49 protein-coding genes (2 of these 49 running past the window's edge) are annotated in these 56,877 nt (G+C 59.2%); 22 read left to right on the top strand and 27 right to left on the bottom strand.

Annotated elements, in window-relative coordinates; all coding sequences use genetic code 11:
- From mutY to recG, 4 genes are all read left to right on the top strand, one after another.
- On the top strand, window positions 1-458 hold the 3' end of the coding sequence (gene mutY / locus ACYVGC_RS16990; RefSeq protein ID WP_460585041.1) for an A/G-specific adenine glycosylase. It extends 649 nt beyond the left edge of the window; the window shows 458 of its 1,107 coding nt (coding positions 650-1,107); the start codon falls outside the window, past its left edge; its stop codon occupies window positions 456-458.
- A 204-nt stretch (window positions 459-662) separates the two neighbouring features.
- Window positions 663-1,094, top strand: coding sequence for a single-stranded DNA-binding protein (locus ACYVGC_RS16985; protein WP_460585040.1), 432 nt, complete (start codon window positions 663-665; stop codon window positions 1,092-1,094).
- 122 nt (window positions 1,095-1,216) lie between these two features.
- Window positions 1,217-1,813 carry a gliding motility lipoprotein GldD gene (gene gldD / locus ACYVGC_RS16980; RefSeq protein ID WP_460585039.1) on the top strand — a complete coding sequence of 199 codons (597 nt, stop codon included), beginning with the start codon at window positions 1,217-1,219 and terminating at the stop codon, window positions 1,811-1,813.
- A gap of 130 nt (window positions 1,814-1,943) precedes the next feature.
- Window positions 1,944-4,040 carry an ATP-dependent DNA helicase RecG gene (gene recG, locus ACYVGC_RS16975; protein WP_460585038.1) on the top strand — a complete coding sequence of 699 codons (2,097 nt, stop codon included), beginning with the start codon at window positions 1,944-1,946 and terminating at the stop codon, window positions 4,038-4,040.
- 86 nt (window positions 4,041-4,126) lie between these two features.
- Here recG and ACYVGC_RS16970 read toward each other — a convergent pair whose 3' ends face one another.
- Window positions 4,127-4,357, bottom strand: a complete 231-nt coding sequence (locus tag ACYVGC_RS16970; RefSeq protein ID WP_460585037.1) for a hypothetical protein — start codon at window positions 4,355-4,357, stop codon at window positions 4,127-4,129.
- Between the two features lie 342 nt (window positions 4,358-4,699).
- On the opposite strand from ACYVGC_RS16970, the gene ACYVGC_RS16965 reads away from it, so the two are divergent.
- Window positions 4,700-6,166, top strand: coding sequence for a hypothetical protein (locus ACYVGC_RS16965; RefSeq protein ID WP_460585036.1), 1,467 nt, complete (start codon window positions 4,700-4,702; stop codon window positions 6,164-6,166).
- 202 nt (window positions 6,167-6,368) lie between these two features.
- Here the strand turns inward: ACYVGC_RS16965 and ACYVGC_RS16960 are convergent, their stop codons facing one another.
- From ACYVGC_RS16960 to ACYVGC_RS16935, 6 genes are all read right to left on the bottom strand, one after another.
- Window positions 6,369-8,156, bottom strand: coding sequence for an acyl-CoA dehydrogenase family protein (locus ACYVGC_RS16960; protein WP_460585035.1), 1,788 nt, complete (start codon window positions 8,154-8,156; stop codon window positions 6,369-6,371).
- A gap of 165 nt (window positions 8,157-8,321) precedes the next feature.
- A complete protein-coding gene (locus tag ACYVGC_RS16955) occupies window positions 8,322-8,633 on the bottom strand; it encodes a 50S ribosome-binding protein YggL (protein ID WP_460585034.1) in 312 nt (103 codons plus the stop codon).
- Window positions 8,634-8,762: 129 nt separating this feature from the next.
- Window positions 8,763-9,947, bottom strand: coding sequence for an acetyl-CoA C-acetyltransferase (locus ACYVGC_RS16950; protein WP_460585033.1), 1,185 nt, complete (start codon window positions 9,945-9,947; stop codon window positions 8,763-8,765).
- A gap of 138 nt (window positions 9,948-10,085) precedes the next feature.
- Window positions 10,086-12,494: a 3-hydroxyacyl-CoA dehydrogenase/enoyl-CoA hydratase family protein gene (locus tag ACYVGC_RS16945; protein ID WP_460585032.1), complete on the bottom strand. Its 2,409-nt coding sequence runs from the start codon at window positions 12,492-12,494 to the stop codon at window positions 10,086-10,088.
- A 132-nt stretch (window positions 12,495-12,626) separates the two neighbouring features.
- Window positions 12,627-13,103, bottom strand: coding sequence for a MarR family winged helix-turn-helix transcriptional regulator (locus ACYVGC_RS16940; protein WP_460585031.1), 477 nt, complete (start codon window positions 13,101-13,103; stop codon window positions 12,627-12,629).
- 188 nt (window positions 13,104-13,291) lie between these two features.
- Complete coding sequence (locus tag ACYVGC_RS16935; RefSeq protein ID WP_460585030.1) at window positions 13,292-15,091, bottom strand: AMP-dependent synthetase/ligase; 1,800 nt, start codon at window positions 15,089-15,091, stop codon at window positions 13,292-13,294.
- A 153-nt stretch (window positions 15,092-15,244) separates the two neighbouring features.
- On the opposite strand from ACYVGC_RS16935, the gene ACYVGC_RS16930 reads away from it, so the two are divergent.
- From ACYVGC_RS16930 to ACYVGC_RS16915, 4 genes are all read left to right on the top strand, one after another.
- Window positions 15,245-16,423: a formimidoylglutamase gene (locus ACYVGC_RS16930; protein WP_460585029.1), complete on the top strand. Its 1,179-nt coding sequence runs from the start codon at window positions 15,245-15,247 to the stop codon at window positions 16,421-16,423.
- A gap of 34 nt (window positions 16,424-16,457) precedes the next feature.
- Window positions 16,458-16,691, top strand: coding sequence for a cytochrome b5 domain-containing protein (locus tag ACYVGC_RS16925; protein ID WP_460585049.1), 234 nt, complete (start codon window positions 16,458-16,460; stop codon window positions 16,689-16,691).
- 85 nt (window positions 16,692-16,776) lie between these two features.
- Window positions 16,777-17,601 (top strand): N-acetylmuramic acid 6-phosphate etherase, encoded by an 825-nt coding sequence (gene murQ / locus ACYVGC_RS16920; protein ID WP_460585028.1) that lies wholly within the window; start codon window positions 16,777-16,779, stop codon window positions 17,599-17,601.
- A 103-nt stretch (window positions 17,602-17,704) separates the two neighbouring features.
- Window positions 17,705-18,271 carry a hypothetical protein gene (locus tag ACYVGC_RS16915; RefSeq protein ID WP_460585027.1) on the top strand — a complete coding sequence of 189 codons (567 nt, stop codon included), beginning with the start codon at window positions 17,705-17,707 and terminating at the stop codon, window positions 18,269-18,271.
- 78 nt (window positions 18,272-18,349) lie between these two features.
- Here ACYVGC_RS16915 and ACYVGC_RS16910 read toward each other — a convergent pair whose 3' ends face one another.
- From ACYVGC_RS16910 to era, 5 genes are all read right to left on the bottom strand, one after another.
- Window positions 18,350-18,634 (bottom strand): hypothetical protein, encoded by a 285-nt coding sequence (locus ACYVGC_RS16910; protein WP_460585026.1) that lies wholly within the window; start codon window positions 18,632-18,634, stop codon window positions 18,350-18,352.
- A gap of 273 nt (window positions 18,635-18,907) precedes the next feature.
- Entirely contained in the window at window positions 18,908-19,129 is a 222-nt protein-coding gene (locus ACYVGC_RS16905) for a hypothetical protein (RefSeq protein ID WP_460585025.1), read from the bottom strand.
- Between the two features lie 81 nt (window positions 19,130-19,210).
- Window positions 19,211-20,530 (bottom strand): ribosome biogenesis GTPase Der, encoded by a 1,320-nt coding sequence (gene der, locus ACYVGC_RS16900; RefSeq protein WP_283563929.1) that lies wholly within the window; start codon window positions 20,528-20,530, stop codon window positions 19,211-19,213.
- 93 nt (window positions 20,531-20,623) lie between these two features.
- Window positions 20,624-21,031 carry a hypothetical protein gene (locus tag ACYVGC_RS16895; RefSeq protein ID WP_460585024.1) on the bottom strand — a complete coding sequence of 136 codons (408 nt, stop codon included), beginning with the start codon at window positions 21,029-21,031 and terminating at the stop codon, window positions 20,624-20,626.
- Between the two features lie 6 nt (window positions 21,032-21,037).
- On the bottom strand, window positions 21,038-21,934 hold the full coding sequence (gene era, locus ACYVGC_RS16890; RefSeq protein ID WP_283563930.1) for a GTPase Era: 897 nt from the start codon (window positions 21,932-21,934) through the stop codon (window positions 21,038-21,040).
- 230 nt (window positions 21,935-22,164) lie between these two features.
- Here era and hemH point away from each other — a divergent pair, with 230 nt between their 5' ends.
- Window positions 22,165-23,202, top strand: a complete 1,038-nt coding sequence (hemH, locus tag ACYVGC_RS16885) for a ferrochelatase (RefSeq protein ID WP_460585023.1) — start codon at window positions 22,165-22,167, stop codon at window positions 23,200-23,202.
- A 171-nt stretch (window positions 23,203-23,373) separates the two neighbouring features.
- Here the strand turns inward: hemH and ACYVGC_RS16880 are convergent, their stop codons facing one another.
- Window positions 23,374-23,763 (bottom strand): YlmC/YmxH family sporulation protein, encoded by a 390-nt coding sequence (locus ACYVGC_RS16880; RefSeq protein ID WP_460585022.1) that lies wholly within the window; start codon window positions 23,761-23,763, stop codon window positions 23,374-23,376.
- 11 nt (window positions 23,764-23,774) lie between these two features.
- On the bottom strand, window positions 23,775-24,413 hold the full coding sequence (locus tag ACYVGC_RS16875) for a hypothetical protein (protein ID WP_460585021.1): 639 nt from the start codon (window positions 24,411-24,413) through the stop codon (window positions 23,775-23,777).
- A gap of 126 nt (window positions 24,414-24,539) precedes the next feature.
- Here ACYVGC_RS16875 and ACYVGC_RS16870 point away from each other — a divergent pair, with 126 nt between their 5' ends.
- Both ACYVGC_RS16870 and ACYVGC_RS16865 read left to right on the top strand, forming a co-directional pair.
- A complete protein-coding gene (locus ACYVGC_RS16870; protein WP_460585020.1) occupies window positions 24,540-25,550 on the top strand; it encodes a DUF2157 domain-containing protein in 1,011 nt (336 codons plus the stop codon).
- Window positions 25,547-26,746, top strand: coding sequence for a hypothetical protein (locus ACYVGC_RS16865; protein WP_460585019.1), 1,200 nt, complete (start codon window positions 25,547-25,549; stop codon window positions 26,744-26,746). The genes ACYVGC_RS16870 and ACYVGC_RS16865 overlap by 4 nt, the downstream gene beginning before the upstream one ends.
- 30 nt (window positions 26,747-26,776) lie before the next feature.
- Here ACYVGC_RS16865 and ACYVGC_RS16860 read toward each other — a convergent pair whose 3' ends face one another.
- Window positions 26,777-27,196: a hypothetical protein gene (locus ACYVGC_RS16860; RefSeq protein WP_460585018.1), complete on the bottom strand. Its 420-nt coding sequence runs from the start codon at window positions 27,194-27,196 to the stop codon at window positions 26,777-26,779.
- Window positions 27,197-27,365: 169 nt separating this feature from the next.
- On the opposite strand from ACYVGC_RS16860, the gene uvrA reads away from it, so the two are divergent.
- From uvrA to ACYVGC_RS16845, 3 genes are read left to right on the top strand one after another with little or no spacing between them, the layout of a single operon-like run.
- Entirely contained in the window at window positions 27,366-30,212 is a 2,847-nt protein-coding gene (gene uvrA, locus ACYVGC_RS16855) for an excinuclease ABC subunit UvrA (RefSeq protein ID WP_460585017.1), read from the top strand.
- A 16-nt stretch (window positions 30,213-30,228) separates the two neighbouring features.
- A complete protein-coding gene (locus tag ACYVGC_RS16850) occupies window positions 30,229-30,618 on the top strand; it encodes a VOC family protein (RefSeq protein ID WP_460585016.1) in 390 nt (129 codons plus the stop codon).
- Between the two features lie 38 nt (window positions 30,619-30,656).
- Window positions 30,657-31,052, top strand: coding sequence for a hypothetical protein (locus tag ACYVGC_RS16845; protein ID WP_460585015.1), 396 nt, complete (start codon window positions 30,657-30,659; stop codon window positions 31,050-31,052).
- Between the two features lie 30 nt (window positions 31,053-31,082).
- On the opposite strand, the gene ACYVGC_RS16840 is transcribed toward ACYVGC_RS16845, so the two are convergent.
- The 11 genes from ACYVGC_RS16840 to ACYVGC_RS16790 all read right to left on the bottom strand — a co-directional run bounded on the left by ACYVGC_RS16840 (window position 31,083) and on the right by ACYVGC_RS16790 (window position 43,783).
- On the bottom strand, window positions 31,083-32,207 hold the full coding sequence (locus ACYVGC_RS16840) for a PepSY-associated TM helix domain-containing protein (RefSeq protein ID WP_460585014.1): 1,125 nt from the start codon (window positions 32,205-32,207) through the stop codon (window positions 31,083-31,085).
- Between the two features lie 161 nt (window positions 32,208-32,368).
- Window positions 32,369-34,789 carry a TonB-dependent receptor domain-containing protein gene (locus ACYVGC_RS16835; RefSeq protein WP_460585013.1) on the bottom strand — a complete coding sequence of 807 codons (2,421 nt, stop codon included), beginning with the start codon at window positions 34,787-34,789 and terminating at the stop codon, window positions 32,369-32,371.
- A 191-nt stretch (window positions 34,790-34,980) separates the two neighbouring features.
- Complete coding sequence (gene trpA, locus ACYVGC_RS16830; RefSeq protein ID WP_460585012.1) at window positions 34,981-35,763, bottom strand: tryptophan synthase subunit alpha; 783 nt, start codon at window positions 35,761-35,763, stop codon at window positions 34,981-34,983.
- A 114-nt stretch (window positions 35,764-35,877) separates the two neighbouring features.
- Window positions 35,878-37,083 carry a tryptophan synthase subunit beta gene (gene trpB, locus ACYVGC_RS16825; RefSeq protein WP_460585011.1) on the bottom strand — a complete coding sequence of 402 codons (1,206 nt, stop codon included), beginning with the start codon at window positions 37,081-37,083 and terminating at the stop codon, window positions 35,878-35,880.
- A gap of 34 nt (window positions 37,084-37,117) precedes the next feature.
- Entirely contained in the window at window positions 37,118-37,756 is a 639-nt protein-coding gene (locus ACYVGC_RS16820; RefSeq protein ID WP_460585010.1) for a phosphoribosylanthranilate isomerase, read from the bottom strand.
- 6 nt (window positions 37,757-37,762) lie between these two features.
- On the bottom strand, window positions 37,763-38,569 hold the full coding sequence (gene trpC, locus ACYVGC_RS16815) for an indole-3-glycerol phosphate synthase TrpC (protein WP_460585009.1): 807 nt from the start codon (window positions 38,567-38,569) through the stop codon (window positions 37,763-37,765).
- 196 nt (window positions 38,570-38,765) lie between these two features.
- Window positions 38,766-39,761: an anthranilate phosphoribosyltransferase gene (gene trpD / locus ACYVGC_RS16810; RefSeq protein ID WP_460585008.1), complete on the bottom strand. Its 996-nt coding sequence runs from the start codon at window positions 39,759-39,761 to the stop codon at window positions 38,766-38,768.
- Window positions 39,762-39,892: 131 nt separating this feature from the next.
- Window positions 39,893-40,465, bottom strand: coding sequence for an anthranilate synthase component II (locus ACYVGC_RS16805; protein ID WP_460585007.1), 573 nt, complete (start codon window positions 40,463-40,465; stop codon window positions 39,893-39,895).
- Window positions 40,466-40,608: 143 nt separating this feature from the next.
- Window positions 40,609-42,051: an anthranilate synthase component I family protein gene (locus ACYVGC_RS16800; protein WP_460585006.1), complete on the bottom strand. Its 1,443-nt coding sequence runs from the start codon at window positions 42,049-42,051 to the stop codon at window positions 40,609-40,611.
- Between the two features lie 242 nt (window positions 42,052-42,293).
- On the bottom strand, window positions 42,294-42,863 hold the full coding sequence (locus ACYVGC_RS16795; RefSeq protein WP_460585005.1) for a hypothetical protein: 570 nt from the start codon (window positions 42,861-42,863) through the stop codon (window positions 42,294-42,296).
- 80 nt (window positions 42,864-42,943) lie between these two features.
- Window positions 42,944-43,783 (bottom strand): CvfB family protein, encoded by an 840-nt coding sequence (locus tag ACYVGC_RS16790; RefSeq protein WP_460585004.1) that lies wholly within the window; start codon window positions 43,781-43,783, stop codon window positions 42,944-42,946.
- 95 nt (window positions 43,784-43,878) lie between these two features.
- Between ACYVGC_RS16790 and ACYVGC_RS16785 the strand changes: the two genes are divergently transcribed.
- The 4 genes from ACYVGC_RS16785 (at window position 43,879) to ACYVGC_RS16770 (ending at window position 50,225) form a co-directional block, all read left to right on the top strand.
- Window positions 43,879-46,842 (top strand): HD domain-containing protein, encoded by a 2,964-nt coding sequence (locus ACYVGC_RS16785; protein WP_460585003.1) that lies wholly within the window; start codon window positions 43,879-43,881, stop codon window positions 46,840-46,842.
- Between the two features lie 350 nt (window positions 46,843-47,192).
- Window positions 47,193-48,272, top strand: coding sequence for an SPFH domain-containing protein (locus ACYVGC_RS16780; RefSeq protein WP_460585048.1), 1,080 nt, complete (start codon window positions 47,193-47,195; stop codon window positions 48,270-48,272).
- 9 nt (window positions 48,273-48,281) lie between these two features.
- A complete protein-coding gene (locus ACYVGC_RS16775; RefSeq protein WP_460585002.1) occupies window positions 48,282-49,211 on the top strand; it encodes a diacylglycerol kinase catalytic domain-containing protein in 930 nt (309 codons plus the stop codon).
- Window positions 49,212-49,811: 600 nt separating this feature from the next.
- Window positions 49,812-50,225, top strand: a complete 414-nt coding sequence (locus ACYVGC_RS16770; RefSeq protein WP_460585001.1) for an energy transducer TonB — start codon at window positions 49,812-49,814, stop codon at window positions 50,223-50,225.
- Between the two features lie 85 nt (window positions 50,226-50,310).
- Here ACYVGC_RS16770 and ACYVGC_RS16765 read toward each other — a convergent pair whose 3' ends face one another.
- Window positions 50,311-52,311 (bottom strand): hypothetical protein, encoded by a 2,001-nt coding sequence (locus ACYVGC_RS16765; protein WP_460585000.1) that lies wholly within the window; start codon window positions 52,309-52,311, stop codon window positions 50,311-50,313.
- Window positions 52,312-52,743: 432 nt separating this feature from the next.
- Here ACYVGC_RS16765 and ACYVGC_RS16760 point away from each other — a divergent pair, with 432 nt between their 5' ends.
- The 3 genes from ACYVGC_RS16760 to ACYVGC_RS16750 all read left to right on the top strand — a co-directional run.
- Window positions 52,744-54,228, top strand: coding sequence for an alpha-L-fucosidase (locus tag ACYVGC_RS16760; RefSeq protein WP_460584999.1), 1,485 nt, complete (start codon window positions 52,744-52,746; stop codon window positions 54,226-54,228).
- Window positions 54,229-54,382: 154 nt separating this feature from the next.
- A complete protein-coding gene (locus ACYVGC_RS16755; protein ID WP_460584998.1) occupies window positions 54,383-55,822 on the top strand; it encodes an alpha-L-fucosidase in 1,440 nt (479 codons plus the stop codon).
- A 27-nt stretch (window positions 55,823-55,849) separates the two neighbouring features.
- Window positions 55,850-56,877, top strand: partial view of a glycoside hydrolase family 35 protein gene (locus ACYVGC_RS16750; protein WP_460584997.1) — the 5' portion only. It continues 841 nt past the right edge of the window; 1,028 of the gene's 1,869 nt are visible here — the first part of the coding sequence; it begins with the start codon at window positions 55,850-55,852; its stop codon lies beyond the right edge, outside the window.

The raw sequence follows: 56,877 nt of genomic DNA, 5'->3' as shown, positions 1-56,877 counted from the left end.
CCTGCTGGGCGTTTCAGCACGGGCAGGTGGCGCTGCTACCCGTTAAGAGCAAGGCCAAGGCGGCGCGGGTGCGCTTCTTCCACTACCTGGTGCTGCGCCACGGCGAGCAGCTGTACCTGAAAGAGCGCTTGGCCGGCGATATCTGGCAGGGCCTCTATGACTTTGCCCTGGCCGAAACCGATAGCGCCGACCTGCCTGCCGCCGAAGTGCTGCGCCACGTGGAGGCCCTCGGCGGCCAGCCCGACACCAGCCGCGTGGCCGAAGACCGGCCCGCCCCCGCCCTGCGTCACGTACTCAGCCACCAGAAGCTGGAGGCCCGCTTCCACGCAGTGGAGCTAGCCGCGCCGCTAACTGAAACCGCCATGCGTGACACCGGTTTGCGCGCTTATTCGCCAGCCGAAATCGAAGAACTGCCTAAACCCGTGTTAATCAGTAATTATCTGGTTAAAGTGAGCTAAATCATTGTTGAGTAATCAATTGTAATTTATTCGCGCGCAGCTTTCTTCTTGCTGGTATTGCACAGGTTACAATGGGTAAATCCTTGCTAGCGTCAGTGGATTTTATTTGCTAATAAAATTTGCAAAAGCAAAAATTATTTCGTACTTTTAACCCGTCAATGACAGCTGTGGTTGGCTGTCGCATACGCTATAAAGTACAAGATTATGGCCGGAGTAAACAAAGTGATTTTGGTGGGTAACCTGGGGAAAGACCCTGAAGTGCGCCACTTGGAGGGGGGCAATAGCGTGGCCCATTTTACCCTCGCCACCAACGAATATTACAAAGACAAACAAGGTGCCCGCGTGGAACGCACCGAGTGGCACAACATTTCGGCCTGGCGCGGCCTGGCCGAGCTGACCGAGAAGTACCTCAAAAAGGGCAGCCAGGTGTACATCGAAGGCAAGCTGCGCACCCGACAGTACCAGGACAAAGACCAGCAGACGCGCTACATCACCGAGATTATTGCCGAAGAAATTTCGCTGCTGGGCGGCCGGCCCGGTGGCTCGGCTCCCGCCAACGGGGCCACGGCCCAGGCTGCCCCCGATGAGAGCGTGAGCCTGCGTCAGGAGCCCGAACTCGACCAGTTGCCTTTCTAAAAACAAGCCTAGCCAGCGGCCAGTTGCTGCTAAACTTAAAGCCTCGGCACCAAGCCGGGGCTTTTTGGCGTTAGGCCGCAGGGCACCTGTTAACTTTGGGATTCGCCTGGCTTTTGCATTCTATGATTGTTGTTCGTTTTGGGAGGGTAACACTGCTGGCGCTGGGCGCGACCGGGCTGCTGAGCGCCTGCTCGTCGGCCCCCGACTACACGCCTAAGCCCAAGGGCTACAACCGCATCGACCTGCCGCCGCACCGCTACCGGGCGCTGCCGGCCGGGCACCCCTACACGTTTGAGTATTCGCAGCAAGCCAAGGTATTGCGCGACTCATCGTACCTGGCGCAGCCCGACTGGCTGAATGTATATTACCCGCAACTACATGCTAACGTGCAGATTACGTATACCAACGTAGTGCACAACCGCCAGCTCTATAACAAGATGATGGAGGATGCGCGCAAGCTCACCGGCAAGCACCAGATTAAGGCGACCTCGATTGAGGAGAAAATTTTGCGTACACCCAACGGGATGCGGGCTTCCGTGTTTGAGTTGGAAGGCGAGGTGCCCAGCCAGTTTCAGTTCTACACTACTGATAGTACCAAGCATTTCTTTCGGGCGGCACTGTACTTCCGCACCGCTACTGCCAACGACTCGCTGGCCCCGGTGATTGAATACGTGAAGTACGATATGATAAAGATGCTCAACACGTTGAAGTATAAGTAAATAAGCTGTTAGCTCATGGCTATTAGCTGTTAGCTTTTCTCCTAGTGAAAAGCTAACTTGCGGATGGTCTTCCTTAGTGGTTTTATAAAAAGCGCTGACAGCTAATATCCATAAGCTAACAGCTTATTAAATGAGTAATTTCTTTCAAACCAAGCTCGAATATTTGCGCGGCGTGGGCTTGCAGCGAGCGCAGCTGCTGGGCAAGGAGCTGGGTTTATTTACCTACGGCGACCTCATTCAGCGCTACCCGTTTCGCTACCTCGACCGTACGCAGTTTTATAATGTTGTAGACCTGCACGATGACTTGCCTTATGTGCAGGTGAAGGGCATTTTGCGTGGGCGCGAAGTGATAGGGGAGGGGCCCAAGAAGCGCATGGTGGCCAAGGTGGGTGATGCCAGCGGTGAGCTGGAGCTAGTGTGGTTTAAGGGTGTGAATTACCTGGAAAAGGTCGTCAAAAACCACCAGGAATACATCGTATTTGGCAAGCCCACTATGTTCAACGGGCGGCCCCAGATGGCCCACCCCGAACTAGAGGAAGTGAGCGAGCAGAAGCCTGGCCAGAGCTTTTTGCAGCCCGTGTACAATACCAGCGAGAAGCTAAAAAACTACCATCGCGTTGATAGCAAGACTATTATGCGCATGGTGGGCGACCTCCTGAAGATTGCGCTGCCCCAAGTAACCGAAACGCTTTCGCCGGCACTAATCCAAAACTATGCGCTGCTGGATAAGGCCACGGCCTTGCAGCAGGTTCACTTTCCGCAGACGCCCGAGCTGCTGGAAAAGGCGCGGTTCCGACTCAAGTTTGAGGAGCTGTTTTACATTCAGCTTAAGTTGCTGCGCCAAAAAGACCAGCGCAAGGTGGAGCTGGCGGGGCAGATTTTTAATGAGGTGCCGACGTTGGTGCATTTTTACAAGGAAATTATGCCCTTTGACCTCACGGGGGCGCAGAAGCGGGTTATCCACGAGATTTACAAGGACTTTCTGCTGGGCAAGCAGATGAACCGCTTGCTGCAAGGCGACGTGGGCTCGGGCAAAACGATTGTGGCCTTCATTGCCATGCTCATGGCGGCCGACAACGGCGCGCAAAGCTGCCTCATGGCCCCTACTGAAATTTTGGCCGACCAGCACTACCAGGGCCTGAAAGTGTACGCCGACCAGCTGGGCATCAACCTAGGCAAACTCACGGGCAGCACCCGCACAGCCCAGCGGCGCATCTTGCACGAGCAGCTGCGCGAGGGCACCATGCAAATGCTGGTGGGCACCCACGCCCTGCTCGAAGACGTGGTGCAATTTCGTAACCTAGGTTTGACTATAATGGACGAGCAGCACCGCTTTGGGGTGGCGCAACGCTCGAAACTGTGGCAAAAAAATCCCTACGTAATTCCGCACGTGCTCGTGATGACGGCCACGCCCATTCCGCGTACGCTGGCCATGACGCTCTACGGCGACCTCGACGTGAGCGTGATTGACGAGCTGCCCGCCGGCCGCAAACCCATCGTGACGGTGCATCGCTACGATTCCAATCGCCTGAAGGTGTTTCAGTTCATCCGCGACCAGGTGGCGCTGGGCCGGCAGGTATACATTGTGTACCCGCTCATTGAGGAGAGCGAAACGCTGGACTACAAAGACCTCACCGACGGCTACGAGAGCGTGAGTCGCGCCTTTCCCGACCTGCAAATCAGCATTGTGCACGGCCGCATGAAGGCCGAGGAAAAGGACTTCGAAATGGCCCGCTTCGTGAAAAAGGAAACCCAGATAATGGTGGCTACCACCGTTATCGAGGTAGGCGTGAACGTGCCCAATGCCTCCGTAATGGTCATTGAGAGCGCCGAGCGCTTCGGCCTCTCGCAGCTACACCAGCTGCGGGGCCGCGTGGGCCGCGGGGCCGACCAAAGCTATTGTATCCTGATGACGGGCTACAAGCTGAGCAAAGACAGCCGCACCCGCCTCGAAACGATGGTACGGACAAACAACGGCTTCGAAATAGCCGATATTGACCTGAAGCTGCGCGGCCCCGGCGACCTCATGGGCACTCAGCAGAGCGGCGTGTTGGACCTACTCATCGCCGACTTGGCCAAGGATGGCCGCATCCTGAGCGAGAGCCGGGCCGCCGCCCAGACCATTCTGGCCGACGACCCCGAGCTAGCCCGGCCCGAGCACGGCAACATTCGCCGCCACATCGAAAGCCTGCCCCCCACGGCCGTTAACTGGAGCCGCATTAGCTGAGGGCGACCGGTGGTAGTAGTTATTTAGTAACGAACACCACCCGGCCGGGCATAAAAAAAGCGGTTTCTAGTGAAACCGCTTAGCCGTTAAAACCAAGTAACGGAAGTTTGTGCTTGCTCTCGCTGATTAACGGGAGTAAACGTATTCGCTGGCTGCTCCTGCGTGTAGCGCGTCAGCGTCATAGTAGTAGCCGTGCTGGGGGTGAATAGCAGTGGAGAGTTAGCAATGCCTGCTTCCGAAGCTGCTTCGGTCTGGTGCATGTAACGGCCGGCAACGATAAGGGCAAATAAAGAACCGAGTTTGAGCAAAGATTTCATAAGATAAGGGTAGGGGCACGTGCTACCTCAAAAATGGTGCCAGGATGTGTAGTTGATTTAAATAACAGGAAATTAGCGAGTGGGTGGGAAAAGGAGGAGGGTGGAGAGGTGCAGTCTGTGTAGCTAGAGTGCGCCCCTTAAACGAGTGGCGGTGGTAATAGTTGTGCTTTGAATATTAAAGTTAAGTTACCACCGATTATTTGCAAAGTTACGACCGCCGAGTTGCCTGGAAGGGCCGATGAGTGGGGCAAATTGCTCGGTCAGTTGCGCTGGCTTGGCGAGTAGCCGGTACTTTTGGGGTACTGGGTGCTACTGGAGGCCCATTTTCTGACCCTGTTTTTCATGCGATTTTCTTTTGGTTTGGCTGCCTTGGCCCTGAGCGGCTTGTTAGCCACTACCCACCCGGCGCAAGCCCAAAAAACCAAGTCGGCCCCCTTCAGCTACCTGCCCGAGCAGGGCGAAGACCGCTACAACCAGCGCGTGCCCCAAAAAACGCTGGCCCTGGCCGATGGTAGCGGCTTCCTCATTTTGGCCCACCAAAGCGGCAGTGCCTACGCCGTGGAGCGCTACGACGCCGACCTCAAAAAGCAGTGGAGCACCACCCTGCCTGTGGCCCCCGGCGAAACCGTGGAGGCATTTGGCCACAGCGCCGAGCAGGCCTGGGTGGTAGTGCACCGCGCCGATGAAACCGGCCAAAACCTTACTGCACAGGTATTTGGCTTGAGTGGTGGCCAGAAGGGTGCCCCGGTAGTGCTGGTGTCGGCTCCAGCCCGCGACCGTCGCCCCGGTGTGCGCCTCTCGCCCGATGGTAACCGCCTGCTGGCTTTCCGCTACGTCACCCGCGAGGCGCAAGTAGTTACCCTGGAGGGTATGCTTTACGACCAAAAGCTGAGTAAAATTCTGGACCGCAGCTACGATTTTAAGGACCAGGGCGATTTCTTCTCGCCCAACGTGCTGCTGGCCAACGATGGTACGCAGTACGTGACGCTGCTCGGCGATGGCATGAAGAAGCTGACTGTGCGCCGCTACCCCGCCACGCCCGACCGCGTGGGCGTAGCCACGGCCATTCCGGTGCTGGGCGTGCCGGTGGGCGGCACCTTCAGTGGCCAACCCATTACCATCCGCGATGCCAAGTTCAGCCTTCAGCCCGATGGCCAACTCTACGCGGCTGCCCTGTGCGCCAACGACCGCACTGGCCAGCTCAGCGGCCTGAAAGTAGTACGCTTCGACTTTGCCGAAAGCAAGCTGAAGCTAGCCGAAGAACTGCCCTTCGCGCCCGCCTTCCTAGCCGAAATCAGCAAGGCCACCGGTAAAGAAGCTAAAAGCTTGGCTGATATATACTTAGGTGATATGTTGCTGACGGACAGCAAGAACCTGGTAATCATTGCCGAGCGCCACTTTGAAGAAGGCGGCCCCGAGCTGCCCGTGCACGCCCGCGAGCTGTACCTGTTCGGCTACAGCCCGTTCCTGACGCCTACCTGGCACACTATCGTGGCCAAAGACCAGGTGGCCCCGGCTATTGACAGCTACACGGGTATTGGCTACCGCGCCGCCGTGTTTGGTGAAGACGTGCAGTTGATGACGCTGGAAACTATTAACAACAAGTCGGACCTGTACCTGCGCAAAGTGCAGGCCGCAACCGGCGTTATCAGCGAGCCGCAGCGCCTCAAACTCAACGTAGCCAACGACCAGCAACTGGCTTACGTCAAGGACTTTACTACTTGGCTCAATCCTAAAACCATTCTTGGCGTCAGCCGCCCCAGCAAAAAGTCAGCTGCCTTGCAACTCAATACCGTCAAGTTGAAGTAACCTATACAGCAAGAGTGCATTAAGCTAGTTTTTTGCGTAACGCGGTGGACTTGCTCAGAAAAGAAGTAGAAATTAAAGCAAACAGAAAAGGCTACTCGTTCGAGTAGCCTTTTCTGTTTGCCAAATTATCGAACTAATCAGAGAAGAAGCCGCATTAGCGGCGTCAGCTGCATAATTAGCTTAAGCTGTTTAAGAATGCAAACTAGTAGCAGTACTCGTTGGCTTCGATGAGCTTGGCAGCCACGCGGCGGCGCGCGTCTTTCACGTTGAACAAGTCGGGCTTGGTGAAGCGCTTGAGACCCATGCTCATGAGTCGCTGCTCGTCGCCCTCGGTCATGCTGGCGATAGCTTCGCGGCCTGACTTCTCCACTAGGTCGATGGCGTCGGAGAGATACACGCGGGCCATATCGAGCTGCTGAGCCAGGGCTTCTTCGCCTTTGGCGGCGATTTCCTTCTCCACGCGCAGTACCACACTTTCGGCGGTGTATGTTTTGATGGCCATGTCGGCGATGTTCATCAGCACCTCTTGCTCCTTGGCGAGCGAGTTCATGTATTTCTGCACAGCCACGCCGGCTACCATCAGGATGGCCTTCTTCATGTTGGCGATGGCTTTCTTCTCAGCCGCGAAGGCCGAGTCGTCGCTCTCGCCCATGCTCGGGATGCTCAGCAGCTCCTGCTGCACGGCCTGAGCCGGGCCCATAAGGTCGATTTCGCCCTTCATGCCCTTCTTCAGAATCATGTCGACGGCCAGCATCCGGTTGATTTCGTTGGTACCCTCGAAAATGCGGTTGATGCGCGAGTCGCGGTAGTTGCGGTCCATCGGGTAGTCCGACGAGAAGCCGTAGCCGCCGTAAATCTGCACGCCCTCATCGGTCACGTAGTCAAGCACTTCTGAGCCTTCTACTTTCAGAATAGCGCACTCTACGGCAAACTCGCGGGCCGCGCCCAGCAACGCTTCGTTGGTGCCCAGGCCGCTGGCCAGCAGCTCCTGCTCCTTGCGGTAGATGTCCTCACCAGCCCGGTAGATGGCCGATTCTACGGCGTACATCCGAATGGCCTGCTGCGCCAGTTTGTAGCGAATCGCGCCAAACTTGCTGATGGGCAGCTTAAACTGCACGCGCTCGTTGGCATATTTCACGCTCTGCGTAGCCGTGGCCTTGGCACCGCCCAGGCAAGCTGCCGCCAGCTTAATGCGGCCGATATTCAGCACGTTGAAGGCAATGAGGTGGCCTTTGCCAATCTCGCCCAGCACGTTTTCCTTGGGTACCTGCGCATCACTCAAAAATACCTGGCGCGTCGATGAGCCGCGAATACCCATCTTGTGCTCCTCGTTGCCGAGGCTCAGGCCGGGGGTATCCTTGTCCACGATAAAGCCCGTGAACTGCTCGCCGTCAATCTTGGCAAACACGATAAACACGTCGGCAAAGCCAGCGTTGGTAATCCACATTTTCTGGCCGTTCAGCACGTAGTGCGTGCCCTCGGCATTCAGCACAGCCTTGGTCTTCGCGCCCAGCGCGTCTGACCCCGAGCCAGGCTCAGTGAGGCAGTACGCGCCCATTAGGGTGCCGTCGGTGAGGCCGGGGATGTATTTCTGCTTCTGCGCATCGGTGCCGAAGTACAGAATCGGCAGCAAGGCAATGCCCGTGTGCGCCGCGAAAGCCACCGGAAACGAGTTGCCGCCGCCCACGCCTTCCGTCACGCGCAGGGCGGTTGGAAAGTCCATGTCGAGGCCGCCAAACTGCTCCGGTACGCTTACCCCAAACAGGCCCAACTGGCCGGCCTTTTCCATCAGGCCGCGCATGAGGCCATCCTCGTGGTTGTCGAGGCGCTCAAGCAGTGGGTGTACCTCGGCGGCTAGGAAGTCCACGCAGGTCTGGTACATCATGTTCTGCTCCTCCGTGAAGTCGGCGGGCGTGAAAACGTCTTGAGCCTCAGTGGGCTTGATGATGAATTCGCCGCCTTTCACGACGGCTTTGTTCGATACTTCCATGATGGTAAATAGGTAAGGTGGGAGTGTAAACTGTTAGGCTTGCCGCGTAATTGGGGAACAACAAGATGCCCGAATTAGTGTTGCAAGATAAGTAAAAAATGTTAGGCGTGCCGACTATTTAATCGAAAGAAAACCCCGGAATAATTCGGGTAGTCAGTCACCGTCTTATAAATAGCCTAAACCTTTATCCTCAATGCTTATTACCTCAGGTAATGCTTGTAAGTACTTGGAAAAGCTTTGCCGCTGTTCCTCAGTCGGAGCTTTGTAACGTCGACTGCCATCAAGTATGAATGAACAGCCACTAACATCACAAGCTCGAAAAACAGAAAATCCTTGTAGATTGGCAAGCGTTGAAAACCGTTCTTTTATTTCATCAACTTGGTCTTCGCTCAAGCCACTATGAAATTTGCAGCGAATCCACCATTGGGGCGTTTCAAACTCTTTAAGCCGCAGCTTCTTGCGCAATCGTTTTTTCATACTGGAAGCAAATAAGCTATTTCGTCATGCTGAACGCAGTGAAGTATCTCGCTCGCTTCGTTGAATTGTGCGGGTGAAGCGAACGAGATACTTCATTGCGTTCAGCATGACGAAATAGGTAGGTAATGCCTACTTCAGCAACTCATATATCCCCGCCACGCCCTGGCCGCCGCCTACGCAGGCGGTAACGATGCCGTATTTCTGGCCCCGGTCGCGCAGCTCGTCGAAGAGTTGGATGCTCAGCTTGGCACCCGAGCAGCCGAGCGGGTGGCCCAGCGCGATGGCACCGCCGTTCACGTTTAGCTTCTCGGTGTTGATGCCCAGCTCGCGCACCACGGCCAGCGACTGCGAAGCGAAGGCTTCGTTCAGTTCAAACAGGTCAATGTCTTCCAGCTTCATGCCGGCTTGGCGCAGGGCTTTCGGCACGGCGGCAATCGGGCCCATGCCCATGATGCGTGGGTCCACACCCTCGGTGGCGTAGGTGACCATGCGAGCAATGGGCTCCAGGTTTAGCTCTTTCACCATGCGCTCGCTCATCACCAGCACGAAGGCCGCACCGTCGGAGGTTTGCGACGAGTTGCCGGCCGTTACGCTGCCGTTGGCGGCGAACACGGGGCGCAGCTTGGCTAGGGCTTCGATAGAGGTATCGGCACGGGGGCCTTCGTCGGTATCGACCACGTAGGAGCGGTTTTTCTTCTTGCCGGTGGCCTGGTCGAGGTAGGTTTCCTCCACCGTGATAGGCACGATGCTCTTGGCAAACTTGCCTTCCTTGATGGCCTTCATGGCCTTCTGGTGCGAGTTGTAGGCAAACTCGTCCTGGTCCTGGCGGCTGATTTTGTAGTCGTTGGCCACGGCTTCGGCGGTGAGGCCCATGCCCATGTAGTAGTCAGGGTGCTCGTTGGCGAGCTTGTAGTTGGGCACGGTTTTCCAGCCTACAGTGGGCACCATGCTCATGCTCTCGGTGCCGCCCGCGATGATGCACTCGGCCATGCCGGCCGTGATTTTGCCCACCGCCATCGCAATGGTTTCCACGCCCGAGCCGCAGTAGCGGTTCACAATGAGGCCCGGCACGTTGATGGGCAGTGCAAGCAGCGAGATGAGGCGGCCCATTTGCAGGCCCTGCTCGGCCTCGGGCACGGCGTTGCCCACAATCACGTCATCGACGCGGCTGGGGTCCAGGGCGGGCACCGACTTCACGAGGTGCTTGATAACCTCGGCCGCCAAGTCGTCGGGGCGGGTGAAACGGAAGACGCCACGCGGCGCTTTGCCAACGGCCGTGCGAAAGCCGGCCACGATATATGCGGTATTAGCCATGATACTAGGGTGGGGTAGGGGGGCGCGCGAAGTTTCGCGAAGGAAAAAAAGCGAAGTTTAGTAAAGCCGCGCTAACGACTCGTCCGGGGCGGCTTTGCCAAACTTCGCTTTTTTCTTCGCGAAACTTCGCGCTAAAAATTAGTTACGCAGCGGCTTGCCAGTAGTGAGAATGCTTTGAATCCGCTCCAAAGTCTTGCGTTCGCCGCAGAGGCTCAGGAACGCCTCGCGCTCCAAATCCAGTAGGTACTGCTCCGAAACTTCGGTGGGCGAACTCAAATCTCCGCCGCACATCACGTAGGCCAACTTATTAGCAATCAGCTCATCGTGTTTCGAGATGTAGTTGCCCTGCTGCATGGCGTACACACCGGTGCGGAACATGGCAATGGCCCCCTTGCCGTGCACCTTGATGTTGGTTTTCTGGTTGGGCTGCGAGTAGCCGGCGTCGGCTAGCTCAATGGCCGCGGCCTTGGCCTGGGCGATTACCCGGTTGGGGTTGACCACTATTTCGTCGCCCCGGCGCAGGAAGCCCAGGTCGAACGCCTCGGCCGCCGAAGTCGAAACCTTGGCCGTGCTGATGGTCATGTAGGTGTTGCGCAGCAGGTTGAATTCCGGCTCCCCATCCTCGTACTTGAGGGCGGTGCGCAGGGTCATTTCCTTGGTGCCGCCGCCGCCGGGTATCAAACCCACGCCGAACTCCACGAGGCCGATGTACGATTCGGCCGACGCTACTACCTTGTCGCAGTGCAGGTTGAGCTCGCAGCCACCGCCCAGCGTGAGGCCGTGCGGGGTGCCCACCACCGGAATGCTGCTGTAGCGCATCCGCATCATAGCCTGCTGAAACTGCTGAATCATCAGGTTCAACTCGTCAAACTCCTGCTCCAGCGCCTGCATGTACACGAGGCCCAAATTGGCACCGGCCGAGAAGTTCGGCGCATCGTTGCCCACCACGAGGCCGCGATAGCCGGCTTCGGCCATCTCCACGCCTTTCAGCAAGCCCTGGATAACGTCGGTGCCCAGCGAGTTCATCTTGGAATGGAACTCCACGTTCAGGATGCCATCGCCCAAGTCAATAACCGAAGCGCCGGCATTCTTCCACAGCACCTTGCCGCTGGCCCGCAGGTTGTCGAGAATAATAAAATTCTCCACGCCCGCTACCGGCTGGTACTGCTTGCTTTCCTTGTCGTAAAACTCGCGCTTGCCGGCAGTGCTCACCTTGTAAAAGGTCTGATTGCCAGCGGCTAGCATTTCCTCCACCCACGGGGCTACCGTGCGCCCAGCGGCCTTGGCCAAGTCGATGCCGGCCTGCACGCCCAGCGCGTCCCAGGTTTCAAACGGCCCTAGCTCCCAGCCGAAGCCGGCGCGCAGCGCATCGTCAATCTTATGCAGCTGGTCGGCGATTTCGGGGATGCGGTTGCTCACGTAGGCGAAGAGGCTGCCGAAGCTCAGGCGGTAAAACTCGCCGGCCTTGTCCTTGCCGCTTACCAGCACTTTGAAGCGGTCGGCTAGCTTATCAATGCTCTTGGTCAGCTCTAGCGTGGCAAACTTCACCTTCTGCGAAGGCTTGTATTCCAGGGTATTGAGGTCTAGCGCGTGGATTTCCGACTTGCCACCTTCACCCTTTACTTTCTTGTAGAAGCCCTGACCGGTCTTGTCGCCCAGCCACTTGCTTTCGCCCATCTGCTTCACGAAATCGGGCAGCACGAACACGTCCTTGGCCTCGTCGTCGGGCAGGCCCTGGGCCAGGCCGTTGGCCACGTTGATGGTCGTATCCAGACCTACCACGTCGGAAGTGCGCAACGTGGCCGACTTGGCGTGGCCGATAACCGGGCCGGTGAGCTTGTCGGTTTCCTCCACCGTCAGGCCTAGCTTCTGCATGGTCTGCATGGCGTCGAGCAGGGCAAATACGCCCACGCGGTTGGCAATGAAGCCGGGCGTGTCCTTGGCCAAAACCACCGTTTTGCCCAGGTACAGGTCGCCGTAATGCAGTAGAAAATCAAGCACTTCCGGCTTGGTGTCGGGCGTCGGAATAATCTCCAACAGCTTCAGGTAGCGCGGCGGGTTGAAGAAGTGCGTGCCCGCAAAGTTCTCCTTGAAATCCTGCGAGCGGCCTTCGGCCAGCAGGTGAATCGGGATGCCCGAAGTGTTGCTCGTAATCAGCGTGCCCTTCTTGCGAAACTGCTCTACGCGCTCGTAGAGGCCCTTTTTGATGTCGAGCCGCTCTACCACGACTTCAATCACCCAGTCGCAGGATGCGATTTCCTTGAGATTGTCATCGAAGTTGCCGGTCTTGATGCGGCTGGCCTCGCTCTTGCGATACAAAGGCGACGGATTAGCCACCACGGCGGCCTGCAACGCGCTGTTTACGATGCGGTTGCGCACGGCGGGCGCATCCGGCTTCAAGCCTTTTTTCTCCTCATCGGCCGTCAATTCCTTGGGCGCGATGTCGAGCAGCAGCACCGGCACGCCGATGTTGGCGAAGTGGCAGGCAATGCGCGAACCCATCACGCCCGAGCCCAGCACGGCAACTTTCTTGATTATGCGTTTCATACGTTATTCTGTCATCCTGAGCACAGCGGAGGACCTTATCACGCTCGCTCCGCTTGGGTTGGGTGGGAAATAATAGCTAGCGAAGGCAGTCGTGATAAGATGCTTCCTTCGTCAGCATGACAAACGATTTTATTATGCCGCCGTTTCCTTGCGTAGTGGCTTCAATTCAAAGTCATCAAAAAGCGTTTTGCCCTCAATCATGCCCGTAATCTGGCTGGCCACTTTAAAGAAAACGTCTAGCTGGCTCTGCGGTATTTTATCGCGCACTTTCAGGTTGAAGTGCCGCACCGTCTGGCGCGAAACCTCCTTCTTTTCCAGCCCCAGTTCGGTGAGAAAAATGCGTACCGAGCGCTTGTCCTGGGTATCGGCCTGCTTGTAAATGAGCCCCTTCTCCTCCATGCTACGCAAAATGCGCGTGAGCGAGCGGGTTTCGAGGCCCAGCAAGGGCGCAATTTTCGTGGCCGGCGTGCCCAGCTCCTGGTCGATATTTAGCAGCACGAAGCCGATGCTCGTAGTGATGTCGTAGCGGGTGGCCTGCGTGTTGTACATGCGCGAAATGGCATGCCAGGCTACTTTAATGTTGTAATCGACGGTTTCTTCGGGTTTCATATCGCAGCGAAAGTGCGGTAAACATACGAAGAAATTTGTTAGGCTTGCATACTACTTAGCTAGTCAAAAAGTGGCTGTCACGCTGAACGCAGGGAAGCATCTCGCGTGGTGCACTAATTCTCAACGTTCGAGATTAATGCACCACGCGAGATGCTTTCCTGCGTTCAGCGTGACGAGTTAAAAGGTGCTCAATGCGCCTTGCGCTCGTGGGGCTCCTTGTCGGCCCGCTCGTAGAGCTCATCGATGGCCGGCTGGTTTTTCTCCGTTATCACCTTGCGCTTCACTTTCATGGTGGGGGTCATTTCGCCGCTTTCCACCGTCCAGTGCTCGGGCAGCAGGATGATTTTCTTGACTTGCTCCCACTGCGCGAAGCTTTGGTTGTACTTGCTCATTAGGTCGTGGTAGAGCTTTACCACTTTCTCGTCCTTCACCAAATCCTGGGGTGAGGTGGCGGTTACGCCGTTTTTGGCGGCCCACTTCTTGAGCTCGTCAAAGGCCGGAATGACGAGCGCGGCCGCAAACTTGCGGTCGGCTCCTACTACCATCAGCTGCTCTACCAGCGGGTCTTCTTTTACCTTATTCTCAATGACTTGCGGGGCAATGTACTTGCCGCCGCTGGTTTTGAACATTTCCTTTTTGCGGTCGGTAATCTTCAGGAATTTGCCATTGATAAACTCGCCGATGTCGCCGGTGTGAAACCAGCCGTCGGCGTCAATCTCCTTGGCCGTGAGCTCGGGCTGGTTGTAGTAGCCCTTCATCACGGAGGCCGACTTGGTCAGAATCTCGCCATCCTCAGCAATCTTCACCTCCATGTTTCGGATTAGCGGCCCCACGGTGCCAATCATGTTATTATCTGGCTCGTAGCCGTTTACGGCAATTACGGGCGAGGTTTCGGTGAGGCCGTAGCCCTCCATCACCCGAATCTGAGCCGCCCAGAACACCCGCGCCAGGCGCGGCTGCAAGGCTCCGCCACCGCTCACGATGCAGCGCAAACGGCCGCCCAGCGCCTCGCGCCACTTGTTGAATATGAGCTTGTTGGCCAGCGCCAATTCGGTGTTGTACACGAAGCCCTGATTTTTTTGCGGGTCAAACTTTAGCCCCAAATCCAGGGCCCAGAAGAAAAGCTTGTGCTTGATGCCCGTTTGCTCGTGGCCCTTGGCCACAATCTTATCATAGATTTTTTCGAGCAGGCGTGGCACGGTGGTAAAAATGCTGGGCTGCACCTCACGCAGGTTGTCGGCGATGGTTTCCATGCTCTCAGCGTAGTAGATGCTCACGCTGTTAATCATGTACAAATACGTTACCATGCGCTCGAATATGTGGCACAACGGCAAGAAGCTCAGGGCCTTATCATCGTTGCTGACGGGCACGAACGGCTGCGAGTTGCGGCAGTTGCTGAGCAGGTTGTCGTGGCTGAGCATTACGCCCTTAGGCTTGCCGGTGGTGCCGCTGGTGTAGATGAGCGTGAGCAGGTCGTCGGGCTGCACGGCGGCTTTGAGGGGCTCCAGGTCGGCGGGGTTGCCCTGGCGGCCCAGGTCCAGCAGCTCGCTGAAATGGCGGGCCCCGACGCACTTATCAAACGTGAACACGTTGTCGGCCGGAATGTCGAGGTCCTTGGTGGCTTCCTGCACTTTCTCCAGCAGCGACTGGTCGGACACGAACACGGCCCGCACGCCGGCATCGGTGAAAATGTGCTTGTAGTCCTCAACCGTAATGCTGGGGTACATGGGCACGCTAACGCCGCCAATTTGGGCAATGCCAAAGTCGGCGAGCAGCCACTCGGGCCGGTTCAGGCTGATAATGGCTACTTTATCGTCCTTTTTCAGCCCCAGCTTGAGCAGGCCCAGGCTCACCAGATTAGCTTGGTCTTGCACTTGCTGGCTGCTCAAGGGCACGTATTGGCCGTTGATTTTGCCCGCGAGCGCATCGGGTTTGGGGAATTTTTCGAGTTGGTTGGCTAGAATATCGAAAGAGCGGCGAACGTCCATAAGGCGGGGCAAAGTGCGGGCGGCGTGGGAATGAAGAGCTAAAGAAACAGGATTTTCGGCGAAATCTAGCTGCTAGCTCACAATGCGTACGGCGGAAAGACCAACCTGGACCGGTCGGGGCGTAAATTTGGCCGCGCCCCGCCGCGCTTGCTGATGAACCTGGCCCTCTTTTTTGACCCGCTGCCCGACGAGCTGACTGCCCCTGCCGCTGCGCCTACTACCGTGGCGGCCTACGTCACGCGCTTTGCCGAAAATTTCCCCGACTGGCGCACGGCCGACTTGGCCCTCATTGGCCTCAACGAGTGGCGCGGCACGGCCGCCGGCGCGCCCAGCGCGCACGGGGCCAACGCCGTGCGCGAGCGCTTCTACCAATTGCAGCGCGGCAACGGCCCCCTGCGCCTCGTGGACCTCGGAAACCTGCGCCCCGGCCTCAGCCTGGAAGACACCTACCAGCGCCTGCGCGAAATAGTAGCTGCCCTGCTGGAAGCCAACACGATACCGCTGCTGCTGGGCGGTGGCCACGACCTCGACTACGGCCAGTTTCTGGCCTACGAGCCGCAGCACGACGCGGTGCCCGCCATCAACTTCGCCGTTATCGATTCGCGGCCCGACATGGCGATGCCCGGCGCTTATGCCGCGCCCGAAGACAGCCACCTGCGCCGCCTGCTGATGCACACGCCCAACTTTGTGTTTAGCTGCGCGCACCTGGCCCACCAGCAATATCTTACGCCGCCCGACGTGCTCACGGCCTTCGAGAAGCTGCACTTCGAAACCATGAGCGTGGGCGAACTGCGCACCGACCGCCGCCTGGCCGAGCCGGTGCTGCGCCAGGCCAACTTCCTGAGCGTGGACATTGCCGCCATTCGCTGGCAGGATGCGCCTGGCTATTACCCCGCCAGCCCCTTTGGCCTGAGTAACGAGGATGCCGCCCAAATGTGCTGGTATGCGGGTCATAATGAGCAGCTTACCTCCATCGGCCTCTATGGCTACCGGCCCGACCACGACCCCCACGGGCTGGCCGCCGGCACATTGGCCACCATGCTCTGGTACTTTATTGAGGGCTACTACCACCGCCGCCCCGAAACGGGCTTCGGTACCTACCGCTTCCTCACCTACACGCTGGTGCTGCCCGGCAACGCCAGCACCGCGCCCAGCGAACTGGTGTTCTACAAGTCGCGCCGCGCCGACACCGACAAGTGGTGGATGGAGGTCGAGAGCCTGGCCGACCAGGCCATCAAGCGCATTGTGCCCTGCACTCACCAAGATTATCTGCACGCTGCTCAGGGCGACCTCCCCCAGCGCTGGATTCGCACGCAGGCTTTACTTGGATAATTTTTAGGTAAGCGAAGTGGCTGATAACGAAGAAATTAAAATTTACACCAGAAGCCAGCTGGCCTTGCGCAACGGCCAGGACCGCGACGAAATCTGGGTGGCCTACCAGGGTAATATCTACGACGTGACGCGCTCGCGCCTCTGGCAGCGCGGCAACCACTACGAGCACTGGGCCGGCCAGGACCTCACCCGTGAGCTGGATGAAGATTCCCCGCACCTGGCCACGGTATTTGATAAATTTCAGATAATCGGCCGGTTACCCACGTAGGGTAAGCTTTAGCTTGCCTCCGCTAGGCAGGTATCCCTTCCTTTTTCATCTATCAAGCGGCAAGCTAAAGCTTACCCTACACTGCATGACTACCGAAACGCCCTCCTCCTTCCAAAACCTCGAAACCCTGCCCACGGCCGTCTTGCTGGCCGGCTTGAACCAGCTCGACCAAACCGTGCCCCTGGCCGTGCAAAAAGCCCTGCCGCAGGTGGAGGCGCTGGTGGAAGCCATTGTGGCGCGACTGGGGGCGGGCGGGCGGCTCTTCTACATTGGGGCGGGCACCAGCGGGCGGCTGGGCGTGGTGGATGCCTCCGAGTGCCCGCCCACGTTTGGGGTGCCGGCCGGCATGGTGGTGGGCATCATTGCGGGCGGCGACGGGGCCATTCGGCAGGCCGTGGAAGGGGCAGAGGATAATGCTACCCAGGCGTGGGCTGATTTACAGCCGTTTAACGTGACGGCGCAGGATGTGCTGGTGGGCATTGCGGCTTCGGGGCGCACGCCCTACGTGATTGGCGGCCTGCAAGCGGCGCGGGCCGCCGGGCTGGCCACTGGCTGCGTGGTATGCAATGCGGGCTCGGCCGTGGCAGCGGCCTGCGAGTTTCCGGTGGAAGTTGTCACGGGCCCCGAGTTTATCACGGGCAGCACGCGCCTCAAGGCGGGCACCGCCCAGAAGCTGGTGCTCAATATGTTGACCACAGCAACCTTCATCCGCCTGGGCCGGGTGCGCGGCAACAAAATGGTGGATATGCAACTCAGCAACGACAAGCTTGTGGAGCGCGGCCAGCTCATGCTGATGGACGAGCTGGGCATTGCCCAGCCCCAGGCTGCCGAGTTGCTACGCCAGCACGGCTCGGTGCGGGCCGCCATGGCGGCCTACGCCCAGCAAGCGGGAACTGGTAGTGAGAATTAGCGCCTGAAAATCAAGTGCTAAACAAAAGAAGACGCCGCCCGCCCGAACGATTCGGGCGAGGCGGCGTTTTTGCAGTGGGTCCGCCCTAGCGGGTCCCGTTGCTATGCATACCATTGAGCCCCACTACAGCTGGATTGACCAGTACTCCGCGGCCGACGACCCGCGCTCGCCGCTCTTCGGCACCGAGTACAGCCTGGATACGTTCTCCAATACTATCTACGGTTATTATATTCATCCTCAATGGGATAGCCTGGAGTCAGATACCCTATTTATAAAAATTCTCTGGGCTGATTACGACGAAGGCATCGCCATTCTGGAATTTATCGGTGAGTGGAACGACGCTATCGAAAACGACATCATGAACCTGAAGCGCAACATCCTGGATGTGCTGCTGCACGAAGGCGTCAAGCGGTTCATTCTCATTGGTGAAAATGTGTTCAATTTCCACGGCTCCGACGACAGCTACTACGAGGAATGGTTTGAGGAAGTGGAGGATGGCTGGATTGCCGGCATCAACTTCCAGGACCACGTGCGCCGCGAAATGAGCCAGTATAACCTCGACAACTACATCAATTTCGGTGGCGAGCTCGACGACCTGCCCTGGCGCACCTACGAGCCGCGCCGGCTCGTGGAGGAGATAGGCGGGCTGTTGCAGCGCCGCCTGGGCTGAGCCAGGTAACGACGTAAAAAAGGGAAGCTGGCCAACGCCAGCTTCCCTTTTCTGGGCTTGAACCGAGTAGAAAACTACTTAGTTTTTCTTGCTTTTACGCTCTTTCTTGGTAGCGACATCGCCGTCTTCTTTCTCAGCGCCAGCAGCATCAGTTACAATGCGGCGCTGTTCGGCCACGCTGCCTTTGTACACTTCGGGGCCGTTTTGCTTGCGGGCTTTCTTCATTTTTCTCATTTCCGACTTGCTCATCGGCTCCTGGGTAGGGGTCGTCTGGCTGATGACTACCGGGGTAGCAACGGAAACGGGGGCAGCCTGAGCGGCCGAGGCACCGGCGAGCAGTGCAATAAAAAGGATGTTTTTCATGGTGTTAAAAATGAGTGCGAAGTGTGTGAGACAATTTTCGGTCCTAATATCGTTAACCTCAGCCTTAAAGTTTTGCTTAGCACTCATTTTTTTGCACTATACGCCTTTCTGGGGGCGCAGAGCCACATTATTATTTCGTAATGGCTGCCAAGTGGACTACTTCTTAAGAAGTAGCCGGGCACAAAAAAAGCGCTGCCCAAGAGGCAGCGCTTTCAGTAGGAACCATTGGCTGGGGCATAGTGAAACTAACCGCAACGAGTGGCCCAGTAGTAATTACTTAGGGTCTTTTGCGTCAGCAGCGTCGCCGATAGCTTCGCCCTTTTTGTCGGCCGAGTCACGAACGGCGTCAGCCTTGTTCTCCATGGCATCAGCTTTGGCTTCGCCAGCTTCTTTTACGGCAGTGCCTTGGGCTTCAGTAGCATCCTCTTTTTTGCTGTCGCACGAAGCGAGCGAGAGGGACATGGCGGCTACGGCGAGGAACAGTACTTTTTTCATGGTGAAGGAGGAAATGGTTTTTTAGAGTTTCCGGTGTTAATACTACCCTGAGTGGGAGGTAACCCGGTATTCACCAAAAATTTATTTTTTGCGGAATGCCAGTCCAATTGGCACACCCTTGAAGTCGAAGTGCTCGCGCATCCGGTTTTCCAAGTAGCGGGCGTACGACTCGGGGATGTACTGCGGCAGGTTGCAGAAGAACGCAAACACGGGGTTGTGTGTGGGCAGCTGCGTGGCGTACTTGATGCGCACCATCTTGCCCTTCTGGATGGGCGGCGGATACTTCTCAATTTCCTTGAGCATCACGTCGTTGAGCTGCGAAGTCGGAATTTTCTTCCGCTTGTTGCCGTACACTTCCATGATAACTTCCAGGGCCTTGTGCACGCGCTGCTTATTGAGCACCGAGATGAAGAGCACCGGCGGGTAGGCAATCGGCGCGATTTTCTCCATGATTTTGGCTTCAAAATCGCGGGCGGTGTTCGTCTCTTTGCCCTCGATTAAGTCCCACTTATTCACCAGGATAACGATGCCCTTGCGGTTGCGGTCGGCCAAGCCAATGATGCTCACGTCCTGGGCTTCGATGCTGCGGCTGGCGTCGAGGATAATCACGCACACGTCGGCGGCCTCCATGGCGCGCAGCGTGCGCATGTTGGAGTAGAACTCCACGTCTTCGTTCACGCGGGCCTTGCGGCGCAGGCCGGCCGTGTCAACCAGCATAAACTCGTGGCCGAAGGCGCTGTACTTAGCTTCGATGGAGTCGCGGGTAGTGCCGGCAATATCGGTAACGATGGTGCGCTCTTCGCCTAGCAACAGGTTGACAAACGACGACTTACCCACGTTGGGGCGGCCCAGAATAGCGATGCGCGGCAGGCCGGCATTGGGCTCCTCTTCGCCTACTTCGTCGAAGTGGCTTACCACGGCATCCAGCAATTCGCCGGTGCCCGAGCCATTGGCCGAGCTAATGGCGAATACTTCGGTGTCGCCGAGGCCGAGGGCGTAGAACTCGCCCGAGCCTTGGGCGCGCAGGTTGGTATCGGCCTTGTTGGCCACCAGGTAGATGGGCTTTTTGCCGATGTAGCGGCGCAGCACCTCCGCAAATTCTTCGTCGAGGCCTTGCAGGCCAGAATCGGCGTCCACCATGAAGAGAATCACGTCGGACTCGTCGATGGCCAGCTTGACCTGACGGTTAATTTCGCTCTCGAAAATATCCTCCGAGTTGTGCACGTAGCCACCCGTGTCAATCACGGTGAAGTTGTGGCCAATCCAGTCGCCGTAGCCGTAGTGGCGGTCGCGGGTTACCCCGCTTTGGTTGTCCATGATGGCTTGGCGGCGGCCCACCAGGCGGTTGAACAGGGTGGACTTGCCCACGTTGGGGCGGCCCACTATTGCAATGGTATTCATGTAGTTGGCTCCAGCCACCGGCCCGACCTTGGCGCGGCAGTACCCGGAGTAGTTAGGGTTAAAATGGTCGGTGTGTCAGGCTGCTTACGCAGCTTATTTTGATGCTCTCTTCTTGAGCGTTACTTCAATAATGCCCCAGGAGCCGCTTAAGCCATAGATAGCCGTGTTTGCTTCGCTTTTATTCAGCGTAACGGAAGCTACTTGGCTAAGCGTGTAGCGGTTTAGGCTGTCAAGCGGTGCAGGAGAGCCATTGAATACCAAAGGCAGCGGAAAGCTGGCAAGGGCACTGGTGCTACGGGGCGGCAGCGGTTGGCTAATACTCGGCTTAACCACTTTTTGCATGGTTTCTACTAACTGCCGCAGGTCGCCGGCGGGTGGCGTAGTCTGGGCTTTTACAGCGTAAGGCAAGCCAAGCGTCAGCGATATAAGGAGTATCTTTTTCATTAGTTCATAAATGGAAGAGCCAGAAACCAGTAGATGCTCACTGCTGCCTAATTCCATAAACTACTACTGGTAGCCGAAGCGGCTCAACGCCTTGCTATCGGTGCGCCAGTTCTCGTTCACTTTCACGAACAATTCCAGGAACACTTTTTTCTGGAAAAACTTCTCCATCTCCTCGCGGGCCCAGGTGCCGACCTTCTTCAGAGCCTCGCCTTTGGCCCCGATGATGATGCCTTTTTGGCTGTTGCGCTCCACGTAGATGACGGCCCGAATGCGGATGATGTCGTCGTCTTCCTTGAACTCCTCAATCTCAACTTCGGAGCTGTAGGGCACCTCTTTTTTGTAGAGCTTGAAGATTTTTTCGCGCACCATTTCGGCGGCAAAAAAGCGCTCGGGCTTGTCGGTGAGCTCGTCTTTGGGGTAGTAGGGCGGGTGAATGGGCAGGCTGTCGAGGGCCAACTGCAACACCTTTTCGGTGCCGAAGGCATTGAGCGCCGAGATGGGCAGCACGTCGGTAGCGTTGGGCAGCTGCTCTTTCCAGTAGGCGAGCTTGGCTTCCACTTCGGCCTGGTCGGCCTGGTCTATCTTGTTGACTAAGATGTAGATGGGCGTGCCTTCGGTTTTGCGCAGGCGCTCGACTACGGGCTCTTCGTCGTGCTTTTCGTAGATGTCGGTGACGAACAATATCACGTCGGCATCTTCCAGGGACGAGTATACGAAAGCCATCATGGCGTTGTGCAGCTCGTATTTGGGTTGGATGATGCCAGGCGTATCGGAGTAGACGAGCTGGAAATCTTCGCCGTTGAGGATGCCCAGAATGCGGTGGCGCGTGGTCTGGGCCTTGCTCGTGACGATGCTCAGGCGCTCGCCTACTAAGGCGTTCATCAGCGTGGACTTGCCGACGTTGGGCTTGCCGATGATGCTGACGAAGCCGGCACGGTGGGGCTTAGGTTCGGGGTTCACAGGAGATAATTTTAAAGGATAGTTTTGAAAATCAGCCTGCAAAGGTACGCCGCGAACAAGCTGTTAGCTATTGGTTATTAACTGTTAGCTTTTTTTGCAGTCGAATCAAAGCTTAAACCCTGCCTTTTTGGTTAAAGTGGGAGTTACTACAAAACCGGCCGCTGGCCGCTGGCTATCGGCTTCCCAAAAAGCTAACAGCTAGCAGCTAAAGGCTAACAGCTATAAAAAAAATGCCTACCCCCACCCGCCGCATTGGCCTGCTCCTAGTCAACCTGGGCACGCCCGACTCGCCCCAAACCAGCGACGTGCGCCGCTACCTCAACGAATTTCTCACCGATGGGCGCGTGGTCGATATGCCGGCCGCCGTGCGCTACCCGCTGTTTCGGGGGCTGGTGGTGCCGCTACGGGCCCCGAAGTCAGCCAAAATCTACCAGGAATTGTGGGACGCCGAGCGCGGCTCGCCACTGCTTTTTCACGGCCTCGACTTGAAGGCGGCGGTGCAAACGGCGCTGGGCGACGAGTACGTGGTGGCCTTCGGGATGCGCTACCAGAAGCCTAGTATTGAAACGGCGCTGACTGAATTGCGCGACGCAGCCGTGGACCGCATTGTGGTGCTGCCGCTGTTTCCGCAGTACGCCTCGGCCAGCACGGGCTCAGTGCAGGAGAAGGTGATGGACATCGTAAAAGACTGGTGGATAGTGCCAAGTATCAACTTCATCAGCCAGTTTGCTACCGAACCGGGCTTCATTGCCAGCATTGTGGCGCGGGGCAAAGCCGCCATGGCCGAGCGCTCGTTCGACCACGTGGTGCTGAGCTACCACGGCATACCAGAGCGGCACGTGAAGAAGGGCGACCCCACCAACTATTGCCAATTTGGGGCGTGCTGCAACTCGCTTACGCCGGCCAACCAATATTGCTACCGGGCGCAGTGCTTCGCCACCTCCCGGCTGCTAGCGGCGGGCCTGGGGCTGCGCGACGACCAGTACACCGTGACCTTCCAGAGCCGCCTGCAAAGCCGCCTGCGCGACCCCTGGCTGAAACCGTACACAGACGAAGTACTCAAGGAGTTTCCGGCCAAAGGCATTAAGAGCGTACTGGCTTTTTCGCCCGCTTTTGTGGCCGACTGCCTCGAAACGACCATTGAAGTAGGCATGGAATTCCGGGAGCTGTTTGAGGAAAATGGCGGTGAGCACTGGCAGCTGGTGCCTTCGCTCAACGCGGAGCCGTACTGGGTAGAGGCCGTGGCAGATATGGTAAGGGCTTCTTAAGTAGTAGGCCATTAGCTTTTAGCTTTTATTCTGATTAATAAACAGTTGCAGCAAGACTGCTACTTGTTTATTTTTGGTCTGTTACTTAGTAAACAGGTTAAGCAAAAGCAAAAGCCGGCCCCGCCACTGCATAAGTGGCGGGGCCGGCTTTTGCTTTTGCTAAGTGAGCGGCTAGCTCAGGCCCAGCTTGTTGCGCATGATTTCCTCAAAATCGCCGGGCAAGATGAAGTCCACGAAAAGAGGGTAGGTGCTGATATTGGCGTGGCTGAGCGAGGTGACGAACACACTGCTGCCTTCGGTGTCGAGGTTGACGGCGGCCAGGGGCAGCAAGATGCGCTGGTCGGCGTGCGGGGCGGGGGCGGGCACGCCGGGCAGGCCCGCGGCCAGCACCACATCGAGGTACAGCACGCGCTGGCCCACGGGGTCAACCAGCAGCTCGTACACCGTGCCGAAGGGCTGGCCATCGCTGCCGCGCACGGTCCAGCCGCGCGGGTCGGGGTCGCCGGTGGCCATTTCGAAGGTAGGCAGGTCGCGGAGGCGGCGCAGCAGAGGGGAATTCATAAGGGATTGATTTAGAGAACGTCGGCGGCCGGGTAGCTCATGGTATTGAGCAGTTGGGTTAGCTGATGCAGGTAGGCTTGGTTTCGGGCTTGCTCGGCGGGGGTGGTATCGCGGCCTGAAAGCTGGCTGGCTTGCAGAGTGAGCGCGTTGGCCTCGGCGCTGAGGTTGGGGTAGCCTTTTTGCTGCACGGCCAGCAGTAGGTTGGCAGCGGCCAGCAGGCCGGGGCGCAGGCTGGCCTGCGGGTCGCCGTCGGTGAGGCGGGCGGTGGCGCTGGTGAGGTTATCGCGCTGCTCCCGAATGGTGGCATCGTCGCGCAGGTCGGGCCGGTCCACGAGCTGCGTGAGGGTGGGCAGCAGCTCAACCAGCTTGGTGCGGGTGGCGCTGGTGCCGCCCGCGGGAGCCGATGCGCCCGCGGCAGAATCGGCCGCTGAAACCGGGGGCGGGGTAGTACTGGCACCGGAGCTATCCCGCGCCAGGCTATCGGCCGGTACGGGGGGCTGGCTCAGTTCCGTTTGGTGCGTGGCCGGCTCATCGGCGGGGTCGGAGCGCAGGAAGAAGTAGGCGGCGGCGGCCAGCACTAGCACGGCTAGGGCCACTAGCAGCCACGGGCTGGGGGCCGATTTTTTGGGTTGAATACGAAGCTCGGCCATTGGGGCAGGTAGGTTGGTAGCCCCCAGTACGAGGAGTAAGCGGTAGCAGTTGGGCGCACCGGGGCGGTTGCCTCTGGGAATAAGCCTATGTTTACGGCTGGTTCACCCCGGTTTCACCCCGCTATCATGGCTTCTACCACCACGCGCCTACTGGCCGACCTCACCGCCGAGGGCCTGCTACCACCCGCCCAAGCCGCTGCTATTGCCGAGGATGAGCGCACCCGGCCGTTTTCGCTGCACTACGAGTTGCGGGCGCTGCTGTACTTGGGCAGCGTGCTGCTGGCGGGTGGGCTGGGCGTGCTCATTTATGAAAACCGCGACAGCCTGGGGCAGGAAATCATCACGGCATTTATTGCGCTGGCGATGGTCGCGGCGTTTGGCTACGCGGCGCGGCACCGGCCGGCTTTTACGTGGCAGGAAGCGCCGCGCACTAGCATCGCGGCCGATTACCTACTGGTGCTCAGCTGCTTGCTGTTTTTGGTGCTGGAGGGCTACGTGCAGGTGGCCTACGGCGTGTTTGGCACCCTGTATGGGTTGGTAACGCTGCTGCCGGCCGTGCTGTTTTTGGGGCTGGCCTACCGGTTCGACCACCGGGGCGTGCTGGCCATGGGCCTTACGGCGCTGACGGCCTGGGTGGGGGTGAAGGTGGCCCCTCTGGCCCTGGTTACGGGCCAGGACTTTCCAACCCACGAACTGAGTGGGCCGGGGCTGGGGCTGGGCCTGGGTTTGCTGGCCGCCGGGCTGGCGTCGGAGCGGCTGGGCCGCAAGGCCCATTTTGCCTATACCTACCTGCTGCTGGGCAGCAACGCGGCGCTGCTGGCGGCCATGGTGCGGCTGTTTGAGGGGGCCGGCGGCACGGCTACGCCCACGCTGCTGCGGGCGCTGGCCATCACGCTGCTCGTGCTGGGCATTTGCACGGGGCTGGGTTGGTATGCGCGCCGCACGCAGTCGTATCTGTTTCTGCTGCTGGCAGTTGGCTACGGCTACGTGGCCGTTACGAGCCTCGTAGTATTACTCGCGCAGCTTAGCGGCCTCGATGACATGCTGTGGCCGCTGGCCTTTTTGTACTTCCCGCTTACGCTGCTGGGCATTATCCTTTTCTTCATCAACATCAAAAAAATCCTTCGCATCGCATGAGCTGGAAAGCCTACCCCGCAGAATGGGCTCGCCACGATGCCCGCCGCGCCGCGGCCCGGCGCTGGCAGCAGCGCGGCCTGCTCACGCCCGCCCAGCTGGCCGCCATAGAGGCCGCCTCGCCCGTGGCGTATTACCAGCCGGTGCTGTTTGTACGCATCGGGTTGTTTGTGGCTACGCTGCTGGGCGTGGCTAGCCTGGTGCTGCTGCTGGTGATTACTATCAACAGCGGCTTTAATGAAGCGGGTATTATTGCCTTTAGCCTGGTGACGGCGGCCGCGGCGACGGCCGTGCTGGAACTAGTTATCAAAAGCTCCAGGCATTACCGCTCGGGAGTTGATAACGCCTTGCTATACAGCGCCTTGCTAGCCTGGGCGGTAGCGGTGGGCGCTACCGTTAACGAGCTCATTCCCAATCACTACCACGACACGGCGCTCACGGGCCCGTGGCTCTGGCTGTGGCTGATGCCGGGCTTGCTGACGCTGCTGCTGGCCCTCGTGCGCTACGCCGACCCGGTGGTGGCCGTGCTCACATTTGGGGCGGGCCTGGCGCTGCTGGGCCATGTGCTGCTGCAAGCAAGCATTGGCCTGCTGCTGCTGCCCTTTGTGGTGATGCTGGCGGCGGCCGGCCTGCATGCCTGGCTGCGTACGCTGGCGGCGCGGGCCGACTATCCGTATTACCGCAGTAGCCTGCTCGTGGTACGCACGCTGGCACTGGCATCTATCTACTTGGCTGGCAACTACTTTGTGATGCGGGAGGGCAACGCGGCTTTGCACAGCGGCAGTGGCCCCTCGGAGCAGATACCACTCGCGCCGCTGTTCTACGTGCTCACGGCCGTTGTGCCGGTGGTTTACCTGGTGTTGGGCCTGCGCCGCCACGACCGGCTGCTGCTGGTGCTGGGCTTGCTGGCGGTGGCGTTCTCGCTGTTTACGTTGCGCTATTATCACTCCGTACTGCCGCCCGCGGTGGCCGCTACGGCGGGCGGGGCCGTGCTGCTGGCCGTGGCGCTGGGCGCGCTGCGCTACCTGCGCAAGCCGCGCCACGGCTTCACCGCCGCGGCCGATGCGGAAGCCGAGCCGCTGCTCAACCTCGAAAGCTTTATCGTGGCCCAAACGGTGCAGGTGCCATCGGCCGCCGAGCCGGGGTTTGAGTTTGGCGGCGGCCACTCGGGCGGGGGCGGGGCCGAGGGGCAATTTTGAGGGCGCTCTAAGCCAAAGCTGCTGGGCCGGCTAGCGGCGGCTGGCCCGCGCCCGCAGCCAGGCTTCGGCGGCAGCCTGGTCGCTGAATATTTCTACCTCGAACTGGGTGCCAATGAGCTTGCGCAGGCCGTTGGCCGACTCTACCGACATAGCATTGGCGTTGTCGAGGTGGGCCCAGTGGCGCAGGCCGCAGGCGGCGGCGTGGGGCAGCCACACTCGTTGCAGCCAGTCGAGCGAGTTGTCCCAGCGACCCACCAGGTGGCGGTTGTCGTTGAGCACGCTGGTCAGTTTTTCTTGCTTCATGCGGTCGAGGTAGGCCAGGGCCCCGGCCGACACGTTGGCAGCAGTGGGGTAGCCCGTCCAGTCGGCGTAAATCCACGGGTCGCGGTCGGGGTGGTGAATAGAGAGGTAGGTCTTGCCAATGGGCGAGCGTAGTTCTTCGAGCAACATAGCACGAAAGTACGGGCAGGAAGTGCAAGTAGTTGAGTGGGTAAGCTACTTTCGATGGCCCCCAAAGTGGTTGGTGGTTGCCAGTCAGGTAGCTAGCCGCTTGGTAATCGTGCCGACCTTTACGGCCGCCGCCGAAACCTTACGCCCCCCGCCCGGCGTTATCTCATTCATGTCCGACAATTCCGCTCTGCAAGTGGCCGCCCCGGCCCACGACGAAATCGACCACCTCGACCCGCGCCAATTTATTGTTATTAAAAACGCGCGCGTCCACAACCTTAAAAACCTGAGCGTGGCGCTGCCCCGCAACAAGTTTATCGTCGTCACGGGCCTCTCGGGCTCGGGTAAGTCGAGCCTGGCTTTCGATACCTTATATGCTGAGGGACAGCGTATGTATGTGGAAAGCCTGAGCAGCTACGCCCGCCAGTTTTTGGGCCGCATGGACAAGCCCGACGTGGACTACATCCGGGGTATTTCGCCGGCCATCGCCATTGAGCAGAAAGTCAGCATCAAAAACAACCGCTCGACGGTGGGCACGAGCACCGAGATTTATGACTATTTAAAGCTACTGTTTGCCCGCGTGGGCCGCACGTTCTCGCCCAAAAGCGGCGAGCAGGTGCGTAAAGACTCGGTGGCCGACGTGGTGGACTACCTCTTTACGCTGCCCGCCGATACGCGCGTGACCATCCTGGCCCCGCTGCTGCGCACCGAGCCCGACCGGCCCATGAGCAAGGAGCTGGACTTGCTGCTGCAAAAAGGCTACGGCCGCGTGGTGCTGGCCGATGGCCAAAACGCGTTCATTGAGGACCTTATCGGCGAAGGCAAGCCCGAGGTGGAAGGCGATATTTTCATCCTCATCGACCGCGCCGCCGTGCAGCCGGGCGATGAAGACTTGCAGTTCCGGCTGTCCGACTCGGTACAAACTGCCTTCTTCGAGGGCCACGGCACTTGCGTGGTAAAGCTGGATAATGAGACGCGCACGTTCTCCGACAAGTTTGAGCTGGACGGCGAGGTGTTTGAGGAGCCCAGCGTTAACTTCTTCTCCTTCAATAACTCCTACGGCGCGTGCCACACCTGCGAAGGATTCGGCTCGGTGCTGGGTATTGACGAAGACCTGGTAATTCCCGACAAAAGCATGACGGTGTACGAGGGCGCGATTGCGCCCTGGCGCACCGAGAAGCAGGGCGAGTGGCTGAAGCCGCTGCTGAAGAATGGCATCCGCTTCGACTTCCCCATTCACCGCCCTTACAACGACCTTAGTGCCGCCGAGCAGCGCTTGTTATGGACTGGTAACAAGCACTTTGAAGGACTGGACGCATACTTTAAGTGGGTAAGCGAGCAGACGCACAAGATTCAGTACCGCGTGTTGCAAAGCCGCTACCGGGGCCGTACCGTATGCCCCGACTGCCGCGGCACCCGCCTGCGTAAAGACGCGCAGTATGTGAAGATTGACGGCCGCAGCATTACCGATTTGGTGTTACTGCCTATTTCCCAGGCATTGGACTTTTTTCAGAACCTAGCGCTGGGCGAGCACGACATGGCCGTGGCCGACCGCTTGCTGGCTGAAATCACCAACCGCCTAGGTTACCTCGACCGCGTGGGCCTGGGCTACCTCACCCTCAATCGCTTGAGCAATACGCTGAGCGGCGGCGAGAGCCAGCGTATTTCGCTGGCTACGTCGCTGGGCTCGGCGCTGGTGGGCTCCATGTACGTGCTCGATGAGCCCAGCATTGGCCTGCACCCCAAGGATGCCGAGCAGCTGATTGGCGTGCTGCGCTCGCTGCAAGCGCTGGGCAACACGGTAGTGGTGGTGGAGCACGAGGAGAAAATGATGGAGGCCGCCGACCAGATTATTGACATCGGCCCCGAGGCCGGCACGGGGGGCGGCAACCTCATGTTCCAAGGTACTTTTGCTGAGCTGATGCAGGATACGGCCACTTACACCGGCAAGTACCTGAGCGGGCAGCTCGAAGTGGCGGTGCCCGCCGTGCGCCGCCCCTGGCGCAACGCGCTGGAGCTGACCGGCGCGCGCGAAAATAACCTCAAGAACGTGAGCGTGAAGATTCCGCTGGGTGTAATGACGGTGGTCACGGGCGTGTCGGGCTCGGGCAAATCGACGCTCATCCGGCGTATTCTGGCCCCGGCCCTGATGAAGATGCTGGGCGGCGGTGCGGGCGAAACCACCGGCAAGTTTGACCGCCTGCTGGGCGTGAATGGCCAGGTAACGCACGTGGAGTTCGTGGACCAAAACCCCATTGGCAAGTCGTCGCGCTCCAACCCGGTGACGTACGTAAAGGCATATGATACAATACGTTCGCTATTTTCGGAGCAGCCGCTGGCCAAGGCGCGGGGCTACAAGCCGTCGCACTTCTCGTTCAACGTGGAGGGCGGGCGCTGCGAAGTGTGCCAGGGCGAAGGCCAGGTGAAAATCGAGATGCAGTTCATGGCCGATATCTACCTGACCTGCGAGAGCTGCGGTGGCCATAAATTCAAGCAGGACATTCTGGAAGTCAAATTTCAGGACAAGAACATCTTTGAAGTGCTCGACCTGACGGTGGAAGAAGCCGTCGAGTTCTTCAAAGGCCAGCCCAAAGTAGCTGAGCGCCTGCGCCCGCTGCTCGATGTAGGCCTGGGCTACATCCGATTAGGGCAGTCGGCCAATACGCTGAGCGGTGGCGAAGCCCAGCGCGTGAAGCTGGCCAGCTTTCTCACCAAAGGTGCTACGCTTCAGCAGGATAAGATTCTGTTCATTTTCGATGAGCCGAGCACGGGCCTGCATTTCCACGACATTGCCAAGCTGCTGGGCGCGCTTAACGCGCTGGTGGAGCAGGGCAATTCGGTGCTCATCATCGAGCACAACGTGGATATCATCAAGTGCGCCGACTGGCTTATCGACCTTGGCCCCGAGGGTGGCATCAACGGCGGGCACCTGCTGTTTGAGGGCACGCCCGAGCAGCTGGTGAAACTCAAGGATACGAACCACACGGCCCGCTTCCTAGCCGATAAGGTGCAGGGCTAGCTACTTGAACAGCGCTATGACAATTCAAATTAAAAGCCTGGACCACTGGGTGTTAACGGTAGCTAGCATCGAGGCTACCGTTGACTTCTACCAGCGGGTATTAGGCATGGGCGTGGCTACATCGGGCGAGGGCCGCAAGGCGCTCACCTTTGGTGTGCAGAAACTGAATCTGCACCAAAAAGGCCACGAGTTTGAGCCCAAGGCGGCGCAGCCTACCCCTGGCTCCGGCGATTTTTGCCTGCTAACGGATACGCCGCTCGAATCCGTCATCGAGCACCTGGGCCAGCAGCGGGTAACCATTGAGGAAGGCCCGGTGCGGCGCACGGGTGCCACTGGCCCCATTTTGTCGGTTTACTTCCGTGACCCCGACCATAACCTGGTAGAAGTATCCAATCAGCTGCTTTAGTAACTTATTGGTTAGGAGTACTTTACAAAGCGAGTGTTATGAAACCCAAATACCTTGTTCTCGCTGCCATGGTCCTGCTGCTGGGCTGGTTTGTATTCGACTCACTTAGCCAGCCGGGAGTGGGTGACTTGAAGGGTGGTTTTCAGGAGGTTGCCACCTACCGCAACGAGAACAATACCGGGCCCATCGTGCGCGTGCTGGCCGTGACGGTGGCCGATACGCTGTGGCAGCAAATGAAGCAGTACGGCGACCTCACGCCCTACACCAAGTACGGCAATACCAAGGTGTATTTCTTTCGGCAGGGCCAGCCAGTGCCGAAAGCGGTGCAGCCGGGCGCGGTGAATTTTGACGCCGAATTCAATAAGAATTGCCTGGCGAAGTATGAAAAGGAAGTGATGGGCAACGTGACCTTTCAGAAATTCCCGTTGCGGTAGGTTGCCTCTTTCTCAATGGCAATCTGTGACTTAGGCAGCTACTGCCAAGCGTAGCTGCGGCTTCTTACGGTTGTGCCGGCCGCGCCACACCAAGAAGCCCGTAACGGGCAGGCTGGCCGCGATAAGGCTGATAATGAAGGCGATGACCTTGCCGCCGAAGCCCAGAATCAGGCCGGTGTGTAGGTCGTAGTTCATGTCAGCCAGCTTCTTGCCATTGCTCTTACTGGCGTGGGGCTGGGCTAGCAGCAACTGGCCGGTGCGGGGGTGAAAGCGGTATTCATCGCGGTGGTAGTAGTGCAGGGCCTTGCCGTAGGCGGTGGCCCAAACGGGCTCGGCGGCATTGGTAGCGGGGCCGATGAGCAGCATCTCGGCCTGGGGCGACTGCTGCCGCATGTGGGCATACGCCACATCGACCACCGGTCGGGCGGTCCGTGACGTGAGCAGGGTATCAACCTTGGGCATGGCGTTTTCGGCGGCGATGGAGCGGCCGCCGTTGGCGAGGGCGCCCACGCCATCCATGAGCCACTCGTAGCTGATGCACAGGCCGCTGAGGGCCAGCACCAGGGCCAGCGCGCTGGCGTAGAAGCCGAACACGTTGTGCAGGTCGTAGGTGCGGCGCTTGGGCGAGGCGTCCCACTTCACTGAGAAGCGCTGCTTGCGGGCGGCCTTGTTGCGCGGCCACCACAGCACCAGCCCCGAAATTAACATTATTACGAAGGTGATAACGGCAATGTCAACCACCCATTTGCCGATGGCGGGCGGCAGCAGCAGGTACATGTGCAGGTACTGCACGATGGTGAAAAAGTCGTTCCGCAGGTTCTGCACCTTCAGCACTTGGCCGGTGTAGGGGTTCAGAAAGGCATAGTACACGTTCTCCCCTTTGCTCAGGTACACGGCGGTCGAGCGGTCGGGGCCGTTGTAGGTGGTCCAGGAGGCGGTGAAGCCGGGCTGGGCCTGGGTGGCGGCCGCCTGCAATACCGAGGGTGGCAGCATGGGCCGGGCCTGCACCGCCACCTTGCGCCAGGGCTGCGTGAGGTCGCGGATATCGTCCTGAAACACAAATACCGCCCCCGATAAACTCACGATGAGCACAATCAGCCCCGAGGCCAGCCCCAGCCACAAGTGCAGCTTGCCAATAGCTTTGCGAAAGGTCATAGACGAAAGACGATAAGGGACTGAGGAAGAATATGAAACGTCATGCTGAGCTTGCTGAAGCATCTCTACTATGCCGTCAGGGTTACTAACCTAACGGTGCGGTAGAGATGCTTCGACAAGCTCAGCATGACGTTCTTAATAAATGCTGACAGCTGCTAAAGTTAAAACTTATACGCCACCGAGCCCACGATGCTGCGCAGCTTTTGCGCGCTCATGGTGGTGTAGCCTACCCAGTACTTTTTATCGGTGAGGTTGTCTACTTTGGCCGAAATGCGGTACTTCGGCTGGTCGTAGAAGATGCTGGCATTCAGCACCGTGTAGTTGGGTAACGTGAAGACGTTGGTGGTCGTGTTTTGAATCTTGTTGTCGCTGGCGTAGTTGCCGCCGAAGCCCGCGCCCAGGCCCTTGAGGGTGCCTTCGGGCTGGCGGTAGCTAAGCCAGGCATTAGCCAGGTAGGGCGAAGAAGCCGTGTTGGGGCGCAGGCCGTTCACGTCGTCGGTGGCATTCACAAACTTCGAGTAGTTGTAGGCAAAGCCCCCCACGAAGTTGAAACCGCGCACGGGGTTGGCCACCACGTTCAGCTCCACGCCGCGGCTCAGCTGGGTGCCGTCCTGGGTGGAGGCGTTGGTGAGGACCATGGTGGGGGTGGCGCGTAGCAGGTTCTGCACCCGAATGTCGTAGTAGCTCACCGTGGCGCTGAAGCGGCCGCCGGCGGCGTCGAGCTTCACGCCGGCTTCGGCCTGGTTGGCCCGCTCGGGCTTGGCATTGCGCGAGGTGCCATCGGTGCCGATGAAGCTGCCCAGGTTGTTGAAGCTGTTCTGGTAGTTGGCGAAAATGGCCACGCGGTCCTTCACCGGCTGGTACACCACGCCAAACTTGGGCGACACGGCCGTTTGCTTGTAGGCCGCCACGGGCGAGTACAGGATGCCACCTTTGTTGTCGAAGCGGTCCACGCGCACGGCGGCCAGCACGCTCAGCTGCTCGGTGAGGTTGAGCACATCGGAAGCAAACGCGCTGTAGGTGTTCGACTTAGTGGTAACCAGGTAGTGGGGCGGCGGCGTAGCGGCGTAGGCGGCGTTCACGGCCGTGCCGTTGAACCCGCTCTGGTAGTTGTAGCCCGGCGAGTTGAGCGGCACCACGTCGATGCCTCCACCCAGGAAGTTTACGTTGGCATCGATACGCAGGAAGTCCAGGCCCAGCACCACGCGGTTACGCAGGCTACCGATTTTGAAGTCGCCGTTGAAGAGCTGCTGCGCCTCATAAATCGTGCGGTTGCTGTTGTCCGTCGATTGGTCGGCGCGGGCCAGCGACAGCGAGTTCACGCTGTTATCGGCCCCCGGCACAAGGTAGAAGTACGGCCCGAAGCCGTTGGAATAGCTGCGGCTCGTGGTGAGGTAGGTGGTGGAGGTGAAGCTGGGCGAAATCTGGTAGCGCACCTGGCCAAACAGGTTGGTGCTGCGCGAGGTCTGCTCCAGTCCGTTCCCTTGGTACGAGCGGCGGTAGTCAACGGGCAGCTGGTCGGCGCGCGAAGCCCCCAGCTGGGCCGAAGGGAAGTAGAAGAAAATGAGCTGCTTGCCCACGTTGGTGCCGCGGTACACCTCCGCGTCGAGGTTCACCGTGAGGCGGTCGTTGGGCCGGAATTGCAGGCTCGGCGCAATGGCCAGGTTGCGGGTAAAGCCCGGGTAATCAACGTTTTGAAAACTGTCTTCGTAGTTATACGCCGTATTCAGGCGGAAGGCCAGCGTCTTGGCCGGGTTGAGCGGCGTGTTGATATCCACGCTGGCGCGGTGGAAGCCGTAGCTACCGCCCGACAGGGCCACTTCGCCACCAAACGTCTCGAACGGCTTCTTGGTCACGCGGTTGAGCAAGCCGCCGTACGAGGTGAGCGCGCTGCCAAACAGCGTGCCCGACGGGCCCTTAATTGCCTCCAGCTTCTCCAGGTTCACGGCGTCGATGTCGCTGGTGATGTTGCCGGCCACGCCGTTGCGCAGTTGGCTCGACAGCACGAAGCCCCGGCTGGCGTAAAACGCGCCGCCGTCGCCGCCGCGCCCGGTGGCATCCCACATTTTTTGCAGGCCCGGCACGTTGCGTGTCGCATCCTCCACCGAAAATACCAGCTGCTCGGTCAGCAATTCCTTGCCTACCGTGGCGTACACCTGCGGGTTTTCCAGGTTTTTGAGCGGCATCTTGCCCACATACTCGCTGCTGACGCGGTTGAACTTGTTGGCGCGCGCGCCCTGCACAATCACCTCCTGGAGCTGGGCCGTGCTCTCGGCTAGCTGGAAATTGAGGTCTACGCGCTGGCCCGAGGTTACCGTTACTTGCTGCTGCTCAGGCTGTAGGCCCACCGACGAAACCCGGATGGTGTAGGAGCCGGCCGGCACGTTTTTAATGGTGTACGTGCCCTGGCTATTGGTGATGCTGCCCAGCGTTTGGCCTTGCAGGCCCACGCTCACGGCCTCGGCCGGGTCGCCGTCGGTGGTAGTTACGCGGCCCGTGATGCTGCCCGTAGTCTGAGCCTGGGCCGTGGCGGTTATCGCGCAGACCGCTAATGGGAAGAGTAAGTAACGTGCGGAAGTCATAATTTTGTTTAGATTCAATCTAAAGAGCTGCAAAGGAACAACCCAAACCGTGCTGCTTCAAAATCTATTTAGAATTAATCCAGATTGTTAAGAAGCGCTTTTGTTAGCAGGCAGACATAAAAAAGCCCGGCCGAACAACGGATGCGACTGCACCACGTTGCCCGGCCGGGCTTGAAAATCAGCTGCTTATACTACGGGCGAATGCCGGCCACAAACTCTTTAATAGCCGCCGCCTGCTTCTCGGCCGGCGTGGTTTGCAAGAGCCGGATAAACGCGCTGCCGATAATGGCCCCGGTGGTATGCTTGCTGGCTGCCGCAAAGCTGGCCGCGTCGCTGATGCCGAAGCCCACGAGCGTGGGGTTGCGCAAACCCAGCGCCTTGGTGCGGCTGAGGTAGGCGTCCACGTCGGCGTTCATGTCGGTTTGGGCGCCGGTGGTGCCGGCGGCGGCTACCAGGTAGATAAAGCCATCGGCTAGGGCGTCGAGCTGGCGCACGCGGGCGGCGCTGGTTTGGGGCGTCACGAGGAACACCACTTGCAGGCCGTGCCGGGCAAACAGCGCTTTGTACTCGCGCTCGTACACTTCGAGCGGCAGGTCGGGCAAAATCACGCCATCGACGCCCACGGCCTCGCAGTGCTGGCAAAATTTTTCGATGCCGAATTGCACCACCGGGTTGAGGTAGCCCATGAGCAGAATGGGTACCGTAATACCTTGTGCCCGAGCATCTTGCAGTTGCTCAAATAGCGTGGCCACGGTCATGCCATTATCGAGGGCCTGCTGGTTGCTGCGCTGGATGGTTTCGCCGTCGGCCACGGGGTCGGAGTAGGGCATGCCGATTTCCACGAGGTCGGTGCCCGCGGCTTGCAGAGCTTGCAGAATGGGCACCGTGTCGCCGAGCTGCGGAAAGCCGGCGGTGAAGTAGACGTTGAGGACGTCGGCGGTTTTGTGTTGGAATAGGGTGGTGAGGCGGTTCATGGCTTTTTTAGCGCGAAGTTTCGCGAAGTTGGGCGCGAAGTTTAGCAAAGCCGAACCCAAGCCGGCTTTACCAGACTTCGCGCCCAACTTTGCGAAACTTCGCGCTAAAAAACGTTAGGAGTATTCTTCCAAGTGCTTGGTGTAGGTAGCCAGGTCTTTATCGCCGCGCCCCGAGAGGCAGACCACCACCACGTCGTCCTGCTTGGCCCCGATGAGCGGCAGGCAGGCCAAGGCGTGCGCCGTTTCGAGGGCCGGAATAATACCCTCCAAGCGGCTGAGCTGGAACGCCGCATCGAGCGCCGCCCGGTCAGTAATCGAAATAAACTCGGCCCGACCGGTGGCAAATAGCTGCGCGTGCTGCGGCCCGATGCCGGGGTAATCGAGGCCCGCCGAAATGGAGTAGGGCTCGGTTACCTGGCCATCCTCCGTCTGCATGAGAATGGTGCTGGCCCCGTGCAAAATACCTGGCTTGCCCAGCGCCGTGGTGGCGGCCGAGTGGCCGGTGCTCACGCCCTGGCCGGCGGCCTCGGCGGCAATGAGGCGCACGCCGGGCTCGTCGAGGTAGTGGTAGAAAGCGCCCGCCGCGTTGGAGCCGCCGCCCACGCAGGCCAGCACGAAATCGGGGGTGGTGCGGCCGGTTTTCTCTTTAAGCTGGCTGACGGTTTCGGCCGAGATGATGGATTGGAACCGGGCTACCATGTCGGGGTAGGGGTGCGGGCCCACCACCGAGCCAATGATGTAGTGCGTGTCGGTGGGGTTGGAAATCCAGTGGCGCATGGCCTCGTTGGTGGCGTCCTTCAGGGTTTGGCTGCCGCTGGTGGCGGGCACCACCTTGGCCCCCAGCATCCGCATGCGGTCCACGTTGGGCTTTTGGCGCTCAATGTCGATGGCCCCCATGTACACAATGCACTCCAGGCCCTTGAGGGCGCACACGGTGGCGGTGGCCACGCCGTGCTGGCCGGCCCCGGTTTCGGCCACAATGCGCTGCTTGCCAAGGCGCTGCGCCACCAGAATCTGGCCAATGGTATTGTTGATTTTGTGCGCCCCGGTGTGGCACAGGTCCTCGCGCTTGAGGTAGATGGTGGTCCCAATCTCAGCCGACAGCCGCTGGGCCAGAAACAGCGGCGTGGGCCGCCCCGCAAAGTCGCGCAGCAGCTGCTTAAACTCTTGCTGAAACTCGGGGTCCTCAATGATTTTGAGGTAGTTATCGCGCAGCTCCTCCACGTTGGGATAGAGCATTTCGGGCACGTAGGCTCCGCCAAACGGGCCGTAGTAGCCGCTGGCATCAACGCGATAGGGGGAGGGGGCAGTGAGAGTCATACCTAAGTAACAGTTAGTAAGGAGCAGTGAATAATTAGTAGTCGGCGCGCTGTTCGTGCAGGCGGGTCAGCAGGTGGCCAGTGGCTTCGACATCCTTAAGGCCGGGGGAAATTTCGAGCAGGCTGTTGAAGTCGTAGCCCATCAGCCGGGGGTGGTGAAAGCGCAGCAGCTCATCGGTATTGGCCGGCCCCAGGCCGCCGCTCAGTAGAAAGGGTGTGGGCCCGTGGTAGTTAGCCAGCACCCGCCAATCGAACGTCTGGCCATTGCCACCCCGGTGCGCACCCTTGGTATCGAATAAAAACAGCTCGCACGCGGGCTCAAACGCCACCAGCGTACTAAAATCAAACTGCTCATCGACCGAAAAAGCCTTGATAACCCGCAGGCCCTGCGTACGCACGGCCTGGCAGTAGGCCGGCGTTTCGTGGCCGTGCAGCTGCACGTATTCGAGGCTGTAGCGGGCCGTGGTAGCCAGCAGCTCGGGCAGCGGCGCATCGACAAAAACGCCGACTTTGGCCACGGTGGCGGGCAGGCTGCGCAGCACTTCCGTCGAGAGCACTTCGCTCGCAAAGCGCGGCGACTTATCGTAGAAGATGAACCCTAGAAAATCGGGATTGAAGTCGGCGATGGCCAAAATGTTGGCCGCCTCGCGCATGCCGCAGATTTTAACTTTCATAGTAAGCTAAGAAACTGAATCGAGGGCCGATAGTTCGGCCACGAGGCCCGCCAGCGCTGCCGCCGGGTCGGTGGTTTTCATAAACGTTTCGCCGATGAGGAAGCCCTGATAGCCGGCCTGCCGTAGCGCCACAATAGTGCTGGCGTGCTGCAAACCGCTCTCCGCCACCTTCACAAACGAGTCGGGAATGAGCGCCGCCAGCCGCGCCGACGTGTCGATATCGGTGGCAAACGTGGCCAGGTTGCGGTTGTTCACGCCCACCAAATCGACGGTGGCGGTGAGGTGGCTGCGCAGCTCGGCTTCGTCGTGCACTTCCAGCAGCACTTCCAGCCCCAGGCTGTGCGCAAAGGCACTGAATTGCGCCACCTCGGCCGGCGTGAGGCAGCTGGCAATGAGCAGGATGAGGTCGGCCCCCATTGCGCGCGCCTCCGTTATCTGGTATTCACTGATAATGAAATCTTTACGCAAAATGGGCGTGGCCGGGCAGGCCGCCCGCGCCGCCGTGAGGTCGGCCGAAGTACCGCCAAAAAACGGCTCATCGGTGAGTACTGATAGCACCGCCGCACCCGCCGCCGCGTAGCCGGCCGTGGTCGCGCCCGCCTCGGCCGTGCCGTTTATCACGCCCTTGGAAGGCGAGCGCCGCTTAAACTCGGCAATGATGCCCGACGAGCCGGCGGCCATGAGCGCCGCCCGCGCCGACAGCACCGGGCGGGTAAACAACGGCTCTTTTTGCAGCGCGGCGGCGGGGTTTTTGGCTTCGTAGCGGGCTACTTCCTGGCGCTTTTCAGCAATGATTTTGTCGAGAATGGTCATGGTTATTTTGAGGCTGCGCAGGCGGGGGCCTCACCCCCCGGCCCCCTCTCCTTCAGAGAGGGGGAGCCGAGGCGGCGCAAGTGGTGTCAATAGCTTAAAAATGCAGCACACTTGAAATGGTTTCTCAAGCGAAGTGCTTATTCTCGTCTAGCTCCCCCTCTTTGAAGGAGAGGGAGCCGGGGGGGGGAGGCCCCCGCTAGCTCAGCGCCAACAGCTTCTCAAACGCTGCCCGCGCCCGGCCGCTGTCCAGCGACTCAGCGGCCTGGGCCAGGCCTTCGGCGGCATCAGCGGCGCGGCCGGCGGTGCGCAGGGCCAGCGCGGCATTGGCCAGCACGGCATTGCGGTGGGCGGCGGGCGCTTCGTTGCGTAGTACGCGCTGAAAAATCTGCGCCGCCTCGGCCACCGTGTCGCCACCAAATAGCGCCTTGGGCGTGGTCTGCGGCAGGCCCAAGTCGCTGGGGTTCAAAAGTTCTTCGCCTTGGCGGCTGATGAGCTTCACCGGCCCCGTGAGCGACACTTCGTCGTAGCCATCGAGGCTGTGCACGATGAGAAACTCGCGGCCCGCCTCCTGCTGGTGCAGGTAGGCGTAGAGGCGCGCCAGCTCCAGGCTGAACACCCCCACCAGCTGCAAGCGCGGCCGGGCCGGGTTCACGAGCGGCCCCAGCATGTTAAAGAACGTCTTCACGCCCAGCTCTTTGCGCAGCGGGGCCACGTTTTTGAGGGCCGGGTGAAACAGCGGCGCGTGCAAAAAGCAGATATTGGCCTCGTCCAACTGCCGCTTGAGCGCGTCGTTATCGGCCGTGAATTTTACGCCCATGTGCTCGAGTACCGTGCTGCTGCCGCTGATACTCGACACGCCGTGGTTGCCGTGCTTGGCCACCGGCTGCCCCGCGCCGGCCACCACAAAGGCTGATAACGTGGAGATATTGAACGTGTTACGGCCGTCGCCGCCGGTGCCGCACACGTCCATGGCGTCGACGCCGCCGAGGTCTACCGGGCGGCACAGCTCCAGCAGCGCGTTGCGGAAGCCAGCCAGCTCCTCCACCGTCACGCTGCGCATGAGGTACACGGTGAGGAAGGCGGCAATCTGGGCCGGGTTGTACTGGCCCTGGGCAATGCCCAGCACCACGCGGTGCGCCTCGTCCTGGGGCAGCGTGCGGTAGGCAAACAGGTGGTTGAGCGTGTCTTTCAAGGTACTACTGCTTGTATGTTAGATTTTATAGCTGTCATTGCGAGCCTGCGAAGCAATCGCACCAGAACGAGTCGTTTGGGTGTCGTGCGGGTGCGATTGCTTCGCAGGCTCGTAATGACAAACAACGCCGTTTACTCATTGACCCAATTGGCCAGCATGGTTTTGCCGTGCTCCGTGAGCACCGACTCGGGGTGAAACTGGACGCCCAGCACGTCGTAATCGCGGTGGGCGAGGGCCAGCACCTGGCCGTTCTCATCCAGCGCCGTGATGCGCAGCTCGGCCGGCACGCCCTCGGGCGCGATGGTCCAGGAGTGGTAGCGGCCCACGCGCACGTTGTCGGGCACATCGTTAAAGAGCCGGTTATCAGCGGCTTCTGGCGTCTGGTGTAGCGTGTGGGCCACGCCGTGGTGCACCTCGCCGAGGTTGGCGAGCTGGCCGCCAAAGGCTTCGCCGATGGCCTGGTGACCCAGGCACACGCCCAAAATATGCTTGGTCGGCGCGTAGCGCTTGATAAGCTCGGGCATAATGCCGGCCTCGCTCGGAATGCCGGGGCCGGGCGACAGCAGGATATGCGAGTAGTTATCGACCTCATCGAGGCTTATTTTATCGTTGCGAAATACGTCCACTTCCTGCCCTAGCTCGCGCAGCATGTACACGAGGTTGTAGGTGAAGGAGTCGTAGTTGTCGAGAACCAGAATGGCCATTTTAGTAAGCTGTTATTTTTTTAGAACGTCATGCTGAACGCAGTGAAGCATCTCTACTGCGTTAGTAATCTCAACAGTTGGAGTTAGTTGCGCGGTAGAGATGCTTCGACAAGCTCAGCATGACCGCCTTTTTCCTTAAGCACTTACACCTGCTCGGCCTGCTGCATGGCCGCGCGCAGCGCGCCCAGCTTATTATGCACCTCCTGCAACTCATTGGCGGGCACCGACTTGGCCACCACGCCCGCGCCGGCCTGGAAATACAGCGTGTTGTCTTTGCTCAAAAACGTGCGAATCATGATGGCGTGGTTGAAGTCGCCGCCGAAGTCGAGCGCGCCGATGCAGCCGCCGTAGAAGCCGCGCTGCGTGCTCTCGTATTCGTCAATTAGTTGGATGGCGCGGTACTTGGGCGCGCCCGAGAGCGTGCCGGCCGGGAAGGTTTCGCCCACCACGTCGAGCGGCTCGGTGTCGGGGCCGAGCTGGCCCACTACCTTGGAAACCAGGTGAATAACGTGCGAGTAGTACTGGATTTCCTTGAAGCGCTCCACGGCCACCACGTCGCAGCGGCGGCTGAGGTCGTTGCGGGCCAGGTCCACGAGCATCACGTGCTCGGCGGTTTCTTTGGGGTCGTCGAGCAGCTGCTGGGCCAGGTGGGCGTCGGCCGCGTCGTCGCCGGTGCGCCGGAAGGTGCCCGCGATGGGGTAAAGCACCGCCTGCCCCTTGCTCACCACAATCTGCGACTCGGGCGACGACCCAAATAGCTTGTAGCTGCCGTAGTCGAAAAAGAACAGGTACGGCGACGGGTTGAGCGAGCGCAACGCCCGGTACACATTAAACTCATCGCCCTGAAACCCCTGCTGAAAGCGCCGCGAGAGCACCATCTGAAACACGTCGCCGCGCTGGCAGTGGTGCTGCCCCAGCCGAATCAGCTCCAGAAACTCGGCGTCGGTGGCGTTTGACGTTTCGGGGCCGGTGAGGTGGAAGCCGTGGGTGGCAAAGTTGCGGTTCTGGATAATCGACTCAATGGCGTCGAGCGTATCGGCCACTGGCTCTTCGTCCTCAGCAAGGTATTGGTGCTCAAATAAATACAGCTCCTCCTTAAAGTGGTTGATGGCGATAACGTAGCGAAACGCCTGGTACACAATGGCCGGCACCGTGCTCACGCCGGGCTTGTCGCGCAGCGTCACATCCTCAAAATACTGCACCGCCTCGTAAGCCATGTGCCCAAACAGCCCGTTGGTAATAAACGGCAACCCCGACGGCGCGGCCGGCCGAAAGCTGCTCCGAAACGCCCGCAAATGCGTGAGCGCCTGGCGCGGGTCGGCGAGCGTGCTGGTGGTAGCTGGCTGGCCGGGGTACTGGGTGGTTAGCTGGTTTTTATCCAGCTCAAAGCGCGCTACCGGACTAAAGCACAGGTACGAAAAGCTGTTGCTATTACCATGGTAATCAGAGCTTTCGAGCAGCAGCGTGCCCACAAACTGGTCGCGCAGCCGCAGGTATAGGCTTACTGGCGTGAGGGTATCGGCCAGCAGGCGGCGGTGGCGGCTATGAACGAGGATGGCGGGAGTAGTGGCAGTAGCGGCCGACATGGCGAAGGAAAATCGAAAGGACAGGACAATAAAAAAGCCCGCTGCGGTGAGCAGCGGGCTTGGAGAATCTCTAGGGGTTCAACCAACTATATATGCCTAATGCTCAGCCTTTTGGGAAGGTTGAGTGCCACCAGCTTTGCGAAACGGTTGCGAAAAAGGACATGGGTTGTGGTCGGTTTTCGGGGGCAAAGGAACGACGTTTTTTGGGAAAAGCAAATTTGCTACCCAAAGAAATACGGCAATTAGTTAGTGTTAAACTGGTCAATGAGCCAGCTAAAGCAGCCCAGAACTTGTTCTAAATCCGTGTAAAATAGTAGGTTAGGGTCGGATATTGCTTGCTCGCCTACCAAGCGCACAAATTGCCATTCTATTCCCGTCGTTACGCAGCCGTAGCTAGCAGGGTAGTGCAGGCCAGCTTCCTCATTAAGCTGGCGGGCCGCAATCATTTCGGCCACACACTGCGGAATGCCACTGCTGATATCTTGCCTCTTGGCTTCTACCAGCACCATCAGCGGCGGTTCGGGCAGGTACGAGCGGGGGTTGGTGGTAATAATAAAGTCGCATACTCCGACTAGCCCGGCGGCGTTCAGCGGCTCGCCCGAAAACACACCTAACTGCCCGTTGTAGTGGGCTTTAACGGCAGAAAGTACGGGCGCAATGATGAGCTCTGAAATGGCCTTTTCAGACTTGGTAACGGCGGGGGCCAGCGGATTGACACTGAAATACTGCCGCAGCCACTCGGGGAGTGGCAGGGGCGCGATGGCCGGTAAAAAAGGCTTGCTCTCGATACTGACACCGAAATTATCTTTCAAATCCTTGAAAGTTACCTGGCTGTACGTAAGCATTTTAGTGGGGTGAATGGTGAAATAATCGGTAGGGTCTACTCGCTCCGCTACTCGGCAATGGCCAGCCGGGTTTCCTCCGGGCCCAGCACCACCACGCCTTGCTTGTAGAGCGAGCCTAACGCCTTCTTAAATACCTTTTTACTCATGCCGAGGCGGCGGTACACGTCGTCGGCCAGGCTTTTGTCGCCGAGGGGCAGGCGGCCGTCGGGGCGGGCGCGCAGGGCGGCCAGCACGAGGCGCGAGGCGGTTTCGACTTCGTCGTAGCCGGCCTGGCCGAGGCGCACGTCGAGTTTGCCATCGGGCCGAATCTGGCGCAGGTGGCCGGGCAGCACTTCGCCGGTGCGCAGTGGCCGAAACACCTCGTTGGCGTAGAGCAGGCCGGCGTGGGTGCCGTTCACGATAACGGAGTAGCCCAGCGGCGTTTCCTCGCCGATGAGCACCTGCACGGTTTCGCCCGGCGCCCCCACGAAGGGCTCGGGGCTGAGAAACTGCTGCCACTTGGCCGAGGCCACCAGCCGGTCGGTGGCTTCGTCAAGGTACACGTACACCAGCACCCGCTCGCCCACCTGCACGGCGTGGCGCTGGTTGGCGTGGGGCAGCAGCAGGTCTTTTTCGAGGCCCCAGTCGAGGAATGCGCCGGGCCCGCCCACGTCGCGCACGGTGAGCGCGGCAAAGCTGTTGACCACCGCCAGCGGCTCTAAGTTGGTGGCAATGAGGCGGTCCTCTGAGTCGCGGTACACAAACACGCGGATAACGTCGCCGACGTGCGCGCCCACCGGGCGGTACTTTTCGGGCAGCAGCAGGTCGCCGTCGTCGCTGGTGAGGTAGAGGCCAATGCTGACCTCGCGGGCTATTTCGAGGTCGTTAAAATCACCGAGCTGGAGCATGGGGGAGGGGCTGTGTTTGAGGCAAAGGTCGGGTAGAAAAGTGGCGCTGGTTTAGTGAGTATGTTTGAAGACTTAATCATACTATCTGTTTTTCGATGCCTGCCGAAATTACCTTGCCGCCTTTTCTTGCAGAAAAGCTAGCTCAAGCACCTCACCGCCATGTGGTACATAAAGCCCTGGAAAATTTCAGTGATTGGTTTCGGAATAGTCGGCTGCCATTCTTTCCCGATTACACCGACCACGGCATTCAGCATATCGAGCAGGTGCTGGCTACGACGGCCAACCTGATTCCCGACCACGCCCGGCCCCATTTCTCGGGAGCCGATGCGGCGGCGCTCATCTTGGCCGTGCTGCTGCACGACAGCGCCTTGCACCTCACCGATGCCGGTGTGTGGCAACTTATCAAAGACCCTGCTGCGCCTTACAGGCCGATAGCGTCTTTCGACCAAAAGGGCTGGGCGCAAACCTGGGACGACTTTATGTTCCTGGCGCGTCGCTGGGACGATACCAAGCTCGCCCAGGTGTTTGGCAGTACCGAACCGGGCGGCTTGCCCACGGCCTCCGTGCGCGACCCCTTTGCGCATTGGCAAAATCTGACGCGTACGGATAACCTGCTCATCGGCGAATTCATCCGGCAGCAGCACCCGCGGCTGGCGCACGAAATGGCTCTGCACGGCGTGCCCGGCCCTACCGGCGCGCTGCTGAAACTAGATGACAGCCTGCCCGCCGAGTGGCGCGACCTGGTGGGCCTCATTGCCCGCAGCCACGGCCTGCCCCTGCGCACCTGCCTCGACTACCTGAAAAACGCGCCCGACTTTGGCGAGTATGCCCGGCGCGAGTACCAAGGCGTGCACGCGGTATACCTGATGGCCTTGCTGCGGGTGGCCGACTACATCCAGATTCAGGGCGACCGCACCTCCGACCGGATTTTCAGCTACAAGAAAATCTACAGTTCCGTCTCGACCATCGAGCACAAGGTGCACCAGTCCGTGCGCAACATTACCAATACGGCCGACGACCCCGAAGCCCTTTCCATCCTGGCCCGGCCCGATGAGGTGAGCGTGTTTCTGCGCCTCAAGGAGTGGCTGGCGGGTATTCAGCAGGAACTAGACGGCTCCTGGGCGGTGCTGGGTGAGGTATATGGCCGGCACGAGCAGCTGCGCCACCTGGGGCTAACGTTTCGCCGGGTACTTTCTAATCTGGATGACGTGCCAAAGTTCGCGGCCACCGTGCCCTACGTGCCTGACCGCATCCGTTTCGATGTGGCGCGGGCTGAGTTGCTGAAGTTGCTTATTGGCCCACTCTATGGCGACGACCCTAGCTACGGCGTGCGCGAGTTGATGCAAAACTCGATTGACGCCGTGCGGGAATACGACCAGTTTGTGCTCGACAACCCGCAGTATAAAGACGTGCCCCGCCGCGAGCAGGAAGCCGATGTGGTAGTAGAACTAGGCCCGCTGGACGAGGCTACCGGTTACGCCTTGATGACGATTTCCGACCGGGGTATCGGCATGACGGAGGCAACTATTCGGGATTATTTTTTGAAAGCTGGGGCGTCTTATCGGCAAAGCGCAGAATGGAAAAATATTTTTGAATTGGATGGCATGGAAATGAAGTCTAAGGTACTTCGTTCTGGTAGATTCGGCGTAGGGGCTTTGGCTGCATTTCTAGTTGCAGAGGAAATAGAAGTGGAAACCTGTTATGTAAGTGCGGTAGAAGGACATAAATTTACTACTACATTGGCTACAAACTCAATTACTATAAAGCGAGTAAATGATTTGCAAGTTGGTACAGTAGTTAGATTAATTATTAATATTGTTCAATATGAAAAATTATTAAAAAAAACGGCTTCAACCAAAAAACCTGCTTCCTGGGATTGGTACTGTTCTAAATATCCTTCTGTAAAACGTACTTACACTGGTGCGAATGGTAAAGTAGTTGTTTTAGAAAACAGGTTTAGTTTTGATATTCTATTAGATAATAATTGGCATAAGCTGCCAGTAGAGCTACCATACGACATTTACTGGTCTTTTAATTCTAGTCCTAATCTGGTGTGTAACGGTTTGTTCGTGAGCGATGCCAAAAAAGCGGTTCAAATTCCCTCAACTCATTTGATTTATGACAAGGAGTTAAGTTTTGCTGCAGATGCTATTATCTATCCAAAAATATTTGTAATAGACCCTGATGGACAATTCTCTCTAAATTTAACACGCAGTGATATTCAAGATGCAGATTATGTTTTTGGAAAAGCATTAGTACGAGACTTTTTATCAGAGATGTTGGCATGGGTATTTTTTCATGGACCAAAATCAATCGACTCCCCACGACTTTTAAATATCAGTCTTGAGAAGTGGCTGGGAGGAACAAAGAATTTCATGTTAATCAGTAAAGTTGACAGCTATTCTATTCGGTTAGCATGTATTCTAGATAAATTTCCACTCGAGCACGCATTATTTCAGTTGCCTGGATTAAAAGTTAAACTCTTAAGCGAGATAGGATTGCTTCTTAGAGCTAATAATCGTTTATACAGTGGACCGGGATTTGATACAAAATTCTTAGATTTTGATGTTCAACGTGCTGTGAAAACTAAAATAAGAAATAATTATCATTTTAGACAAGTTATTTACAAAGATGAGTTTGCTCAAAAAAAGGCACCTGCTCAATTTGAGATTCATAATCGCGGCAGGGATAAATTTATTCTTCTTTTAGAAGAACAAGAGGAGGGATGGTTAACAATTGCAACACAAGGCTGCCCACCCAAGCAATTCACGGTTTTTGATAAGGTGCGTGGAGTGGATGAGAATGGCGCACGCAGAGTTAGGGACGAAATATACTTAGAGGAACACTTTTATTCTGAAGGGACTTATATAAAAGCAATGGGAACTCAATGGCTCCTCGACGAACTCTGGCTAGAATACTTCGGCCGTGAGTGGATACCGTTCGACCTGAAAGAGCGCCTAGCCAAATTCCCCAAAGCGGCGCAGTTCTTTAAAGAGCGCTACCCGCAGGTGGTGCCCGATGAAGCTTGGGCGCTGCTGGGTGGCAAGCCAGCAAACTGATAGACGAAGCCGGGAAAACAGAAAAAGAACCAATACACACAACGGGTACTGGTTCTTTTTTATGGGCAAATTAGTCGCCTAGATGTGAGGCAGTAGGTCTCTTTAAGTCCCCAGTCGAGGAATGCACTAGTGGCATCTATGTCGCATATATTGAATACGGCAATGCTATCGAATACTGGCAGTTGCTCTAAGCTCACGGGCTATTTCGAGGTTACTAAAATTGCCAAAACGCATTAGGAGAACCACTGGGTTAGGGAATACACAGTTGCGCTTAGAAACCAGGTACGCCCGTACATTCGGGCCGCGCTGGCCACCGGGGCCAGGGCCAACGCGTCATTTTTTTGCTGCCTATGTTCGGCCTCAGCTACGCCAAGTTCGATTCGGTCACCTACGTCATTCAGTATAAAAACGGGCAGGTGGTGCGCGAGGGGCGCGGGCTGGCCTTTTTCTACGGCACGCTGGGCAGCTCCATTGCGGCGGTGCCACTGGCTTCCAACGACTTACCGTTCATCTTCAACGAAACCACGGCCGACTACCAAAGCATCACCATTCAGGGCCAGCTCAGCTACCGGGTGCGCGAGCCGCGCCAGCTGGCCGAGCTGCTTGATTTTACGGTAAATAGCTTCGGGATTTATAAGAAGAATGACCTCGAAAAGCTTAACCAGCGGCTTGTGAATGAGGCGCAGGCTGCCACCTCGGCCTACGTGCACAGCCTGAGCCTGAAGGATTCCATCCGCTCGAACAAGCAGATTGAGGCGCAGATTAAGGAGGGCCTGCAAAACTCGCCGGCCGTGACGCAGCTCGGTATTGAGGTGCTGGGCGTCAATATCTTAGCCGTGAAGGCCACGCCCGAGATGGAGCGCGCCCTGGAGGCCGAAACCCGCGAGCGCTTGCAGCAGGAAGCCGACCAGGCCGTGTACGAGCGCCGCAACTTTGCCGTGGAGCAGGAGCGTCGCATCAAGGAAAGCGAGCTGAATACCGACATTGCGGTGGAAGAAAAGCGCAAGCAGATTGATGAAAAGCGCTCGGAAGCCCAGCTGCAACGCGCTGCCAATGAGCGCAAACTGCGCGAGCTGCAAGTGCAGGCCGACATTGCCGTGGAAGCCAGCCGCGCCGACTTGCTCACCCAGCAAACTGCCAACCAGCGCCTCGCCGCCGATACCCAGGGCTACGTAACTGAGGCCACGCTGCGGCCCTTCCGCGACCTCGACTGGCGCACGCTCACGGCGCTGCAAAACAACCCCGACCCGCGCCTCAATATCAGCCTGGCCTTCCGCGAAATGGCCGAGAACGCCGCCAAAATCGGCACACTTAACATCACGCCCGACCTGCTGGACAACGTGCTGGGCGGCGCGGGCCACGACGCCCCGCGCCATCCCACGCCGCCCGCGCCGGAGACGCCTACCAACCCCAACAAGGGCCGCCGCTAGCCCCGCGCCATGCCCAAAATCGAATACGCCATCATTGTGCGGGCCAAAACCCGGCTGGAACAACTCACCGCCCGCTACAACACCGCCGCCCAGGCCCGCTTCGTGCTGGAGCGCAGCGGCGGCAACTTCGACGACTACCAGGCTGAGCACGAACGCTTTGAGCAGGCCCTGAGTCGGGTGCAGCGCGAGTTGAGCCAAGTGGTAAAGAGCAAAGTAGTAGACCGCGAGTTTCTGCCCTCGTTCATCTTTGCCGACGACCAGGTGGTAGTGGTAGTGGGGCAGGATGGGCTGGTGGCCAACGCCGCCAAATACGTGCGCGGCCGCCCGCTGGTGGCCGTCAACCCCGACCCCGACCGCTACGATGGCGTACTGCTGCCCTTCCGGCCCGATACCTGCCGCGCCGCCGTGCAGGCCGTGGCCAAGGGCCCCGACTACCCGGTGCGCACCCAGTACCTGGCCCAGGCTACCCTGCAGGACGGCCAAAGGCTACTGGCGTTCAACGACTTATTCATCGGGGCGGCTTCGCACGTGTCGGCCCGCTACCGGCTCACCTTCACCGACCGCACCGAGGAACACTCCTCGTCGGGCATTATTGTGGCCACGCCGGCGGGTAGTACAGGCTGGCTGTCGTCCATCTTCAACATGACGCAGGGCGTGGAGGCCTTTGCGCAGGTGCGCCCGCTGCCGCCGCCCGCCGCGCCCGTTGCCGGCGAGCTGCTATTCGTAGTGCGTGAGCCCTTCCGTAGCCAGCGCACCCAGGCTGACCTGGTGGCCGGCCGCCTCGCCACCGGCCGGCCACTACGGGTCGAGTCGCTCATGCCCGGCGGCGGCGTCATCTTCTCCGATGGGGTAGAAACTGATTTTCTGCGCTTTAACGCGGGCAGCGTGGCCACCATCGGGCCCAGCGCCGAGGTGGCGCGGCTGGTGCAGCCCCGGTAGGCTAGGGCCTGGCCGGTGCTGCGGGTACCCTGCTTACACAGCAGCGGCCCCAAACTGTGAAACGGAGTGGTGCTCTGGTGCCGCGCCCGGCGGCTTTGCGGGCTGCGAAGCCAGTCTCTTACGTCAGTGGTTATGGGCGTAGGTTCTTACTGCGGGCAGGGTAGGGCGGGCTTCGGTCCGACGGCGGAACTGCCCGACTAGTTGGCGGATGCGCCGCTGGGCCAGTCGGGTAGTTCTCATTTTCCGCACCGGCTGGTTTGATGAGTGCGGCACTTGCCTGGCGACCTGGGCGGCAATCCACAAGCGCAATGCGCAACGTACTTGGCTTGCCGCCTCGTTTTTTGCTGTCAATTGGGGCTGTATTGTAGGTTTCGCGGCCGGGCGGCGGCCGCAGCTATTTCGGTAGTCATAGTCTTCATTCGACTGTGCCATGCGTAGTGGGTATTATAAATTAACAGATTGGTAATTTGCAATAATACAGGTTCAACCCTTATTTTTGTAGTGTTAATCAGCTTTATTTTTTGTACTATTTTAATTTTAATTAGTTTGAAAATAATCTACTTTTATTTGGCAGCTAGTCTGGGAGTGGCTAGTTCGGCAATGGCCCAAAAGAGCCCTGTGCTGGGGATAGTGGCCTCACCTGGCGCAGGCAGCGTAACCCCGCCTGCTGGCCCAAAACCGGTGGTATTTTATCCCGATTCCATCTTCGTGAATCCGCAGATTATTCCGCAGTTTAAAGGGGGTGAGGAGGCGCTGACCGGCTACATGACCAAAAACATGCGCTTTCCCGAAGCAGCCAAGTTTCAGCGTATTACGGGTAAAGTGTACGTGCGCTTCGTAGTGAGCGCGGAGGGCCGCATCACCGACGCTACCGTGGCGCGGGGCCGCGGCTACGGCCTCGACGAAGAGGCTCTGCGCCTGGTGTGGCTCATGCCGCCCTGGCAGCCCGGCCGGCAGCAAGGCCACCCCGTGCGGGTATCGTGCACCATCCCTATCGAGTTTCGTAACGATTAGTAAGTCAGATGGTTAAGTGGCCAGCATCGCCCATCGCCCTGCCTTGCGAAGATTAGCTATAAAAACTTGATAAACAGTAAGTTAACTACTGTAAGCCATACTGCACCACGCTGGGCTGGCCAAAGCTGAAATCACTGAAATTATACGAGTCGCGGTTGCTCTCGAACAGGCGCAGGCCGTTGGCGCTGAGCTGCCCGCGCGGGTAGTAGCCCAGTAGCAGCTGAAATGTGCGCAGTACCGTGAGCTCGTTGCGAAAGCGCAAACCCAGCCCAAAGCCCGAATACACGGGCGCGTTGTTGCCGAAGGGCGAGCCGCCGCCGATGCGCTCGTTTACCACGGCCAGGTCGGCGAAGGCCAGCACGGCCACCCGGAAGCCCAGCAGCGAGAGCGGCGTGTACACGGTGCCCTCGTAGTTGGCCAGCAGGCGGCTGGTGGCCAGTATCTGGCCGGTGGGCTGGAAGCCGCGCACCCCGTCGGGGTTGCTATTGACGCCGCTCAGCAGCACTTCGGCCGGGTAGCGGTTGAAGCCCGCCGTGACGCGGGTGCTCAGCAGGTGGCGGCTTTGGTAATTGCCCACCCGGTAGCGCCGCGTAAAATACAGGAACTGCCCGCTCAGCAGGCCCTGTTCCCAGCCGCCATCGTTCACGCGCTGAAACGTGCCAAAGTTCAGGCTGCCATAGAGATAGCCCTGGCGCTCGGAGTAGCCGGCCCCGGCAACGCGCACGTTGAAGTAGCGGCGGGGGCCCACGGGGTTCATTTCGACGCCCGTGGTGAGGCTGAGCAGGGTGCCGGCCGGCACGTCTTCGGTGCGTCCAAAACCGAAGAGGTACTTGTCTTTATAGTAGCGGCGCACCGAGTAGCCTACCGAGCCCAGCACCAGGGTGCGGGTGCGGTCGTCGGGGCTGCCGGCGGGGGTTTCGGGCGTAGCAGTGGGGTTGGTGGTGTGGTTTTCGTGGGCCACGCTGGCGGCAATGATGAGCCGGCCGGGGTTTTCGTAGCCCAGGTCGTAGGAGCGCAGGCGCAGGGCGCGGCCCACCCACAGGCTTTGGCTGGTGAAGGAGCGCACGCGGAAGTCGGGCGGCTGGTTGGGCAGCGGCACATCGCGGGGCAGCACCACGCGCAGGTTGAAAATGTCGGCCGTGATGGCGCCCGCCCAGCGGGCGCTGGGCGAGTAGAAGTCGCGCTGGGCCGATACGCCACCCGAGTGCGACTCAAACTCATTAAAATAATGCCCCTCGGCGTATACGAAGTTGCGAAACGGTACCCGGTAGGTAGCCTCGTAGCCCCAGGTCTGGGGCAGGTCGCGGCCGTACTGGTAGCGGTTGTCGAGCCGGTGGCCCAGACCCAGGAAATTCTGGTCGCCCAGCGTGGCAATGGCTGAGCCCGGCCCGCCGCGCAGCTCGTAGCCCGCCGTGATGCTGAATACATCAGTGGTATAAACCAGAATATCCACGCTGTCGCGGGTGGCGGTGCCTTCGTTTACCAGCACGCGGGCGTCCAGGATTTCGTCGGTTTGGCGCAGCAGGCGCTCGCTCTCGGCCAGGGCCTGGGGCAGCAGCGGCTGGCCCGGCCGAAACAGTAGCACCTGCCGAATGCGGGAGCGCGCCGTGCGAATGTGCAGCGCATTGCCCGAGCGCTCCAAAAACGTGCGCGGCTGGCGCAGCGAGTCGTTGAGGCTGTAGCCAAAGGCGTCGAAGGGCGTGATGGTGACGCGGCGCACCACTTTGAAATTGTGCTTGTCGAACTGCCGGTTGAGCAGCACTGCGTCGAGGCCGTGGTCTTCCTGCTGCGGGCGAGTGAAGCGGAAAAACGCCGCCAGCCCGCGCCCCACAATGGTGCCGCGCCGGGTGTAGCGCTCCAGGCTCAGGCGCACGCGCGCCTCGTCGAAGCGGCGGCCCAGCGAGTCGGCCGGTAGGGCATCGGCGAGCTTCACGGCGTGCAGCGAGTCGGGCGGCACGGCCAGGCGCGGGCTAAACTCGGTGGGCTGGTCCTGCGCCTGGGCACGCGCCCGCCCGCCGAGCAATAGCCCGGTAAGCAGCACAAAAAACAGGCGAAGCGAAAAGCAGGGCATGGGGCGCAGCAGCACTATGCGCAAGTTACGGAGGCGAGCCGGGCCGCCCCCGGTTATCTGCCAAGCCAGGGGCTTGGACCAAGGATTTTAGGTGAGAATTTCAAAAAGACCACCTTATTGTTCCATTACCTTCCTATCTTTGGCCAGCCTCCTTGCGGGGGCCACCGCGGGCGTTCGGGCCCGCCCAGCCTACCAACCGTCGGCTACCCAAGCCGACCCCATGAGCCCCGGCGGGGGTGGGCCATGCCAGTTCCTTTGGTTACTACCAGCCGCGCTACCCCGGTAGCGCGCCGCGCACAGCGGGCCCAGCGGGGCAGCCCAGCTACTACCACTCCATTTATCTTAGCGTTCTCAAGCTCAGTGGAAGACCATCCAGCGAACTGTTCACGCAGTGCGAAGCGCGCCGCCCTAGCCGGGCTGCCGCTGAGCGGGGCCCTGCTACTGCCAATGGCGGGTAGCGCGCAGCTCTATACTAAAGGAAGCTACGTGGCCATTGCGCCGGGCACTTCCCCAGCGGCCGTGGTGCAACATGCGGCCCGCGTAGTGCCCTCGCCGCGGCAGCTGCGCTGGCAGCAGCTGGAGCTGACGGGGTTTATCCACTTTGGCATGAACACCTTCACCAATAAGGAGTGGGGCGATGGCACCGAAAGCCCGGCGCTGTTCAACCCCACCGTGCTTGATGCCCGGCAGTGGGTGCGCAGCTGCCAGGAGGGCGGCATCAAGCAGGTAATTATCACGGCCAAGCACCACGACGGTTTTTGCCTGTGGCCCTCCAAATTCACGCAGTACTCGGTGCAAAGCAGCCCCTGGAAAGGCGGCAAGGGCGACGTGGTGAAAGAGGTGTCGGACGCCTGCCGCGAGCAGGGCGTGGGCTTTGGCGTGTACCTCTCGCCCTGGGACCGTAACTCAGCATATTTTGGTGATTCGGTGAAGTATAACAACTACTTTGTCAATCAGTTAACGGAATTACTCACCAACTATGGCCGGGTCGATGAAGTATGGTTTGACGGGGCCAATGGCGAGGGGCCTACGGGCAAGAAGCAGGTCTACGATTTCAACCGCTGGTACGCGCTCATTCGCCGGCTCCAGCCCACGGCCACCATCGCCGTGATGGGCCCTGATGTGCGCTGGGTGGGCACCGAATCGGGCTACGGCCGCCCCACCGAGTGGAGCGTGCTGCCCACCGAGGCGCAGCAGCAGGCCAACGTAGCGGCCAATTCGCAACAGGTGGCCACCTTCGCCCCCAAAAATCGCATGGAGGACGACCTGGGCAGCCGCGCCAAAATAAAGGATGCCGCCGCGCTAACCTGGTACCCGGCCGAAATCGACGTGTCCATCCGGCCGGGCTGGTTTCACCATCCTGCCGAAGATGCGCAGGTGAAAACCCCCGCGCAGCTGCTCGATATTTACAACAGCTCGGTGGGCCGCAACGGCGTGTTGCTGCTCAATATCCCGCCCAATAAACAGGGCCTGCTCGCGCCGCCTGATATTGCCAGCCTAAAAGCTTTTAGCAGGGCGCTAACTGATACATACGCTACTAACCTGCTCGTAAATGCCCGGGTAAGTAGCCTGAACGCCAGCCAGACCACGGCGCTGCTCGATAACAAATACAGTACGTACTGGACCACCACCGGCCGCGATACCACGGCTACGCTCAGCTTTGAGCTGCCCGCGCCGCAGGAGTTCGACGTGCTGCAATTGCAGGAGAATATTGCGGTGGGCCAGCGTATTGAAAGTTTCGTGCTGGAGTACAAAAGTGGGGTCGAGTGGAAACCGCTGGTGGCGGGCACTACGGTGGGCTACAAGCGCATTCTGCCGTTTGCGCCGGTGCGGGCGCAGTACGTGCGGGTGCGCATCACCTCGTCGCGGCTCAATCCGACGCTCTCGGCCATTGGACTGTATAAGCAGGCCCTAGCGCCCAGCGCTAATTAGTCGTTGATTATCAAGTAAATAAAAAAATATTTGTCATGCAGACCGCCGGGAAGTATCTCGCCCGCTTCGTTGCTGACGCCAGTAATTACTGCCCCACGCGAGATGCTTCCCGGCGGTCTGCATGACAGTTCTTATGCTTACGTATTGTATCCCCATGAAAAAAATAACCCTCGCGCTAGCCTTGCTCAGCGCGGCTGGCACCCTGCCGGCTTTGGCCCAAGAGCAGGGCATTCACCAGCAATCGACGGAGTACGAGGCACCCACCGACCCGCTGGTAATCAAGAAGCTGGATAAGTGGCGCGACCAGAAATTTGGCCTCATTCTGCATTGGGGCTTGTATGCCGTGCCGGGCATCATCGAGTCGTGGCAGATATGCTCGGAGCCCTGGATTGACCGCGACAGCACCAGCAACTACGAGGCCTACAAGCAGCGCTACTGGGACTATAGCAAGGAGCTTAACCCGGTGAATTTCAACCCCGAGCAGTGGGCCAGCGTGGCCAAAAAGGCGGGCATGCGTTACCTGGTGTTCACCACCAAGCACCACGACGGCTTCAACATGTTCGACACCAAGCAGTCGGATTTCAAGATTAGCAACGGCCCGTTTAAGGATAACCCGCGTGCCGACGTGGCCAAGTACGTGTTCAGTGCTTTCCGCAAGGAAGGCTTCATGATTGGGGCCTATTTCTCGAAGCCGGACTGGCACTCGCAGGACTTCTGGTGGCCGAAATACGCCACGCCCGACCGCAACGTGAACTACGACATCAAGAAGTATCCGTGGCGCTGGAAAAAGTACCAGGACTTCACCTACAACCAGATAAGTGAGCTGATGCACAACTACGGAGCCATGGATATCCTGTGGCTCGACGGCGGCTGGGTGCGCCCCAAGGAAACCGTGAATGCGGAAGTGCGCGCCTGGGGCGCGCCGATTCCGGACTTCAGCCAGGACGTGAACATGCCGCGCATTGCCACCATGGCCCGCCAGGCCCAGCCCGGCCTGCTGATGGTAGACCGCACCGTGCACGGCCCCTACGAAAACTACCAGACGCCCGAGCAAAAAGTGCCTGACCACCAGCTTGCTAACCCCTGGGAAAGCTGCCTGACCCTGGCCAACAACTGGGGCTACGTGCCGAACGACACGTACAAGTCGCCCACCAAAATCATTCACTCGTTGGTAGAAGTGGTGGCCAAGGGCGGCAGCCTGCTGCTGGGCGTGGGCCCCAAGCCCGACGGCACCCTCGACCAGGAGGCCGTGACGCGCCTCACCGCGATAGGTAAGTGGCTGGATGTGAACGGGGCGGCCATCTACAATACCCGCGCCACCCCGCGCTTCCAGGACGGCACCACCTACTTCACGCAGGGCAAAAAAGGCACTCGATACGCCATTGCCTGCCTGCCCGAAAACCAGGCCGCGCCCACCACGCTGGCCTGGACCGGCAACGTGCCCAAAAAAGGTAGCAAGCTGACCCTGCTGCAAACTGGCCAGGCAGTGAAATGGACCGCCACCGGCGACAAAGTGACCCTGACGCTACCCGCCGTCCTGGCCAAGCAGGCCGGCGCGTACCCGGCGCTGGCCTTCGCCTACGTGGCCGAATAACTATTTTGTATAAAGCTGATTTTGTTCATGTTACAGTCGATGCTTACCCGGGGCTTGCTGGGCTTGGGCCTGCTGCTGGCGGCGCGCCCCGCGGCCCAGGCGCAGCAAAAGCACACGTTTGAAATCAAGGACGGGCAATTTCGCTACGACGGCCAGCCCACCCAGATTCACGCGGGTGAAATGCACTACGCCCGCGTACCGAAGGAATACTGGCGGCACCGGCTCAAGATGCTCAAGGCCATGGGCCTCAATACGGTAGCCACCTACGTGTTCTGGAACTACCACCACCCCGCGCCGGGCGTGTGGGACTTCAAAACGGGTAGCCACAACCTGGCCGAATTCCTAAAAACGGCTAAGGAAGAAGGGCTGTTCGTCATTCTGCGGCCGGGCCCTTATGCCTGCGCCGAGTGGGAGTTTGGCGGCTACCCGTGGTGGTTGCAGCAGAATAAAAACCTGGTTATCCGAGCTAATAACCAGCCGTTTTTGGACTCGTGCAATGTGTACCTGCGCCGGCTGGCCGCGCAGGTGAAAGGCTACCAAGTGAGCAAGGGCGGGCCGATTATCATGACCCAGGTGGAGAATGAGTTTGGGTCGTACGTGTCACAGCGCCAAGATATTCCGCTGGCCGAGCACCGCAAGTACAACGTGGCCATTAAGCAGCAGCTGGTGGACGCGGGCTTCGAGGGGCCGTTTTTTACTTCCGACGGGGCCATGTTGTTTGAGGGTGGCGCGCTGCCGGGCGTGCTGCCCACCGCCAACGGCGAGGGCAACGTGGAAAACCTGAAAAAGGCTGTTAATCAGTATAATAACAACCAGGGCCCGTACATGGTGGCTGAGTTTTACCCCGGCTGGCTCGACCACTGGGGCGAGCCGTTTACCCGCATCAGCCCCGAGCAGGTAGTGAAGCAGACCGAAACCTACCTCAAAAATGGGGTGAGCTTCAACCTATACATGGCCCACGGGGGCAGCAACTTCGGCTTTACGGCGGGCGCGAACTACAACGAAGAGCATGCTATTCAGCCCGATATCACGAGCTACGACTACGACGCGCCCAT

The organism is Hymenobacter arcticus, from assembly GCF_054779975.1.
This window is presented reverse-complemented; position numbering and strand designations above follow the sequence as displayed.

Bases quoted from the DNA above. Each gene is read 5' to 3' on its own strand.
- ACYVGC_RS16850 (WP_460585016.1), top strand. From the start codon at position 30,229: ATGACAATTCAAATTAAAAGCCTGGACCACTGGGTGTTAACGGTAGCT.
- der (WP_283563929.1), bottom strand. From the start codon at position 20,530: ATGAATACCATTGCAATAGTGGGCCGCCCCAACGTGGGCAAGTCCACC.
- ACYVGC_RS16965 (WP_460585036.1), top strand. From the start codon at position 4,700: ATGCGATTTTCTTTTGGTTTGGCTGCCTTGGCCCTGAGCGGCTTGTTA.
- ACYVGC_RS16950 (WP_460585033.1), bottom strand. From the start codon at position 9,947: ATGGCTAATACCGCATATATCGTGGCCGGCTTTCGCACGGCCGTTGGC.
- ACYVGC_RS16845 (WP_460585015.1), top strand. From the start codon at position 30,657: ATGAAACCCAAATACCTTGTTCTCGCTGCCATGGTCCTGCTGCTGGGC.
- trpC (WP_460585009.1), bottom strand. From the start codon at position 38,569: ATGACCATTCTCGACAAAATCATTGCTGAAAAGCGCCAGGAAGTAGCC.
- ACYVGC_RS16840 (WP_460585014.1), bottom strand. From the start codon at position 32,207: ATGACCTTTCGCAAAGCTATTGGCAAGCTGCACTTGTGGCTGGGGCTG.
- hemH (WP_460585023.1), top strand. From the start codon at position 22,165: ATGCCTACCCCCACCCGCCGCATTGGCCTGCTCCTAGTCAACCTGGGC.
- ACYVGC_RS16970 (WP_460585037.1), bottom strand. From the start codon at position 4,357: ATGAAATCTTTGCTCAAACTCGGTTCTTTATTTGCCCTTATCGTTGCC.
- trpA (WP_460585012.1), bottom strand. From the start codon at position 35,763: ATGAACCGCCTCACCACCCTATTCCAACACAAAACCGCCGACGTCCTC.
- ACYVGC_RS16910 (WP_460585026.1), bottom strand. From the start codon at position 18,634: ATGAAAAACATCCTTTTTATTGCACTGCTCGCCGGTGCCTCGGCCGCT.
- ACYVGC_RS16985 (WP_460585040.1), top strand. From the start codon at position 663: ATGGCCGGAGTAAACAAAGTGATTTTGGTGGGTAACCTGGGGAAAGAC.
- ACYVGC_RS16770 (WP_460585001.1), top strand. From the start codon at position 49,812: ATGGCCCAAAAGAGCCCTGTGCTGGGGATAGTGGCCTCACCTGGCGCA.
- ACYVGC_RS16940 (WP_460585031.1), bottom strand. From the start codon at position 13,103: ATGAAACCCGAAGAAACCGTCGATTACAACATTAAAGTAGCCTGGCAT.
- ACYVGC_RS16915 (WP_460585027.1), top strand. From the start codon at position 17,705: ATGCATACCATTGAGCCCCACTACAGCTGGATTGACCAGTACTCCGCG.
- ACYVGC_RS16860 (WP_460585018.1), bottom strand. From the start codon at position 27,196: ATGTTGCTCGAAGAACTACGCTCGCCCATTGGCAAGACCTACCTCTCT.
- ACYVGC_RS16955 (WP_460585034.1), bottom strand. From the start codon at position 8,633: ATGAAAAAACGATTGCGCAAGAAGCTGCGGCTTAAAGAGTTTGAAACG.
- ACYVGC_RS16835 (WP_460585013.1), bottom strand. From the start codon at position 34,789: ATGACTTCCGCACGTTACTTACTCTTCCCATTAGCGGTCTGCGCGATA.
- gldD (WP_460585039.1), top strand. From the start codon at position 1,217: ATGATTGTTGTTCGTTTTGGGAGGGTAACACTGCTGGCGCTGGGCGCG.
- ACYVGC_RS16930 (WP_460585029.1), top strand. From the start codon at position 15,245: ATGAACCTGGCCCTCTTTTTTGACCCGCTGCCCGACGAGCTGACTGCC.
- ACYVGC_RS16895 (WP_460585024.1), bottom strand. From the start codon at position 21,031: ATGGAATTAGGCAGCAGTGAGCATCTACTGGTTTCTGGCTCTTCCATT.
- ACYVGC_RS16880 (WP_460585022.1), bottom strand. From the start codon at position 23,763: ATGAATTCCCCTCTGCTGCGCCGCCTCCGCGACCTGCCTACCTTCGAA.
- ACYVGC_RS16800 (WP_460585006.1), bottom strand. From the start codon at position 42,051: ATGTCGGCCGCTACTGCCACTACTCCCGCCATCCTCGTTCATAGCCGC.
- trpB (WP_460585011.1), bottom strand. From the start codon at position 37,083: ATGACTCTCACTGCCCCCTCCCCCTATCGCGTTGATGCCAGCGGCTAC.
- ACYVGC_RS16865 (WP_460585019.1), top strand. From the start codon at position 25,547: ATGAGCTGGAAAGCCTACCCCGCAGAATGGGCTCGCCACGATGCCCGC.
- ACYVGC_RS16875 (WP_460585021.1), bottom strand. From the start codon at position 24,413: ATGGCCGAGCTTCGTATTCAACCCAAAAAATCGGCCCCCAGCCCGTGG.
- ACYVGC_RS16790 (WP_460585004.1), bottom strand. From the start codon at position 43,783: ATGCTCCAGCTCGGTGATTTTAACGACCTCGAAATAGCCCGCGAGGTC.
- ACYVGC_RS16805 (WP_460585007.1), bottom strand. From the start codon at position 40,465: ATGGCCATTCTGGTTCTCGACAACTACGACTCCTTCACCTACAACCTC.
- ACYVGC_RS16870 (WP_460585020.1), top strand. From the start codon at position 24,540: ATGGCTTCTACCACCACGCGCCTACTGGCCGACCTCACCGCCGAGGGC.
- murQ (WP_460585028.1), top strand. From the start codon at position 16,777: ATGACTACCGAAACGCCCTCCTCCTTCCAAAACCTCGAAACCCTGCCC.
- ACYVGC_RS16905 (WP_460585025.1), bottom strand. From the start codon at position 19,129: ATGAAAAAAGTACTGTTCCTCGCCGTAGCCGCCATGTCCCTCTCGCTC.
- recG (WP_460585038.1), top strand. From the start codon at position 1,944: ATGAGTAATTTCTTTCAAACCAAGCTCGAATATTTGCGCGGCGTGGGC.
- ACYVGC_RS16820 (WP_460585010.1), bottom strand. From the start codon at position 37,756: ATGAAAGTTAAAATCTGCGGCATGCGCGAGGCGGCCAACATTTTGGCC.
- ACYVGC_RS16785 (WP_460585003.1), top strand. From the start codon at position 43,879: ATGCCTGCCGAAATTACCTTGCCGCCTTTTCTTGCAGAAAAGCTAGCT.
- ACYVGC_RS16960 (WP_460585035.1), bottom strand. From the start codon at position 8,156: ATGGAAGTATCGAACAAAGCCGTCGTGAAAGGCGGCGAATTCATCATC.
- ACYVGC_RS16935 (WP_460585030.1), bottom strand. From the start codon at position 15,091: ATGGACGTTCGCCGCTCTTTCGATATTCTAGCCAACCAACTCGAAAAA.
- uvrA (WP_460585017.1), top strand. From the start codon at position 27,366: ATGTCCGACAATTCCGCTCTGCAAGTGGCCGCCCCGGCCCACGACGAA.
- ACYVGC_RS16755 (WP_460584998.1), top strand. From the start codon at position 54,383: ATGAAAAAAATAACCCTCGCGCTAGCCTTGCTCAGCGCGGCTGGCACC.
- ACYVGC_RS16760 (WP_460584999.1), top strand. From the start codon at position 52,744: ATGGCGGGTAGCGCGCAGCTCTATACTAAAGGAAGCTACGTGGCCATT.
- ACYVGC_RS16775 (WP_460585002.1), top strand. From the start codon at position 48,282: ATGCCCAAAATCGAATACGCCATCATTGTGCGGGCCAAAACCCGGCTG.
- ACYVGC_RS16780 (WP_460585048.1), top strand. From the start codon at position 47,193: ATGTTCGGCCTCAGCTACGCCAAGTTCGATTCGGTCACCTACGTCATT.
- ACYVGC_RS16945 (WP_460585032.1), bottom strand. From the start codon at position 12,494: ATGAAACGCATAATCAAGAAAGTTGCCGTGCTGGGCTCGGGCGTGATG.